The following is a 47,800-nucleotide window of genomic DNA, read 5'->3' as shown; positions in this document are numbered from 1 at the left end:
TTCAACAAAAAGATAAATCAAAAAGAAAGTTGCCAACGATTACTTGACAGTAACCCTCAGGAGTTTATATTATATTAGGACTTGAGATAAAAATAAAAATACGGTATACTAAAAATATGTTGTGCCGCAGTGATAGAACGGTACAGACGATATTTTAACACTGGAGAGGAGAATCGTTATGGTACGATTTGGAAAAAAAGCTGCTCTTCTTGCAATGGCGGGAGTATTGACGGCAACGTCAGTTACAGGGTGCAGCGGTACGATTGATGCAGATGCAACAGTTTTGACAGTAGGAAAAGAAGAAGTTCCTCTTGGAGTTGTGAACTTTTACGCAAGAATGATGCAGGGTCAGTATGAGACTTATTATGCAGGCATGATGGGAACAACTGCGGAAGAGTTATGGACTCAGGATGCGGGTGATGATAAGACGTATGAGGAGTCGGTTAAGGACAGCGTCATGGAAGCAGTAGAAAATATGTATCTTATTGCTCAGCATGCGGACGAATATGAAGTTGTCTTGACAGAAGATGAACAAGAAGCAATCAAAAAAGCGGCAGAGCAGTTTGATGCAGATAATACGGATAAAGTAAAAGATGCAGTGTCCGGTTACAGAAAAGATATTGAAAAATATTTAGAGCTTATGACGATTCAATCAAAGATGAGTGAAAAGATGCGTGAAGGTGTGAACGAAGAAGTGTCAGACGAAGAGGCGGCGCAAAAGAGCATGGAATACGTTTATTTTGCGTATACATCTACGGATGAGTCGGGAGCGGTAACAGAATTAACGGATGAAGAAAAAGAAAGTGCAAAATCAACGGCGCAAAGTATTGCAGATCGTGCAAAAGCAGGAGAAGATTTCGCGTCGGTTGCATCAGAATCAGGAACAGAAGTGCAGAAAGCTTCTTTTGATGCAGAGAGCACCTCACCGGATGCGGCTCTTATTGAGGCAGCGAATGTACTGGCAGCAGAAGGCGATGTGACAGAAGTGATCGAATCTGAGTCAGGCGTATATGTTGCAAAATTGACAAGCCTTTTAGATCGTGAGGCGACAGATCAGAAAAAAGCGTCGATTGTAGAGGAACGCAGACAGGAACAATATGATTCTCTTCTTGAAAAGTGGAGAGATGATACAGAGATCAAAGTTGATAAAAAAGTATGGAAAAAAGTAGATTTTGAAAATTTTGGAGTAAAGATTACCACTTCTGAGGATGCTTCGGGAGAAGATGGAACAGCACAGGAGGAAAATACAGAAGAATAATCTGCTTACAAACGAAAAATGAATAAGATAAAAATCCGAACAGCCTTTGTGAGTGCAGAAGCTGTTCGGATTTTTTTGCAATTTCGGAATGTACCTTTTGGCACTTCCGGTGATTGTTTAGATGTATTCCAGTTTTTCAAAATACTGCATGAGAATGTTAGCACAATTTTCAACGCCGAGTTCAGAAGTGTCAAGGATCATATGATAGTCGTTGACATCTCCCCATGTTTTCCCTGTATGTTCATAATAGTAGGAAGCTCTTTCTTCATCTGTTGTTTCTACTTTTTCTTTTGCGTTGTCGTAGTCAAGGCTTTCTTTTTCCATAATTCTGTGTATGCGGTCTTCTTTGTCAGCGCATACGAAAATATTTAATACATTCATCTTGTCTTTTAAAATATCGGATGCACAACGACCGAGAATAATACATGGGTGCTCCGCAAGTTTTCGGATCGCCTCAGCTTCGCTTTCATACATGCGGTCGTTTAATTGTTCCTCAATGTAAGCTTTGTCATATACCGGAATATCGAGGCGTTTGGAAAGTTCTGCTGCAATAACACTTGCACCTGTTCCAAAACGACGGCTCATGGTGATTACTAACTTCATAAGAACTCCTCCTTTGTGACATTTAAAATATATCGGATACTATTATAACACTTCTTCGGCAATTTGTCTGCTGAGAGAATTTAATTCTTCAAGCTGAGCTTCTTTAAGAGAAGACTTGATTGTAACAGAAGCTTCTAAAAGACGCATATTTTTCATTTCTGCCACTTTTGCAGAAATCAGTTTTGTTGCCTGCGGAGCCCATGATCCGTTTCCGAGTACGGCGATGGTACGGTTTTGTAAAGAGAGCGCCTTCATATCTTCCAGATAGTTATCCATCAGCGGGTAAATTCCGTTATTGTATGTCGGTGAAGCAAGAACGATGTGGCTGTATTTAAAACTGTCGGAGATCAGTTCAGATACATGAGTTTTGGAAATATTATGCATGTGGATATTTTTTACGCCGGCTTCTGCTAACATAACAGCAAGAATTTCTGCCATATTTTCGGTGTTTCCGTACATGGAAGCATAGGCGATCATAACTCCTTTTTCTTCTGGTTCGTATTTGCTCCAAAGATCATATTTTTCCAAAATGTAATCTAAATTACTTCTCCAAACAGGTCCGTGAAGCGGACAGATCATCTGAATGTCAAGAGAAGAAGCTTTTTTCAATACATTCTGTACTTGCGGTCCGTATTTTCCGACAATGTTTGTATAATAACGACGGGCTTCATCAAGCCAGTCTCTGTCAAAATTAAGCTCATCGTTGAACAGATTTCCGTTTAATGCACGAAAAGTACCGAATGCGTCTGCAGAGAAGAGAATTTTTTCTGTTTCGTCATAAGTCATCATTGCTTCCGGCCAGTGTACCATCGGCGACATAATGAAACGGAGCGTATGTTTTCCGGAACAGAATGTGTCACCTTCTTTTATTGTGATCGTTTTGCCTGTCAGATCAAAGCTGAAGAACTGTTCGATCAGAGGGAACGTTTTTGCGTTTCCGATAATTTTTACATTCGGATAATGAAGAAGAAGTTCACCGATAAGAGAGCAATGATCCGGTTCCATATGGTTTACAACGATATAATCAAGATCACGTCCGTCCAGTACAGACATAACATTTTCGATAAACTGTTTCCCAATGGCATAGTCGGCTGTATCAAAGAGAACAGTCTGTTCATCTAACAGAAGATAGGAGTTGTAGGAAACACCTTTGGAAAGGGGAAAAATATTTTCAAATAATTCAATCTGACGGTCGTTTCCCCCAACCCAATATAAATCCTCTGTTACTTTTCTGAAACACTGCATTGTAAGATTCCTCCTAAATTTCTTATTGATAATTAATTGATAAATAATGATATAAGCTAAATGTTAAAAAATAGTCGATTTTATTCTAGCACAATAGAAAAAAAGTGCAACATTTATTCAAGGTAAAAACAGCTAATAATAAGAAAATTATATCGGTTCGGCTGTTATGAAAAATAAGAATTGTATCTGTGAAAAAAATAAGATACACTGTAGGCAGATCCTGTTATATAAAAACAGTCAGATCAGAAAAGAAAGGGGACGATAGAATGTTATTTGTATGTTATCCGAAGTGCACTACATGCATGAAAGCAAAAAAATGGATGGAAGAACAGAAAATCGATTTTGAGCAAAGAGATATAAAAGAAAATAATCCTACGGCAGAAGAGCTTAGGTCTTGGTGGGAAAAAAGCGGTCTTCCGCTGAAACGATTTTTTAACACAAGCGGAAAGCTTTATAAAGAAATGCAGTTAAAAGATCGGCTTCTGAGCATGAGTGAAGACGAGCAGATTGAACTGCTCGCCTCCGATGGGATGCTCGTAAAAAGACCGATCCTTGTGAATGGAGATCAGGTTCTGGTCGGATTTAAAGAAAAAGAGTGGCAGGAAATTTTATAAATAGCCATGTTTTTCAAGCGTGTTGAGAATGTTCCGCCCTTCTTCCGTTCCTTCAATGATCCGTCTTGCGCGCACACTGTCGCCGATGTTGACAATTTCGATGGACGGATCATCTTCAAAGGCATCTTTTAATTTTTGAAGTACCGGATGTTCCGCTTTCATTCCGAGGCAGACGAAACCGTAGTCAAAAGGAAGTTCTTTTAATCCGTCGGCTGTTTCTACAAGGAAGTGATCCGGGCAGACTTCTTTAAGCGCAGTGTTCGGCATTTGTACTACTCCGTATTTTTTCATTAATGTATGGATGTCTACTTTGGAAACAGGATCAATTCCGTTTCCGATGACAGGCATCATCTCTACAATACTTACGTCAGCGCCGCGCGGTGCAAAGAATTCAACAACGTCGAGTCCGACAGCACCGCCGCCGATGACAACAACTTTCTTGCCGGATAAGTCTTCCGGGTATTCTGTTACATGTTCGATCATATTTAAAATAGAATAAACACGGCTTCCTTCTTTGTCGATATTTTCCTGCAGTCCGGCGATCGGAGGCAGCAGAGGGGAGGAACCTGTAGCATTTACGATAAGATCAGGTTTTAAACTTCTGATGAAATCGACATCTGCTTCCGTATTTGTAAAAGCAAACAGATTTCGAAGCTTATTTGTACGATGAATCATATAATTCGGAAAGTCAGAAAGCCGCTTTTTATCCGGTATTTTTGAAATTTCGGCTGCAAGACCTCCGAGATACGGTTTCTTCTCGATGAGGAAAGTTGTGCATCCGACCTCGGCGGCTGTACAGGCGGCTTCCATTCCGGCAGTGCCTCCGCCAATAACGACAACATTGCAAGGTTTGGTGATTTGACGTTTCTTGTAGACTTCTCCCTCAGGAACTGCGGGATTGATCGTGCAGCGGATCGGACGGTTGATTCCGATTCGGTTTCCGGCGCATCCGATATTACAGGAAATACATTTTCGAATATCACATACGTCGCCAAATTCTACTTTATTTACCCATTCCGGGTCCGCAATCAATCCTCTGCCCATTCCGATCAGATCTGCATCCCCTTTAGAAAGGATCTCATCTGCGACACGTGGATCACGAATATTACCCATTGTCACGCAAGGTTTTCCAAAACGCTCTTTTACGGCACGAGCCATGTAAGATCTCCAGCCGTCTGGAAAATGGTTTGAGTCAATCTGGTACTGGATCGATCCATTTAATCCACAGGAAACATCGAGTACATCGGCTTCTTCCTGCATATACTGTAAATATTCGAGACAGTCGTCCAGTGTATTTCCTCCTTCTAAAAATTCATCGGCGCTCACTCTGAGGAAAATCGGGAAGAACGGTCCGACTTGGCGGCGTACTTCTTCTAATACAAGACGGGCAAATCGTGCACGGTTTTCGGCAGATCCTCCGAATTCATCGGTGCGCTTGTTTGTGAGCGGAGAGAGGAACTGGCTTAACAGGTAGGAATGTCCGGCGTGGATTTCTACAGTATCAAATCCTGCGATCTGTGCCCGTTTTGCAGCTTCTCCGTATTTTTTTACAATTCTCAGGATCTCTTCTTTCGTAAGAGGGCGGGGAATTTCGCCGCCTTCTTTTGACGGGATGTCTGAGGCAGATACAGGCTGCATATTTGTACGTGCAGACTGAGCGGACGCTCCTGCGTGATTTAACTGGATACCGATGCAGGTACCGTGTTTGTGAATCGTTTCTGTTAATTTAAAAAGACGCGGAATGTAATTGTCATGATCGATTCGAAGCTGCGTTGTTCCATTGGATCCTTCCGGAGAATCGATACTTGCGTTTTCTACCATAATAAGTCCTGTTCCGCCTTTGGCTCTCTGTTCATAATAATTAATATGGAGGAAACTCATTTCTCCGCTTTGTTCTCCGTAGTTTGTCCCCATAGGTGTCATCATGATCCTGTTTTTTACAGTCATACGGCGGACTGTGAAAGGTTCAAAAATGTGTTTGTAATCTTTTTTCATAGCTGATCTCCTGTTATTTTTTTTGATAAATAGGATGTTTTAATAATTATGTGTGTAATGGATGCTAAAGTTAAATAAGTATAAATATTCAAAAATGAATGTGGAGAGTGTTTGATATTAGATTAACAATCTGTTTACGGTTCACATTATAAAGAAAAAAGGAATGTACAACAAATGAATATTTATCGAATAATCTATAGATATTATCTATGATTTGTGTTATTTTATACAAAACAAAGATCAAAAGGAAAGAGGGCAGGAAGATGAATCTGAATCAGTTATATTATTTTTCCAGGCTGGCACAGATCGAACATTATACAAAAGCAGCAGAACAGTTGAATCTGTCGCAGCCAAGTCTAAGTCATGCAATCCGTTCTTTGGAAAAAGAATTAGGGACACGGCTGTTTGAGAAGCAGGGGCGTGGCGTTACATTGACAAAATATGGAAAACTTTTCTGCGGATATGTAGACGAGGCGCTCGAAACATTAGAACAGGGTGTGAAAAAAGTAAAGTCATTGACCGGAGAGACAGAAGGAGTCATTGAAGTGGCGTATATCTATACGCTTGGAAGTGAGTTTGTTCCCAGACTTGTGAGCGATTTTATCAGGACATATGAAGAATTGAATGTAAAGTTTCATTTTACGGTTGGAAATACATCTGAAATCGTAGAGGGCCTTAAAAATGAAAAATTTGATCTTGGATTTTGTTCTATGACGGAAAATGAACCGGAAATTTGTTTTACGGCAGTCGGAACAGAAAACCTTGTCGTAGTTGTACCGAAAGGACATCCTCTTGCAGGGAAAGACTCGGTTGATCTGGAGCAGACAGCAGCATATCCGCAGATCTTTTATACGAAGAACAGCGGTCTTCGTCCGGTTGTGGACCGGATGTTTGAACAGGCAAAGCTCCGTCCGATTATTGCTTATGAGATTGAGGAGGACGGGTGCATGGCAGGATTGGTGGCGCAAAATTTCGGGATTGCCGTTATGCCGAAAATTCCGATTTTGAATCAGCTTGATCTGGAAATTATTCCTTTGCGGAATCAACGGCAGAAACGGTATATTTACATGGCGCAGCCGGTTGAAAAATACAGTCCTCCGCTTGTGCACAAATTCGCAGAATATGTGAAGAAAAGAAGTGCATAATACATTTTAGCGGGCATCTTTCTTTATAAAAGAAATAAAATTTTTTACAGCCGGTATTTGATAATGGTCTTTTAAATAGGCCAGGTATACCGTGTGGAATAAGGAAACATCGCTTAGAAGAAGCCGTTCCAGCGGAAAATGACGCAGTGTATCAACATTTGCAACGAAAGCAATGCCGAAATTTTCCGCGACAAGGGAAGCAATCGCATTTTCGTCAGGAGATTCGCAGGTGATGTTCGGATTTACAGAATAAGAATTGTAAATCTGATTGGTGAATTTCCCAAGTCCGGAAGTTTTATCGTATCCGATGAGAGGGTAGTTTTCCAAATCGCGGAGGCACACTTTTTCCTTCAGAGACAGTGGATGTCCGATGGGCGTGATGACGATCATTTCCTGTCGGATGATCGGAACAAACTGGATATCAGGTTCATTTTCTACATAAGATCCGAAGATTACATCGTAGATTTCTTCTTTCAATCCCTTGATCATTTCACCGGTATGGGATTGATGAAAATTAAAAGTGATGTCCTTGTTTTTTGCTTTGCTTAAAAAGCGGCGTACAGTATGAGGAATGTACCGTTCAGCAAGCGGAAAGACGTAAGCGATATCTACATGTCCGGCATTGCCGGATAATTTTTTCATTCGCTCTTCGGCAATTTTTACTTCTGATAAAATTTTATCTGTATGTTCTAAGAAAATTTTTCCATATTTTGATAATGTGACGGTACGTCCCTGACGTTCAAACAGTAAAACTCCGAGTTCTTCTTCTAAGTTCGATATGGAACGGCTCAGACTTGGCTGAGAAATATTCAGTTGTTCTGCGGCGAGGCGAAAGTGCTGAGAACGTGCGACCTGCCGGAAGTAGAGCAGTTGGTTTAAGGTCATAAATATCTCCTTTCAAAAGCGGTTAAAGAAATTAGTTATAGTGTACCATAATTGATAGCAAAAAACTATTAAAAATCAAAAAAATATGTATTAGAAGTATGAAGAGTGAAGTCGTATAATAGAGGCGGAGAGATTGTTTGATATTTAACAAACGTTGTGAAAAGAAAAATAATCATTTGAGATTAAAACAAAAAGGAGAAAAAATTATGGCAGAAAGAATTACAGGACATACAGAATTGATCGGACTTATGGCTTATCCGATTCGTCATTCAAGTTCACCGGCAATGCACAATGAAGCATTTGCAAAATTAGGTTTAGATTACGCGTATCTTGCTTTTGAAGTTGATAATGATACATTGGAAGATGCGGTAAAAGGACTTCGTGCATTAAAAATGAGAGGTTCGAATGTGTCTATGCCGAATAAAACAGTTGTGCACAAATATTTGGACAAGCTTTCTCCGGCAGCAGAAATGTGCGGGGCGGTCAATACGATCGTAAATGACAACGGTGTTTTGACAGGTCATATTACGGATGGAATCGGATACATGCAGTCATTAAAAGATAATGAAATTGATGTGATCGGAAAGAAAATGACGATTGTCGGAGCAGGCGGCGCGGCGACAGCGATTGAGATTCAGGCGGCTCTTGACGGAGTAAAAGAAATGTCTATCTTTAATCTGAAAGATAAATTTTGGGATAACGCGCAGGAAACAGTGAGAAAGATCAATGAAAAAACAAAATGTAAAGCAGTTTTATGTGATCTTGCAGATTTGGATAAATTAAAAGAAGAGATCGCAGACAGTTATTTGTTTGCAAATGCAACCGGAATGGGAATGAAACCGCTGGAAGGAAAAACATATATTCCGGACAAGTCCTTTTTCCGACCGGATCTGATCGTAACAGACGTTGTTTATTCTCCGAGAGAGACAGAGATGCTCCGAATGGCGAAAGAAGTTGGGTGTAAGACAATGAACGGTCTTGGAATGATGCTTTTCCAAGGATCGGCGGCATTTGAATTGTGGACAGGACAGAAGATGCCGATTGAATATATGAAAGAAATTCTTGATATTAAGTACGATTAAAAATAAAAAAGCGGCGGATCAAATCGGCAGTTGAATAGGACTGCCGAACCGCGGTATGAAAGGAAACAGAAAAAATGAATAAGAAATACCTGCCAAGTGCACTTATCCTTTATTTAAATTATTTTATCCATGGAATCGGATGTTCCATTCTCAGTCAGCAGGTTGTTAAAGAACTTCTTGCAGAGCAGTGGGGGACAGGAGATATTATGGGTGTGACGGCGATCGCCGCGGCATTGGGACTGGGACGTCTGATCTCACTTCCGTTTGCGGGACCGCTCTCTGATAAACTGGGAAGAAGAATTTCGGTTTTGATCGGATGTGCTTCTTATGTTATCTTTTTTGTAGGAATTGCATTTTCCCCGAATATAACTGTTGCATATGTGGCGGCAGTGCTTGGAGGAATAGCAAATTCATTTCTTGATACGGCAACCTATCCTGCGGTTGCAGAAATTATATATAAATATACCGGAATTGCGACGATGGGAATTAAGTTCTTTATTTCCATTGCACAGCTTCTGATGCCGTTCTTTTTGGGAATCTGCGCCGGAACAAAGATGTCATATCTGACGCTTCCGCTTGTTGCGGGAATTGCCATTGCAGTGCTTGGCGTGCTGGCAATTTTTGCGCCGTTTCCGAAAGTGGAAGGTGTCGGAAAATCAGAGTCTTTGATCAATAATTTGAAAAATGCTCATTTTTCAGCAGAGAGTGTGGCGCTGATCTTGATCGGATTTACAAGTACGGCAACTTTTCAGCTTTGGCTTAACTGCGCTCAGACTTTCGGAAAGGAGATTGCGGGGATTGCATCAGATCAAGTGTCTATGATGCAGACGTATTATTCGGCAGGAACGATGGCAGCTCTTGTTGTGACGAGTCTTTTGATTATGAAAGTGAAACAGGTTCGCTTCCTTGTAATCTATCCGTTGATTTCCGTGATTATGCTGGCGCTTGTGTATCTTGTAAGAACACCGCAGATTTGCTACATCGGAGCGTTTGTGATCGGATATTCGGCGGCAGGCGGAGTTCTCCAGATGGCGACAGCAGTCGTGAACGATCTTTTTCCAAAGATCAAAGGAACGATCACAAGCCTTGTTATGATCGCCTCCAGTTTATGTAATTATACGATCCTTACTGCGGCAGCAAAAATGACTGCAGAAAGTGTTATCGTAATGAATATCATCATCACGGTAATCGGCGTTGTTTTGGCGTTGTTTGTCAATGTGAGATATGGTAAACTATTGAAAAATTCGCAACAGGAAGTGTAAGACTGTATTGTGAGAATCAGTCAGATAAGGTAAGGAGAGGTAAGAGATATGAAAACAGTAAAGGTCAGAAATATAGAGATTGGCGCAGGTATTCCGAAAATCTGCGTACCGATCGTAGGAACTACAAAAGAAGAGATCCTTGAGGCGGCGCGGAAGATCAATGAGACGACGGCAGATGTCGTTGAATGGCGCGTAGACTGGTATGAGGATATTTTTGATTTTGACAAGACAAAAGAGACGATGGCGGCATTGAGAAAAGCGCTTGGGGATACTCCGATTTTGTTTACGTTCCGTACGTCGAAAGAAGGCGGAGAAAAAGCGATTGAAGAGGACGTTTATGTAAAACTGAATCAGATGGCGGCTGAAACAGAACTTATCGATCTTGTAGATGTAGAAGCGTTTACAGGAGACGAAGCGGTGAAAGCAGTTGTGGAAACAGCTCATTTGCATAATGTGAAAGTCGTTGCCTCGAACCATGATTTTCACAAAACACCTTCGCAGGATGAGATTGTGTCACGCCTTTGTAAAATGCAGGAACTTGGTGCGGATATCCCGAAAATCGCAGTGATGCCTCAGAATAAAAAAGATGTTCTGACACTTCTTTCGGCAACGGAAGAAATGGTAAGAGAACATGCCAGCAGACCAATCATCACAATGTCCATGGCAGGTACAGGAGTAATTAGCCGGCTTTGCGGCGAAGTATTCGGATCGGCGCTTACATTTGGAGCAGTCGGAAAAGCGTCTGCACCGGGACAGATGGGCGCTTCAGAACTGCGTACAGTTCTTACACTTTTGCACGAGAGTCTGTAATCTTCCGAGAGGGGGGAGAGGGCAGGAAAATACAATGTTTAAGGAGGGCATATGAGAAAGATTGTAAAATGGATTGATGAATATCTTGAAGAAGGATTGCTTGTCATATCTCTCGGGGCTATGGCGGTAATTATGGGAATCCAGGTCTTTTCCAGATATGCGCTCGGGGCATCTCTGTCATGGTCGGAAGAACTGACAAGGTATCTGTTTATATGGGCGGGATTTTTGAGCGTCAGTTATTGTACAAAACGATGCATTTCTATTAAGATTGAACAGTTTGTGGCGTTGTTTCCAAAACGTGGCAGGGCAATGTTTAAGGTTGCAAATCATACAGTTGAATTGATTCTGTTTTTATATTTGCTTCCGTTTGCGTGGAAGTATTTTATGTCTGCTGTAGAAAATGGACAAGTGAGTCCTGCGATGGGGATTCCGATGTATTATGTGCAGGCAGCTCCGCTTGTAGGTTTTATTCTCTGTGCAATCCGTATTTTTCAAAGATGGATTGCAGAGTGGAAGAATGTTTGGGTGAGGAAGGGAGAATAGGATGTCATCGGTTGTTGTATTTCTTATATTTGTCATCTGTCTGATCGTTGCGATTCCGGTTTCGATTTCCCTTGGGATTGTGTCGGTGCTTCCGGGAATGTTCGACCCTTCTTTTACGGCAAGCGGAACTTTTGTTATCCGATCTATGTTAGGAGGTCTTGACAGTTTTCCGCTTTTGGCAGTTCCGATGTTTGTGTTGTCCGGAATTATTATGGCGAGAGGCGGTATTTCGAGAAAGCTGTTTGATGTATTTGCATTTTTTATGGGCAAGAAGACTGCGGGAATGCCTTGCGCGGTCATTGTCACCTGTTTGTTCTACGGAGCGATTTCAGGATCGGCTCCGGCAACGGTGGCGGCGGTCGGAAGTATGACGATCCCGATCCTGATCGAAATGGGATATGACAAAAAATTTTCTACGTCTCTTGTTGCAGTGGCTGGCGGGTTAGGTGTAATCATTCCGCCCAGCATCCCGTTTATCATGTATGCAATGGCTTCAGGAGCATCGGTAAGCGATCTGTTTCTTGCAGGAATTCTGCCAGGACTTTTGATTGGCGGACTTTTGATCATTTACTCGATCGGATATTGTAAGAAACATGGGGAAGACAAAGAGAAGAAAGAGGCGATGGTCGGAGCGCTTCATGAAAAGGGCTTTTTGAAAGTGCTCCAAGACAGTGCGTTTGCACTTTTAAGTCCGGTTATTATACTGGGATGCATTTATACGGGAATTGCTTCTCCGACAGAAGCGGCGGTAATCTCTGTTTTCTATGCGTTTGTGATCAGTATCTTTGTGTATAAAAGTATCAAGGTGAAAGATATTTGGAATATTCTTGTGGAATCGATTCGAACATATGCTCCGATTCTGTTTATTTTAGCGGCATCAACCGCTTTTTCCAGAGTGCTGACACTGATGCAGGTTCCGCAGGAAATCAGCGGATGGATATTGACCCATTTTACAAATAAAATTGTGCTGCTTCTTGTGATCAATTTGTTCCTTCTTGTCGTTGGTATGGTGATGGATACAACGCCGGCAATCTTGATCTTAACACCGATTTTGCTTCCTATTGTGGGGGCGGCAGGGATTGATCCGATTCATTTTGGTATCATTATGGTCGTAAATCTTGCAATCGGATTTGTTACTCCGCCGATCGGAGTGAATCTGTTTGTGGCAAGTTCTCTGACAGAAGTGCCGGTAATGGAAATTGCAAAGAAGGCAATGCCGATGATCGTCTGCTTCTTGTTGGCGCTTCTTGTCATTACCTTTATACCTGCAGTCAGCCTTGTCTTGTTGTCATAATCAGAAAAAGTGCGAAGGAGCGAACTTAGTATGAAAGAGAGAAAAAGATTGTTCAGAACGGCGGCGGTGGTATTAACGACCGGACTTTTGAGTGTGGCGGTTTTGGGATGCGCAAGTGATACAGGAAAAGGCAAAGGGGAACAGCGGTATGCATATCCGTTGGGAACAGCAAGTCCGGAAGATACTGTGACTCAGATCTATGCGGAAAAATTTGCAGAAGAGGCAGATCGCCTAAGTGGCGGAAGGATTAAGATCAGTGTGTATCCAAACAGTGTGCTTGGCGGAGACAGAGAACTACTGGAGAGCTGTTATGACGGCGATATTCCGTTTGTTGTGCAAAATACGGCTCCGCAGGTGAATTTCATTAAGGATACGGCTGTCTTTGATATGCCTTGTGTATTTCAGGATATTGAATCTATGCGGGAAACCGTGGATGATGCGGAATTTATGGAAAAAATGCAGGAGTCTTATCGAAGCGCGGGATATGAATTGTTAGGCTATGCAGATCAGGGGTTTCGTGTGATGTCAACAAATAAAAAAGTGGAGACGATCTCTGATTTTAAAGGACAGAAGATCCGAACGATGGAAGATCCGTATCAGCTTGCGTTTTGGAAAGCGCTTGGGGCAAATCCGACTCCGATGAATTTTAGTGAAGTGTATATCGGACTTCAGCAAAATACGATCGATGCACAGGAAAATCCATATGAGGTGATTGTTTCAAACAGACTTTATGAGCAGCAGGATTATATAATTGAGACGAATCATGTGCCGCATCTGATCTCTTTGATTATCAGCGAAAAATTCTATAGCAATCTTCCGAAAGAGGATCGAGAGATTTTGATTGAAGCACAGGAAATTGCAAAGCAATATGCCAGAGAAAAATCGGACGAGCGGATGAATGAAAAGATCCAGGTGATCAAAGAGAGCGGAACGAAAATCATTTCCTTAGATGAGACGACATATGAACAGATGCAGGCTGTTTCAAAGAGTGTATACAAGAAGATCGCTCAGACTGCAGATGGTGAGATTATCAATTTGTATATGAAGGAATAGAGGAAGAAGTTTTGAAACTTTATTCTCGATTGAACTGGAATTTACAGATGGAAGAAAGGACAGTACAGGAAGACAAACTGTTTTCCTGTGCTGTCTTTCTTTATGCAAAAATAAGATCATATAATCTCCGTTTAAAAATCAGAAGATATAATTTTTTGTAGAATATACTTGCATTATACCCAGCCAGGGTATATAATGCGCTCAGAGGTAAATACCTTAGAGGGGTATATGTTTCTGCGCCGAGAGGAAAAAGGAAGAGAACAGGCAGAAACAACAGGTGAAAACCGGAACATGATTTTGAAGGAGCGAACAGAGATGGAGAAGGAGAAAACTTGTCCTGCATGTGAACATCGAACAAAAATGCGGACGGAAGAAGAAACAAGATTGATGGTAAATCGTTTGAACAGGATTGAAGGGCAGGTGAGAGGGATTCGAAGAATGGTAGAAAACCACGCTTATTGCCCGGATATTCTTATTCAGGTATCAGCGATCACTGCGGCTTTAAATAGTTTTAATAAAGTTCTTTTGGCGGAACATATACGGACCTGCGTTTCGGAAGATATAAAGGAAGGCAAGGAGGAAACGATTGATGAACTTGTAACGGTTTTGAGGAAACTGATGAAATAAGCGACAGGCAAATTGAAACTTGAAAAGTATAGAAAGAATGAAGAAAATAAAGAAAATGAAGAATTGGAAGGAGGAGATCGGTTGAAACAATATGAAGTTACGGGAATGAGCTGTGCGGCATGCAGCGCCCGTGTAGAAAAGGCCGTGTCAAAACTGGAAGGAGTTACTTCTTGTTCTGTAAATCTTTTGACAAATTCTATGGGAGTCGAAGGAAACGTTGATCCGAAGGCGATTATTGAAGCGGTGGAGGCTGCCGGATATCAGGCAGAAGAAAAAGAAAAACAGGAAAAAGGTGCGGGCAAAGCGGAAGGAAGCGGGAAGAGAGAGGAGCTTAAAGATAAAGAAACTCCGAAAATGAAAAGACGTCTGATCGCTTCGCTTTGCTTTTTGATTCCACTGATGTACCTGTCGATGGGACATATGATGTGGGGATGGAAAGTGCCGGGGATTTTAGAAAATAACCATGTGGCAATGGGGATCATACAGCTTTTGCTGACAACGGCCGTAATGGTGATCAATCAAAAATTTTTTATAAGCGGAATGAAAGGACTTCTTCATAAAGCGCCAAATATGGATACGCTTGTAGCTTTGGGGGCTGGTGCGTCATATGGGTATAGTGTGTATGCATTGTTTGCGATGACCGATGCGCAGATGCGCGCAGATACGGCTTTGGTGATGTCATATATGCATGAGTTTTATTTTGAGTCTGCGGCAATGATTCTGACCCTGATTACAGTTGGAAAACTTTTGGAGGCAAGGTCAAAGGGAAAGACGACAGACGCACTGAAAGGGCTTATGGATCTTGCGCCGAAAACGGCAACTGTCGTACGAGGAAAAGAAGAAGTAAAAGTCGGGATTGAACAGGTGCGAAAAGGAGATCTGTTTGTTGTGCGCCCGGGGGAAAATATTCCTGTCGATGGAATTGTTTTGGAAGGAAACGGGGCAGTTGATGAATCGGCGCTGACCGGGGAAAGCATTCCGGCGGATAAGAAAGAAGGGGATAGTGTATCAGGCGGGACGATCAATCAGTCCGGTTTCTTAAGATGTGAGGCGACGAGAGTCGGGGAAGATACAACTCTTTCTCAGATTATTCGTATGGTAGGCGACGCGGCTGCCACAAAAGCGCCTATTGCAAAAGTGGCAGATAAAGTTTCAGGGGTATTTGTGCCGGTTGTTATGGCAATCGCTGCAGTGACGATCCTCGTATGGCTTGTGCTTGGAGAAACAATCGGCTTTGCGCTTGCGCGTGGAATTTCGGTTCTCGTTATCAGTTGTCCGTGTGCGCTCGGGCTTGCCACACCGGTAGCGATCATGGTTGGAAACGGAGTAGGGGCGAAAAACGGAATTTTGTTTAAGACGGCGGTATCTCTTGAGGAAACGGGAAAAACAGAGGTTGTAGTGCTGGATAAGACGGGAACGATCACAAAAGGGAAACCTGTAGTGACTGATATTCTTCCGAACAAACCGTTTGGTGAGAAGGAACTCCTTGCTTATGCATATATTTTGGAAAAGAAAAGTGAGCATCCGTTGGCGTATGCTGTTTTGAAAAAGGCGGAAGAAGAAAAGATCCATCCTGAGGAAGAGGCGGAAAATTTTCGGGCAGTTTCAGGAAATGGGTTATCCGGTGAAATCAGAGGTGATCAATATTTTGGCGGCAATTTGAAATTTGCAGAGAAAAAGGCTGTGATCCCGGATGAAGTAAGACAGCAGGCGCAGAGACTGGCATCGGAGGGAAAAACGCCGTTGTTTTTCGGAAGGAACGAAGAACTGCTCGGTATGATTGCAGTTGCCGACGTGATAAAAGAAGACAGTCCGCAGGCAATCAGAGAACTTCAAAATATGGGGATTAAGGTTGTCATGCTGACAGGGGACAATGAGCGTACAGCGAAGGCAATCGGTACACAGGCAGGGGTAGATGAAGTGATCGCAGGTGTTCTGCCTGACGGTAAAGAAAATGTAATACGGACATTGAAAAAGAATGCGAAAGTAGCTATGGTAGGAGATGGGATTAATGATGCGCCGGCTCTTACACGTGCAGATATCGGGATTGCGATCGGAGCGGGAACGGATATAGCGATTGATGCGGCAGATATTGTGCTTATGAAAAGTCGTTTAAGCGACGTTCCGGCAGCGATTCGTATGAGCAGGGCAACTCTTCGGAACATTCATGAAAATCTGTTTTGGGCATTCTTCTATAATGTGATTGGGATTCCGCTGGCGGCAGGAATTTGGATTCCAATTTTTGGCTGGCAGTTAAATCCGATGTTTGGAGCTGCTGCGATGAGTTTATCAAGTGTTTGCGTAGTAAGCAACGCATTGCGGCTGAATTGGTTCCGGTTATATGACGTGTCAAAAGACAGGAAAGGAAAGCAGAAAGAGCAAAGAGAATTAAAAAAAGAAAAGGAGAAGAAAGAAATGAAAAAGACAATGAGAATTGAAGGAATGATGTGCGGACATTGTGAGGCAAGAGTGAAGAAAGTTCTTGAAGCATTAGATGGAGTGGAACAGGCGGAGGTAAGTCATGAAGCAGGAACGGCAGTTGTCGTATTAGCAAAGGAGATTGATGACGACATTTTGAAAAAGGCAGTAGAAGATCAGGATTATAAAGTGTTAGGGATTGACTTCTGATAGTTTGAATAGTAATATAGGTATGTAGCTATCCATTTGAAGGCGGATTTCTGAAAAGTGGATAGCTTTTTTAACGAGCGGCGTTCTTTTGAAAAGAACGAAATAAAAGGAGGAAAAATAATGAAAAAGAAAATGCTCAGCGTATTCTTGTGTGCAGCTATGGCAGTCACTCTTGTTGCAGGGTGCGGAGCTCCGGCGGCAGACTCAGGCAAAGACAAAGGAGGAGACTCCAAAAAAGAAGCGACGGAAGGAATTCCGAAAGATGAAATTAAGGTAGGATTTGTACATATTTCCGATCCGAGTGATATGGGGTATACATACAATCATGATCTGGGAACAAAGGAAATGCAGAAAGAACTGGGATTAAGTGATGACCAGATCATTAACAAATATAACGTGCCGGAAGATGCTGAATGTGATACAGCTCTTAGAGAGCTTGTAGAAGCAGGATGTAATATCATTTTCGCAACGAGTTTTGGTTTTGAAGATTATGTAAAAGAAGTAGCGGCAGAATATCCGGATGTTCAGTTCTGTCATGCGACAGGATTCCAGGCATCAGATGCAGGTTTGGACAACTTCCATAATTATTTTGCTTCCATTTATGAAGGACGCTATTTGGCAGGTATTGCAGCAGGACTTAAGACAGAGACAAATAAATTAGGTTATGTTGCGGCACATCCGTTTGCAGAAGTTATCAGCGGATATACAGCATTTTACCTCGGTGCAAAGAGTGTGAATCCGGATGTGACAATGGATATTATGTATACAAATTCATGGAACGATCCGACGATCGAATCTCAGGTTGCGAAAGCGCTTATTGACCGTGGATGTGATGTGATTTCTCAGCATTCAGATTCTACAGCTCCGGCAACGACAGCAGAGGATAACGGTGTATGGCAGGTTGGATACAATAACGATATGATTGAAGCTGCTCCGAACGCATCTTTGATTTCTCCGCGTATCGACTGGGGAATTTATGTGACAGAGGCTGTAAAAGCAGTAATTGACGGAAAAGAGATTCCGGTTGATTGGTGTAAAGGTTATGCAGACGGCGCTGTTTATCTGTCACCTTTGAACGAAAAGATTGCGGCTGAGGGAACACAGGAAGCAATCGACAAAGCAGCAGATGCTCTGAAAAAAGGAGAACTTTTTGTGTTTGGTGGTCCGCTTAAAGGTGTAAGTCCGGATGGTGAAAAGATCGAAGTTGCAGAGGGAGATCATTTCCCGGAGCAGGAAGAAGCTTCCGCACCGTCATGGCAGTATATCATTGAAGGATGTAATGTAGTTCAGTAATTTAAAAATAATTCCGAAACGTGAATCTTTAAAGATAAATTTTGGAAGAATGAAAACAGAGCCGTCTTCGGACGGCTTTGTTTATAGCAGGGAAAGGTTAAGGCGGACTTGTCCGCTTTGTTTTATGAGGCTTCTATGAAGATACTGGAAGTTCAGGCATAAGAAAAAGGAGGAAGAGAATTTGGGAGACGCAGCGCAGTATGCAATAAAAATGCATCGTGTGACGAAAACGTTCGGTAAAGTCGTTGCTAACAAAAATGTGGATCTTGAACTGAAAACGGGAGAGATCCTTGCGCTTCTCGGTGAAAACGGAAGTGGAAAGACGACATTGATGAATATGTTGTCAGGGATTTATTTCCCGGATTATGGAGAGATTTATGTGAAAGGAGAGGAGGTAACGATTCGTTCTCCGAAAGATTCTTTTGCTCTCGGAATCGGAATGATCCATCAGCATTTTAAGCTTGTGGATGTGTTGACGGCAGCAGAAAATATCGTGCTTGGATTGGAAGGCAAAGCTGTATTAAAACGTCGGGAAATCAATCAAAAAGTGGCGGAACTGGCGAAGAAATACGGGTTTGACCTTGATCCGACAAAAAAAGTCTATAATATGTCTGTTTCGGAAAAACAAACAGTCGAGATATTAAAAGTATTGTATAAAGGTGCAGATATCCTGATTTTGGATGAGCCGACGGCGGTTCTTACTCCGCAGGAAACAGAAAAGCTGTTTGCGGTTTTGAGAAATATGAAAAAGGATGGAAAATCGATTATTATTATTACACATAAATTAAATGAAGTTATGTCTATATCAGATCGGGTTGCCATTTTGAGAAAGGGAGAGTATATCGGAGTTGTTGAGACTGCCGATACAGATCCGGATCAGCTTACGGAAATGATGGTCGGACGTCCGATCAGCCTTGAAATCGAACGACCGGAAGTGAAAAGAGGAGGAAAACGTCTTCGTGTGATCGACCTTACCTGTCTGAGTGGAGAAGGAGTGAAAGCTTTAGACAATGTTTCTTTTGATGCTTATGCAGGCGAGATTCTTGGAATTGCGGGAATCGCAGGAAGTGGGCAGAAGGAATTGTGTGAGACGATCGCAGGTCTTTACCCGTCTGTCGGCGGATCTGTTCTTTATTCTGAATCGTCGGAAAAAGGTGCGGTAAAAGAACGTATTTTAGGGCTGAGTCCTGATGAAATTGCGAAAAAGGGAATTTCCATGGCGTTTGTTCCTGAAGATCGTCTCGGAATGGGACTTGTTGCCGGAATGGATATGACAGATAATGTGATGCTTAGAAGCTATAAGACAAACAAAGGGATTTTTGTAGATCGGAAAAGTCCGAAAGAGCTTGCAGAAAAACTGATCAAAGAGTTGGAGATCGTAACTCCGGGCGTGGAAACCCCGGTAGGAAGACTTTCGGGAGGAAATGTGCAGAAAGTCCTTTTGGGAAGAGAGATAGCATGCCAGCCTTCTGTTCTGATCGTTGCGTATCCGGTAAGGGGACTTGATATCAATGCGTCTTACAGGATTTATGATCTGTTGAACGAACAAAAGAAAAAAGGGGTTGCGGTTGTATTTATCGGTGAAGATCTAGATGTGCTTATGCAGCTTTCAGATCGCATTATGGTTATGTGCGGCGGAAAAGTAAGCGGTATTGTCGATCCGAGAAAAGTAACGAAAGAAGAGATCGGACTAATGATGATCCGTACAGAACAAGACACGGAAAAAGAGGAGGTGACAGAATGAGTTCCAATGTAACACATGCGAAAGAACCGTTGTTTCGAATGGTGAAAAGAGATGCAATTTCTCAAAAGCAGGCATGGACGATCCGCGCTGCTGCATTTCTTTTGTCTCTTATAACAGGTGCCGTTGTGATTATGATGCTCGGACATAATCCGTTTTCGGTATATATTTCTATGATAAAAGGTGCATGGGGAACGAAAACTGTCTCTTATGAAACGATAAAGATTGCAATTCCGCTGTTGATCACTGCAATCGGAATTTCTTTCGCATTTAAAATGAAATTCTGGAATATCGGAGCAGAAGGACAGATCTTGGTCGGAGCAGTTGCGGCAGGCGCATTTGGTCTTTTTACGGCACACATTTTTCCGAAGATCCCGCTTGTTATTCTCATGATGCTGGCATCGATTGTGGCTGGCGGTCTGTATGGTCTGCTTCCTGCTGTCTGTAAAGCAAAGTGGGGGACGAATGAAACGCTGTTTACTTTGATGCTGAATTATATTGCATTGGCATTTATTAAATATCTTATGAACGGTCCATGGAAAGCGCCGGGAAGCAGCTATCCGAAAATTGCGATGCTTGTTCCGGGAGCGCGTTTGACAAAAGTGTTCGGAGTGCACTGGGGTTGGATTTTGGCGCTTGTTCTTGTTGTTGTATCTTATATTTATTTTAATAAGACAAAGCAAGGATACGAGATTGCGGTTGTAGGAGAGAGTAATAATACTGCCAGATATGCGGGAATTAATGTAGGCAAGGTATTTAGAAGAACGATGTTTTTATCAGGAGCACTTTGCGGACTTGTGGGAATGCTTCAATTTGCAGGATCTGATTTTACGATTACAGAGGGAACAGCAGGCGGAGTTGGATTTACAGCGATCACGGTTGCATGGCTTGCGAAAATGAATCCTTTCGGAATGCTTGTCGTGTCTGTGTTTATCGCCATGCTTGAGCGTGGAGCGAATGCAATTCAGACACAGTTTAAAATTCCGGCATCGGCGGCAGATCTGCTCATCGGTATTATTTTATTCTTTATGCTTGGCTGTGAGTTCTTCATCACATATAAGTTGATCGGAAGAGGAAAGGAGGAACATCATGCTTAATACGTTGAACGGATTGTTTATTGCGGCAGTATTGGCTGGAACACCGCTTCTTTTAGGAGCGCTTGGCGAAATACTGACAGAAAAATCAGGAAACTTAAATCTTGGTGTTGAGGGAATGATGTTCATGGGGGCAATTACCGGACTTGCAGGATCATATTATTATGAGCAGGCGGTGATTGCTTCGGGCGGAAATCCGAACGGAGTGGTTTCTTCTGTAATCGCGCTGATCACTTCGTTTATGGCAGGCTCTCTGGGAGCTTTAATCTATAGCTTCCTGACGATCACACTTCGGGCAAATCAAAATGTAACCGGATTGACATTGACGATTTTCGGAACCGGTTTCGGAAATTTCTTTGGAGAGTATATCGGTCAGAAAGCCGGCGGTTATGTGGCGGTATCCGAGGTGACAAAGAAAGCGTTTTCGGGATTGGATATTCCGGTGCTCTCAGAAATTCCGGTATTGGGACCTCTTTTATTTAAATATAACTGGGTTGTTTATTTTGCGATCGCTGCAGCGATTGTTATGACTTGGTTTTTTAACCGTACAAGAGTCGGACTGAACCTTCGGGCTGTTGGGGAAGATCCGGCAACTGCGGATGCGGCAGGAATTAATACAACATTGTATAAGTATCTGGCGACAGTGATCGGCGGAGGAATCTGCGGGATCGGCGGGATGTATATGAGTATGGTTACAACTTCCGGTGTTTGGGTGCATAACTGTGTCAGCGGTTACGGATGGCTTGCGGTAGCCCTTGTTATTTTTGCTACATGGAGTCCGGCAAGAGGAATGCTTGTGGCGCTTGTGTTCGGCGGACTTACAATTATGCGTATGTATGTTAATATTCCGGGACTTCCGGCGCAGATCTATGATATGTTCCCATATATTGCGACGATACTTGTGCTTGTGATTACAAGTATGCGCAGAAGTAAAGAACATGCACAGCCAAAGAGCTGTGGATTGAACTATTTCCGAGAGGAAAGATAGTGAGAATTTTGAGAAAAATTTTCTTTATATGGCAAGATCAAGTTGCAGTCAGGAAAAGACTTTTGTCTGATCTTTGACTTGTTTGGGCGTTTTCCTTTTGCAGGAGGACGCCCTTTTTGTAATGGTGACGATTCAAAGTCCGGACTTGCCAGAGAGCTTGGCGACCGCTTGCAATCCCGGAATGTGCCTCTTGGAGCTTCCAGTGATTCTGGCTGTTCTTTCTTGCGCAAGGAAGTCTGTCATTGGATTGTGTGGGAGAGCAAAATATGGTATCCTGAATGAAAAATCAGCTGCATGCAGAGGGAAAACAGAGGAAAAACGGTTCGGATATGTTGCTTTAAAAAATAAAAATGTTGTTGACAATTTAAAATAAGTATAATACTATAATAACAGAAGCGAACAACTGTTCGATACTGAAAAATTCGATATAAAGAAGGAGACATTTTATTATGGCAGGAAATGATGAGAAGAAAAAAGCATTGGACGCAGCGATTGCGAAGCTTGAGAAAGATTTTGGAAAAGGCGCGGTGATGAAGCTTGGAGAATCAGGTGCTCATGTGGCTGTGGAAACGGTTCCTACAGGGTGCTTAAGCTTGGATATCGCACTTGGATTGGGCGGCGTTCCGAAAGGACGTGTGATTGAAGTTTATGGTCCTGAGTCCAGTGGTAAGACGACGGTTGCGCTTCATATGATTGCGGAAGTTCAGAAAAGGGGCGGTATTGCGGGATTTATTGATGCAGAACATGCGCTTGATCCAGTATATGCGAAGAATATAGGCGTTGATATAGATGAACTTTATATCTCACAGCCGGACAGCGGAGATCAGGCATTGGAGATAGCGGAGACGATGGCGCGTTCAGGAGCGATCGATATCATTGTAGTCGATTCTGTTGCGGCTCTTGTGCCGAGACAGGAGATTGAAGGCGATATGGGAGACAGTCATGTCGGACTGCAGGCAAGACTGATGTCTCAGGCGCTTCGAAAACTGACACCGGTAATCAGCAAGTCGAATTGTATTGTGATCTTTATCAATCAGCTTCGAGAAAAAGTCGGAGTGATGTTTGGAAATCCGGAGACGACAACCGGAGGAAGAGCGCTTAAATTTTACGCGTCTGTCCGTATGGATGTCAGAAAGACAGAGACTCTGAAGCAAAGCGGAGAGATGGTCGGAAACCATACTCGTATCAAGATTGTGAAAAATAAGATTGCACCGCCGTTTAAAGAAGCGGAATTTGATATTATGTTCGGAAAGGGAATTTCAAAAGAAGGAGATATCCTTGATTTGGCAACGAAACTTGATTTGGTGAAAAAGAGCGGAGCATGGTATGCATATGAAGGAGATAAGATCGGACAGGGCCGTGAAAATGCGAAGACCTATTTGTCGGCACATCCGGAAGTAATGGAAGAATTAGAAAAGAAAGTACGGGAACATTATCAGCTTGGAACTGTCCCTGAAGCGCAGACCGGAACAGAGCCGAAAGAATCGAAAAAAGAGAAGGTTCAAAAAGAAAAAAGCGATGACCTTGCATTAAAAGGTGATGGAAACGAATGATAGTTACTAAAATCGAGCCATGTACAAAAACGAAGTTTAAAATTTATCTTGACGAAACATTTGCTTTTGTCCTTTATAAAGGAGAAGTCTCACGTTTTTGCATTAAGATCGGGGAAGAACTTTCTCCTGAAACAGAGCAAAAAATACGACAAGAAGTGATATTGAAAAGAGCAAAACTTCGGGCGATGCATCTTTTGGAAGATATGGATCGAACAGAAGAAGCTTTGCGGGAAAAGCTTCGGCAAGGGCTGTATCCTCCTGACATAGTGGATCAGGCTGTTGAATATGTCAAATCGTTTGGGTATATTAATGATGCGCGGTATGCAGAAAATTTTGTGAGGAGCAAACAGGGCTCAAAGAGCAGAAAAGAGATTCGAATGGCTTTGATGCAAAAGGGGATTTCTTCAGAAATAGCGGAAAATGCATTGGAGATCTGTTACGAAGAAGAAGGAGAAGAGGCGGCTATTCGACGAATTTTAAGGAAAAAACATTTTGATCCAAATACGGTGGATGAGGCGGAAAAGCAGAAAATATATGGTTATTTCGGGCGGAAAGGATTTCGTTATGAAACCGTCCGTCAAGTGATACAAAATTGTAATGACGATGCTTGACATTGTTGTGAAAACAGTATAAAATTTAAGTGTTGTATTTAAGTAATATGTACAATGAAAATTTAATAAGGAGGTGCTCCTGTGCAAGTAGATTTAGTGATTGCTATTTTACTTGCCGCGGCACTCGCTTTGATAGTTGGGGTGGTTTCTCGTTTTATGACGATTTCCGGTCTGAAAAAGAATGCGGACAGCAAGATCGGAAATGCAGAGGCGAAAGCAAGAGAGATCATCGATGATGCTGTGAAGACTGCTGAAACAACGAAAAAGGAAGCTCTTTTGGAAGTAAAAGAAGAATCTATCAAGACGAAGAATGATCTTGAAAAGGAGACGAAAGAAAGAAGAGCGGAATTACAGCGCTATGAGAAAAGGGTGCTGGCAAAAGAAGAGGCAGTTGATAAGCGTTCCGATATGTTAGAACATCGGGAGTCGAAGCTTACGGCGAAAGAAGACCAGCTTCGTCAGCGGGAAGCCAAGGTAGAAGAGCTGAATCAGAAACGTGTGCAGGAACTGGAACGAATCTCAGGACTTACCTCCGAACAGGCAAAAGAATATCTGTTGAAAACTGTTGAAGAAGATGTTAAGCATGACACTGCAAAAATGGTCAGAGAATTGGAGACACAGGCGAAGGAAGAGGCAGACAAGAAAGCAAAAGAATATGTTGTCAATGCAATCCAGAGATGTGCAGCTGATCATGTTGCAGAAACAACAATTTCTGTAGTGCAGCTCCCAAGTGACGAGATGAAAGGACGTATTATCGGTCGTGAAGGCAGAAATATCCGTACACTTGAGACTTTGACCGGTGTGGAACTGATTATTGACGATACTCCGGAAGCAGTTGTGTTATCCGGATTTGATCCGATCCGCAGGGAAGTTGCAAGAATCGCGCTTGAACGTTTGATCGTAGATGGACGTATTCATCCGGCGAGAATTGAAGAGATGGTAGAAAAGGCGCAGAAAGAAGTCGAGACGATGATCAGAGAAGAAGGAGAAGCGGCAGCCTTAGAAGTAGGTGTGCCTGGAATCCATCCAGAGCTGATCCGGCTTCTCGGACGTATGAAGTTCAGAACAAGCTATGGACAGAATGCATTGAAACATTCGATAGAAGTAGCACAGTTATCAGGACTTCTTGCGGGTGAAATCGGTATAGATGTCAGAATGGCAAAACGTGCCGGACTCCTGCATGACATAGGAAAATCTATCGACCATGATGTAGAAGGGTCACATATTCAGATCGGTGTGGATCTTTGTAGAAAATATAAAGAATCTGCAACCGTAATCAACGCTGTGGAATCACATCACGGAGATGTTGAACCGCAGACATTGATCGCATGTGTAGTGCAGGCGGCCGATACAATCTCAGCGGCAAGACCAGGTGCAAGACGCGAGACGATCGAAACATACACCAACAGATTGAAACAGTTAGAAGAGATTACCAACCAGTTTAAAGGCGTGGATAAATCTTTTGCCATTCAGGCAGGTAGAGAGATTCGAGTTATGGTAGTTCCGGAGCAGGTATCTGATGATGATATGGTGCTTATGGCAAGGGATATTGCAAAACAGATTGAATTTGAACTTGAGTATCCTGGACAGATTAAAGTCAATGTAATCCGTGAGTCACGGGCGACAGATTATGCGAAATAGCAAAGAATCATAACAGCAGATGAAAGACCAGCCCTTGTCGAAAGACGAGGGCTTTCTTTTTTGCAATGACGACGAGCCAAAGTCCGGGCTTGCCCGAGACCTTGGCGGTCGCTTACAATTCCGGAATGTGTCTTTTAGCACTTCCTGTGATTGAATAAATTGGCGGATCATTGTGCAAAAAGAGAAAGAAGAGAAAGAAGAGAAAGGAGAAAAAAGAGGATGAGCGAACAGATTAAACGAGTGAACAGGGAACTGAAATTCAAAGGGAAAATTATTGATTTTTATCAGGATACAATGGAGATTAACGGAGATCATACTGTTATATGGGATTTTATTAAACACAAAGGAGCTGCTGCGGTAGTCCCGGTGACAAAAGATGGGAAGATTCTTATGGTGCGTCAGTATCGGAATGCGTTGGAGCGATATACACTGGAAATACCCGCAGGGGCACTGGATGCTGAAGAAGAGCCGGGAATCGAATGTGCTGCAAGGGAATTAGAAGAGGAGACAGGATATAGAAGTGAAAAATTAGAATGGCTGATTACTCTTCGGACGACAGTTGCGTTTTGTAATGAAAAGATTGAGGTTTATGTTGCAAAAGATCTGATCCCTTCAAAACAGCATTTGGATGAAGATGAGTTTATTGATTTGAAAGCGTACTCTTTGGAAGAGTTAAAAGAAAAAATATTTACAGGGGAAATTGAAGATGCAAAAACTGTCGCATCACTGATGGCGTATGCAGTAAAATACGAAAGCTAGAGGCGGCACAGTATATGAATAATGAGAAAGTTCCGGCATATAATGAAATATCAATGAAAGCGTAAAGCACATACTAAGAAAGGTGAGATTTTGTGCGGATAGCAGGAGGAATGAAGAATAAGGATGAAGATATTTCATGCGAGAAAGCAGTTGGCGGCTTTGTTTATGCCGGGATTTTTGATTGGAATTGTTTATGTGAATTTTATTGCTGAGAAATATGTTGCGTCTCCGGATTTGTTCAGTGACTATTTCTTGGAACAGTTTCGAAATATCAAGATAGATGAAACGGAATATTTGTGGTATCTGATTAGAATACGCTTCGTCCCATTTTTTCTTCTTTCGGGTATGGCGCTTACAAAGCTGCGAAAAATAAGTGCCGGGATATTTCTTGGGTGGACAGGCGTATCGGCAGGAGTTCTTGTCTCGTTGGCGGCAACGAATATGGGAATGAAAGGATGTCTTTTGTGTCTTATCGGAGTTTGTCCCCAATTTCTTTTCTACATACCGGCTTATTTTGTGCTTTTGAAATATTGCTGTACATCAGGAGAAAGACTGTGGAACAGACAGAAAACGATTTTTGTGGGATTGATGATGAGTTTAGGGATTATTACAGAATTGTATGTAAATCCTATGCTAGTGAAATTGTTTTTAGGTTATATGTAGTTTCGTAAAGCTCTGCAGACGATGTGCAAAATGCATATCGTCTACAGATGAGAAGGTTCTTTGTAAAAGTGGATGGATAGAAGCAGAACCGCGATTCCAAACACGAGAAATTGACTTACAAGAAGTCCGATCAAGTACCCTTGTATTCCAAAATATGGAATTGCAAGAAAGACTCCGGCAATGCGGACAAGCAGACCGGCGGTATTGATCAAAAAAGTATAGAAGGTTTTTCCGAGTCCGTTGATGGCGCTTGTGAGGGCTGTATTTGTGTAGAGAAACGGACAGATCCATGAAAGGGTAAGAATAAAATCTCCGGCAGTTGAACTGTGGAATAGAATTGTTCCGAGAAATTTTCCGAAGATAAGAAAGAAAAGGCAGCATCCAAGACCTAAGATAAAACAGCTTCCTACAGATTGTTTCAGTAATTGAATGATGCGTTTCTTATTATCGGACGCCTGTGCTGCACTGACAGCAGGCATTAATACCGTTCCGATGGAGGAAGTGAGCGCCGAAGGGAACAGAATACATGGGAGCGCCATTCCAGTCAGTACGCCGTACAGGCGAAGCGCTTCGGATGAAGTCATGCCATAGATTTTTAAAAAAGTCGGAATAGAAGCGGCTTCGATACTTTGAAGTAAAGTGACTGCCGCCCGATTAGCGGTAAGAGGAACAGACAGACGGAACAACTTTCTGAAAGTACGGAAAATTGCGGGAGTGGAAGGAGTGTAATGAGGGCGGTTCTGTCTGTTGAGCATTTGTATCGAAAAAAGTGCGGCAGTAATTTCCCCTGCAGCAATTCCGGCGGCGGCAAGTTTTACAGAGGGAGCTCTTCCGGTGTTTTTTGTAAAGAAAAAGAGCAGTATGACAAAAAGAATTCTTGCAGATTGTTCAATAAGCTGCGACAAAGCTGGTAATTTTGTTTGTTGAAGACCGAAGCTGTATCCGCAGATACAACTGTGTATTGCGGCGAAGGGTAAAGCGTAGGAGATGATGAGAAGGAGGTTTTCGCATCTGGCATCTCCTAAAAAAGCGACTGCAATATAGGATGCGTTTTTTTGAAGAACATATAATTCAATCAGGGATAGAAAAATCGTGAAGCCGAGAGAAACTGCAAGGATGTTTCCGGCTTCTTTTTGTCGTTTGGAATCAGAAAAAGCAGAACAGGGAGTGCGGTCTGTGTCTGCCGACATTTTTTCCGCGACCATATGTGAAACAGCCGTCTGGATACCAAATGTACTGATAGAAAGACAGAGACCGTAGACAGGGAAAATAAGCTGGTATAATCCGACATTTTCTTCTCCGAAAGCGTGACTTAAGAAAATGCGAAAGAAGAATCCCATAATGCGTGTGATTAATCCGGCAACAGTTAGAACAGCGGCTTTGCGAAACAGCTTGTGAGAAGAAAAACGGTGGATCTTATTTGGATTGGGAAGCATAAAATCACCTCGAGCTGCCATGGCAGGCGATACTTGTTAAAAACATATGACAGAAGGAGTCTTGACAGAACCGTGGATGGGTGATATGCTACGAATGTAATTCCCAGTAAAATACTAGGAAATTTTCTGCAATATATAAAACGAAAATAGATCATTTTTTATTATGAAATGGAGCGTGAGGAAATGAAGCTGTCTACAAAAGGAAGATATGGACTTCGTGCGTTGATTGATCTTGCTCAGAACAGCGGAGAAGAGCCGGTGTCTATTACAAGTATTTCAACAAGGCAGGATCTTTCGGAACGATATCTTGAACAACTGATGTCTATGCTGAAAAAGGCGGGATTAGTAAGAAGTGTACGCGGAGCAGGAGGCGGTTATGTGCTTGCCCGGAAGTTGGAAGAAATCTCTGTGGGGGATGTGCTTCGGGCATTGGAAGGCAGTCTTGAACCGGTTGATTGTGCAGGATTTGAACCGGACGGCGGCTGCAGTGTTTCCGATAGTTGTGTGACAAAGTATGTTTGGAAAAAAATTAATGACAGTATTAATCAGACAGTGGACGAGATCCGATTAGATCAACTCGTGAAGGAGAACGGAAAAACTTGTGAAAACAAACCTGATGGTTTATAAGCAGAGATGGAGGAAGAGACGATGAATAAATTGATTTATCTTGATAATGCGGCAACGACAAAAACTTCACCGGAAGTTGTAGAAGCAATGCTGCCTTATTTTACAGAACATTATGGAAATCCTTCCAGCGTATATTCGTTTGCGGCGGAAAACAAGGAAGTGATTGCGAAGCAGAGAGAAACGATTGCATCCGTGATCGGTGCGCGGGAAAATGAAATTTATTTTACAGCAGGAGGAACGGAGGCAGATAACTGGGCGCTGACAGCAACAGCAGAAGCGTACGGTGCAAAAGGAAAGCATATTATTACGACCAAAATTGAACATCATGCCGTTTTACACACATGCGAATATCTTCAGAAACGAGGATATGAGATTACGTATCTTGATGTAGATGAGTATGGAATTGTTGATCCGAAAGCGGTGGAAGCAGCGATACGGCCGGATACGATTTTGATTTCGGTTATGTCTGCAAATAATGAGATCGGCACAGTTGAGCCGATAAAAGAGATCGGGGCGATTGCTCATGAAAAAGGAATTTTGTTTCATACAGATGCCGTGCAGGCGTTTTGTCAGGTGCCGATCAATGTTGATGAATGTCATATTGACATGCTCAGCGCCAGCAGCCACAAATTAAACGGTCCGAAAGGAATTGGATTTTTATATATTCGAAAAGGCGTAAAAATCCGATCTTTGATCCACGGGGGAGCGCAGGAGAGGAGACGTCGTGCCGGGACAGAAAACGTTCCGGGAATCGTTGGTTTCGGAAAAGCAGTTGAAAGAGCGTCTGCATCCATGAAAGAACGTGCGGAGAAGGAAACACAACTTCGGGATTATCTTATTGAAAAGATTGAAAAAGAGATACCGTACTGCAGATTAAACGGAGACAGAGAGCGGCGTCTTCCGAATAACGTTAATTTTAGTTTTCAGTTTATTGAAGGGGAATCCCTTCTTATTATGCTGGATATGAAGGGAATCTGTGCTTCCAGCGGATCTGCATGTACATCGGGTTCACTGGATCCTTCCCATGTGCTCTTGGCGATCGGACTTCCCCATGAAATTGCACACGGATCATTGCGAATGACACTGGGGGCGGATACAACGAAAGAGGAATTGGATTATGTTGTATCATGCCTGAAAGAAATTATAGATCAGCTTCGGAAAATGTCTCCGCTTTATGAAGATTTTTTGAAAAAGCAGGAAAAATAAGAGAAAAAAGAAAACGAAAAACAGGAGGAAGAATGAATGTATACAGAAAAAGTAATGGATCATTTTCAGCACCCGAGAAATGTAGGAGAACTTGAGAATCCCAGTGGTGTGGGAACAGTAGGAAATGCAAAGTGCGGAGATATTATGAGGATTTATCTTGATATTGATGAGAATCAGATTATCCGTGATGTAAAGTTTAAAACATTTGGATGCGGAGCTGCGGTTGCTACGAGCAGCATGGCGACCGAACTTGTAAAAGGGAAAAATATACAGGAAGCGATGCAGGTAACCAATAAAGCTGTTATGGAGGCGCTTGACGGTCTGCCGCCGGTGAAAGTGCACTGTTCGCTGCTGGCAGAAGAAGCAATCCATGCAGCGCTTTGGGATTATGCTGAAAAGAACGGAATCAAAATTGAAGGACTGGAAAAACCGAAAACAGATATTCATGAGGACGAGGAAGAAGAGGAATATTGATGGAGAAAGTGGTTGTGGGAATGTCAGGAGGCGTAGATTCGTCTGTGGCGGCATATCTTCTGAAAGAACAAGGGTATGATGTGATTGGCGTCACAATGCAGATCTGGCAGGAAGAGGACATTTGTACAGTGGAAGAAAATGGCGGATGCTGCGGATTAAGCGCTGTAGAAGATGCAAGAAGAGTTGCGGCGGCGCTGGATATTCCTTATTATGTGATGAATTTCAGAGAGGAATTCAAGAAAAATGTGATTGATTATTTTGCAGATTCTTATGTGAATGGTCAAACTCCAAATCCGTGTATTGCCTGCAATCGTTATGTAAAATGGGAAGCACTTCTGAAACGAAGCATTTCTATCGGAGCAGACTATATTGCAACAGGGCATTACGCGCGGGTTGAACAGCTTCCAAATGGAAGGTATGCGCTGCGCCGTTCAGCAACGGCTGCAAAAGATCAAACGTATGCGCTGTATAATCTGACTCAGGAACAGTTGAAACGGACATTGATGCCTGTCGGAGAGTATACGAAAGAAGAAGTGCGGCAGATTGCTGAAAAGATCGGACTGCTCGTTGCGGATAAACCGGACAGTCAGGACATCTGTTTTGTCCCGGATGGTGACTATGCTTCTTTTATTGAGACTCACACAGGGAAAAAAGTTTCAGAAGGCAAATTTGTCTTGTCTGATGGAACGGTGATCGGTCAGCACAAAGGAATTATTCATTATACAGTAGGCCAGAGAAAAGGGCTTGGTCTGGCGCTTGGCTTTCCGGCTTTTGTTCTCGAGATTCGTCCGGAAACAAATGAAGTTGTTATCGGAACTTATGAGGAATCTCTTACAACGGTTGTTCGTGCAAACAAGCTGAATTTTATGGCTGTAGAAGATATTCAGAGACCTGTGCGCGTGTTTGCAAAGATCAGGTATAATCATAAGGGTGCGTGGTGTACGGTTGAGCGGACGGGGGAAGATGAGGTAACTTGCCGATTTGAAGAGCCGCAAAGGGCGGTGACTCCCGGACAGGCACTTGTATTTTATGACGGAGAGTATGTGCTTGGAGGCGGCACAATTTTATGAAAGGTGTGAGAGGATGCAAAAAGAATTGAAAGAAACGATGATACGTTCTGATTTTCATATGCACACCGAATTTTCAACAGACAGTGAAGCGACGGTTGATTCAATGGGAAAGGCTGCAGTTGAAAGAGGGCTTCGCACAATATGTATCACAGATCATATGGATGCAGATTATCCGCCGGATGAAGAACTGGGAGAAAATCCGTTTCGGTTAGATACGGATACTTATTTTGCACAGCTGCTGAAAAAGAAAAAAGAGTTTGAGGGACAACTTCAAGTGAGAATCGGAATCGAACTGGGCCTGCAAAAACATTTGCAGGCGGAATATAAAACGCTGACTGAAAAATATCCGTTTGATTTTGTAATTGGTTCGATGCATCTTATTCAAGGGGAAGACCCATACAATGGAAAGATGTTTGAAGGGGTCAGCGATGCAGATGCATACAGAAGTGCATTTCGGGAAACGCTGGATTGTATTCGAAAGATCAGGTGTTTTGATGTGCTTGGACATATAGATTATGTAGTGCGTTATGGAAAGCATCAGGCAGAAGAATATTCTTACAGGCAATTTTCTGATGAGATCGATGAGATCTTAAAGGAATTAATCAATTCCGGAAAAGGTTTGGAATTGAATATGGCAGGAATCAAATACGGACTTGGATTTGCACATCCGCATCCGGATGTACTTTGCCGGTACAAAGAATTGGGCGGAGAGATCATAACAGTAGGATCAGATGCGCATAAACCGGAACATGTTGGGTATGATTTTGAGACGGCAGGAGAACTTCTGAAGGCATGTGGTTTTCGATATTATACAGAATTTGAGAAACGTAAGGCAGTTTTTCGACGGATTCCATAAAAATGTATTTAGGACTTGAATTTTTGTTTCTATTTTAGTACAATTATGCTAGTTGATGAATTCTTAACAATGTTTATTTTGCGGGGGTTCATTTGCATGACTGGAAACAGTTAAATATTTTTCAAACTTTTAGGAGGAATTAATCATGGCAGTAAAAGTAGCGATTAATGGATTTGGACGTATTGGACGTCTCGCTTTCAGACAGATGTTCGGAGCAGAGGGATTTGAGATCGTAGCAATCAATGACCTGACATCCCCGAAAATGCTTGCTCACTTACTGAAATATGACTCAACACAGGGCAAATATGCGCTGGCAGATAAAGTTGAGGCTGGAGAGGATTCTATCATTGTTGATGGAAAAGAAATTAAAATCTACGCAAAAGCAAACGCAGCAGAGCTTCCGTGGGGAGAGATCGGCGTTGACGTAGTTCTGGAGTGTACAGGATTCTACACATCCAAAGCAAAAGCACAGGCACATATCGATGCAGGCGCTAAAAAAGTTGTTATTTCCGCTCCGGCAGGAAACGATCTTCCGACAATCGTATACAACGTAAACCACGAGCAGCTTACAAAAGATGACAACATCATCTCTGCAGCTTCTTGTACAACAAACTGCTTGGCTCCGATGGCAAAAGCATTGAATGATCTTGCACCGATCAAATCCGGTATCATGTGCACAATCCACGCTTACACAGGCGATCAGATGACACTTGACGGACCGCAGAGAAAAGGCGATCTGAGAAGATCTCGTGCAGCAGCTTGCAACATCGTTCCGAACAGCACAGGTGCAGCAAAAGCAATCGGTCTTGTTATTCCGGAACTGAACGGAAAACTCATCGGTTCTGCTCAGCGTGTTCCGACTCCGACAGGATCTACAACAATTCTTACAGCAGTTGTAGAGGGTGAAGTAACAGTTGATCAGATCAACGCAGCTATGAAAGCAGCAGCAAATGAGTCTTACGGATACAACACAGACGAAATCGTATCCAGCGATATCGTTGGTATGTCTTACGGATCACTTTTCGATTCTACACAGACAATGGCTCTTCCGACAGGCGAAGGCACAACAGAAGTTCAGGTTGTTTCATGGTATGACAATGAGAACTCTTACACAAGCCAGATGGTAAGAACAATTAAATACTTCGGAAAACTGCTTGAGGCTTAATTCATTTTAAAATGAGTTGTTTTGGCGGACAGGCAGTGTTGCGCCGAACAGTTATGAAAATGGCTCACAACGGGGTCCGGTCTTATTGTAGGACCGGACTCCGTTTTGTTATGAATCTTCAGAAAAAAATCAGGAGGCAATGATAATGGCAGCTCTTAATAAAAAATCAGTAGATGATATTAATGTAAAAGGACAGAGAGTTCTTGTAAGATGTGACTTTAATGTTCCGCTTATCGACGGCAAGATTACAGATGAGAACCGTATTGTGGCAGCTCTTCCTACAATCAAAAAATTGATTGCAGACGGAGGAAAGGTCATCCTTTGTTCCCACCTTGGAAAACCGAAGGGAGAGCCGAAACCGGAACTTTCTCTTGCGCCGGTAGCAGTAAGATTGTCCGAGCTTCTCGGACAGGAAGTAAAATTCGCGGCAGATCCGGAAGTTGTAGGACCGAATGCAAAAGCTGCGGTAGAAGCGATGAATGACGGAGATGTAGTTCTTCTTGAGAATACACGTTACAGAGCAGAAGAGACAAAGAACGGAGAGGCGTTCAGCAAAGAACTGGCTTCTCTTTGTGATGTATTTGTAAATGATGCATTTGGTACAGCTCACAGAGCACACTGCTCAAACGTTGGTGTTACAGAGTATGTTGATACAGCAGTTGTAGGATATCTTATGCAAAAAGAAATCGATTTCCTCGGAAATGCAGTAGAGAATCCGGAGAGACCGTTTGTTGCAATTCTTGGAGGTGCAAAAGTTTCCAGCAAAATTTCTGTTATCAATAATCTGCTTGATAAAGTAGATACATTGATCATCGGAGGAGGAATGAGCTATACATTTACAAAGGCTCAGGGCGGAAGTGTAGGAGCATCTCTTCTTGAGGAAGATTATCTTCAGTATGCGCTTGATATGATCAAGAAAGCTGAGGAAAAAGGAGTAAAACTTCTTCTCCCGGTTGACACGATCGTAGCGGATGCATTCTCAAATGATGCAAATACAAAAGTTGTTTCCCGCGATGCAATCCCGGACGGATGGATGGGTCTTGATATCGGACCGGAAACAGCAAAAATCTTTGCAGAGGCAGTGAAATCCGCAAAAACAGTTGTTTGGAACGGACCAATGGGATGCTTTGAGATGCCGAAATTTGCAGAAGGAACAAAGATTGTTGCAGAAGCTCTTGCAAATACAGAAGCTGTTACAATTATCGGCGGCGGTGATTCCGCAGCGGCTGTAAATCAGCTTGGATACGGCGATAAGATGACACATATTTCTACAGGCGGCGGCGCTTCTCTTGAATTCCTTGAAGGAAAGGAACTTCCGGGTGTAGCGGCAGCTAACGATAAATAAATGAAAGCGGTCTAGAAGAAGGAGAATAATAAAATGGCAAGAAGAAAAATTATTGCAGGTAACTGGAAAATGAACAAAACTCCGAGCGAGGCGGTAGCACTTGTAGAGGAATTGAAACCGCTCGTAGCAAACGAGGAAGTAGATGTTGTATTCTGTGTTCCGGCAATCGATATCGTACCGGTTGTTGAAGCTGTAAAAGGAACAAACATTCAGGTTGGAGCTGAGAATATGTATTTTGAAGAGAGCGGCGCTTATACAGGCGAGATCTCTCCGGCTATGCTTGTAGATGCAGGTGTAAAATACGTTGTTCTCGGACATTCTGAGAGAAGAGATTACTTCGGTGAAACAAACGAAGATGTAAATAAAAAAGTACTGAAAGCATTTGAGCACGGCATTACACCGATCATGTGCTGCGGTGAGTCTCTTGAGCAGAGAGAGCAGGGCGTGACAATGGATTTCATCCGTCAGCAGGTAAAAGTAGGGCTTCAGAATGTTACATCCGAGCAGGCAAAAACAATGGTTATCGCTTATGAGCCGATTTGGGCAATCGGAACAGGAAAAACAGCTACAACAGAGCAGGCAGAGGAAGTTTGTAAGGCAATCCGTGAGTGCGTTGCAGAAGTATATGACGATGCAACAGCAGAAGAAATCCGTATTCAGTACGGCGGTTCTGTAAATGCAGGAAACGCAGCAGAGCTGTTTGCACAGGCTGATATCGACGGAGGCCTTGTAGGAGGCGCTTCTCTGAAAGCTGATTTCGGAAAAATCGTAAATTACTAATTTTTCGGAAATATTTCGTAAAATAAATACGGGATTAAATTTATAAACAGACCGGACGGATGCATAAATGCGATAGTCCGGTCTGTTCGTGCTTGCAAAACAAAGAAAAAGAAGGTACAATAAATAGCGGAATGAAAACTACAAATGTACAGTTAAAGGAGATATGGATATGAGTAAAAAACCAACCGTATTGATGATATTAGACGGATATGGATTAAGATCTGATGATAAGGGGAATGCAGTAGCAGAAGGAAAGACTCCGGTAATGGACAAGCTGATGGCAGAGTGCCCGTTTGTAAAAGGAAATGCAAGTGGAATGGCAGTCGGACTTCCGGAAGGACAGATGGGAAATTCAGAAGTTGGACATTTGAATATGGGTGCAGGACGAATTGTATATCAGGATCTGACAAAGATCACAAAATCAATTCAGGACGGAGACTTCTTTGAAAATAAGGCACTTCTTGCAGCATGTGAAAATGTGAAGAAAAACAATTCTTCTCTTCACATGATGGGACTTGTGTCTGACGGTGGAGTTCACAGCCACAATACTCATATTTACGGTTTGCTTGAACTGGCGAAAAAGCAGGGAATCGAGAAAGTTTATGTACACTGTTTCCTTGATGGAAGAGACACACCTCCGGCATCAGGAAAAGATTACGTGGCGGAGCTGGAAGCTAAGATGAAAGAGATCGGAGTAGGTGAAGTTGCATCCGTATCAGGACGTTACTATGCAATGGATCGTGATAACCGTTGGGATCGTGTAGAAAAAGCATACAACGCTTTGGTGAAAGGCGAAGGTGTTGAAGCTGCATCGGCGCTTGAAGGAATTCAGGCATCTTATGACAATGAGAAAACAGACGAGTTTGTAGAACCGTTTGTAGTGCTGAAAGACGGCGCTCCGACAGCGACAGTAAAAGACGGCGATTCGATGATCTTCTTCAATTTCAGACCGGATCGCGCAAGAGAGATCACAAGAACATTCTGTGATGATCAGTTTGACGGTTTTGCCAGAGGAGAACGGGTGAAAACAACTTATGTATGTTTCACAGAATATGATGTAACAATCGAAAATAAACTTGTTGCGTTTGTAAAAGAAGAGATTACAAATACATTTGGTGAATTCCTCGCGGCAAATGGACTGAAGCAGGCTCGTATTGCAGAGACAGAGAAATACGCTCATGTGACATTTTTCTTCAATGGCGGCGTAGAAGAACCGAATGAAGGAGAGGACAGAATTCTTGTAAAATCTCCGAAAGTGGCAACATATGATCTGAAACCTGAGATGAGCGCTTATGAAGTAAGCGATAAGCTCGTTGCTGCAATCAAATCTGATAAATATGACGTTATTATTATTAACTACGCAAATCCTGACATGGTTGGTCATACAGGCGTTGAACCGGCTGCAATCAAAGCGATCGAAGCAGTTGATGAGTGTGTCGGAAGAGCGGTAGAAGCTGTGAAGGAAGTAAACGGCCAGATGTTTATTTGTGCGGATCATGGAAATGCAGAGCAGTTGATCGATGAAGAGACAGGAGAACCGTTTACTGCTCACACGACAAATCCGGTACCGTTTATTCTTGTCAATGCAGAGCCTTCTTATAAACTCAGAGAAGGCGGATGTCTTGCAGATATTGCACCTACACTGATCGAGCTGATGGGAATGGAACAGCCGAAAGAGATGACAGGAAAATCACTTCTTGTAAAATAAGCGCTTTTTATGTTTCTGTAAAAGAATGAAGTTATTTAAGACAGTACAGACCTCGAGAATTCGGGGTCTGTCGTTTATATGAAGAAGTGACCATTGTTTTTATTGTTAAGAAGTAACGAAAAATCTGCCGCGCAAGGCAGGTATAAAGGAGCAGGAAAAGAATGCGGGAAAAATTGACAAAGAGCGATGTAGAGAAAATACAGGCAGAGATCGAGCATCGTAAACTTGTGGAAAGAAAGGAATTGATCGAAGCTGTAAAAGAGGCACGATCCCATGGCGATCTGAGTGAAAATTTTGAATATCACGCGGCAAAGAAGGAGAAAAACAGGAATGAAAGCCGTATTCGTTATTTGGAACGAATGTTAAAGACTGCGGTAATTGTCGAAGATCATTCAAAAGAAGATGAAATCGGTCTGAACAATACAGTAGAAGTATACTGTGAAGATGATGAAGAAGTGGAAACATACCGGATCGTGACCTCTGTGAGGGGGAGCTCTTTGAATGGATTAGTGAGTATCGAATCTCCGCTCGGAAAAGCGCTGCTCGGGCATAAGGAAGGGGATCGTGTTTTTGTAAAAGTGAACGATGATTTTGGATATTATATTGTTGTAAAAAAAGTAATCAAGACGCAGAGTGAAGAGGAAGATCATATTCGCAGTTTTTGACTTTTTCAGAGTGATCGATTCTTGATTTTCGGAGGGATAAAGTATGAAATATGAGATGATATTTTTTGATTTGGATGGAACTATTACTGATTCTGCGCTGGGGATTATGAACAGTATAAAGTATGCTCTTGAAAAAAACAGCCTTCCGATGCTTTCAGAAGAACAACTGAGAAGCTTTATCGGACCGCCTCTTCGGGAGCAGTTTTGTAAAGTGTGCGGGCTGACAGATGCCGAGGGCGCTAAAATGGTAGTAGATTACAGAGAATACTACAAGGATAAAGGGATTTTTGAAAATCGTGTTTACGACGGCGTAATGGAAACGCTGAGGAATTTGAAAGAAAAAGGATACCGTCTGGCTGTAGCAACTTCAAAACCGGAAATATTTGCAAGGCAGATCGCAGATTATTTCGGCTTTTCTGAATATTTTGAATTAATTGGAGGGGCGTGTATGGATGAAAGCCGGACAGATAAGTATGAAGTGATCGAATATGTTTTAGATAGCTGTCAGATCAAGGAACGTAATAGAGTTGTCATGATCGGAGATCGTTCCCATGATATGATTGGAGCAAAACGTGCAGGACTGCATAGTATAGGTGTACTGTATGGGTATGGATCAAAGGAAGAACTGGAGCAGTCGGGAGCAGAGGTGCTGGCGGAAACTCCAAAAGAAGTGATTTCCATGCTTGAAGGCTGAATATGGATGCATGTGCGTTATAGCTATGGAAGGGATAAAAAATTTGTTAAGAGAAAGCGGGGCAGACTGTCAGACTGTCTCGCTTTTTGCTGGCGATGAGCCAAAGTCTGGGTTTGCCCGAGACCTTGGCGACCGCTTACAATCCTGGAATATGCCTTTTGGCGCTTCCGGTGATTTGTATATATAGGAAATATAATTCCTTTTTTATTTTTGAGTTGCCTGATCTTTTTCCATATTTTTAAATGCAGTGGAAAGCATCAGTTTAATTCTGTTTAATTGGTTGACTTCACTTGCGCCTGGGTCAAAATCAATGGCGACAATGTTTGATTGTGGATGAAGTCTGCGAAGTTCTTTAATAACTCCTTTTCCTACGACATGGTTTGGAAGGCAGGCGAAAGGTTGAGTACAGATGATATTTTCTGCTCCGCTTTCAATTAACTCCAGCATTTCTCCGGTAAGAAACCATCCTTCTCCAGTCTGATTTCCGAGTGATACGATATTGGAAGCCATTTCGGCTAAATGTTCGATTCTTGCAGGCGGAGCAAAGTGGCTGCTGGCAGCGAAAGCTTTTGTGGCAGGAGATCGGAACCATTCAACTGTTCGGATACCGAGCTGTCCGGCAAATGCTTTTGATTTTTTCATTCCAAGATGAGACACCTTGAAATTCTGATTGTAAAAGCAATATTGTAAAAAGTCTGCCAAATCAGGTACAACTGCCTCGGCGCCTTCAGCTTCCAAAAGTTCTGCAAGATGATTATTAGCAGCAGGAAGAAACTTCACAAGGATTTCTCCGACAATACCAACGCGCGGTTTTCTAATATCTAATGTTTCGATCGTGTCAAAGTCATGGATGATTTCCCGGCAAAGTTTTTTGAATCTGTGGCGGGAAGGATAGCCTTTTGAAATAAATTCTTTGCATATTTCAGCCCATTTGCGGTGGATTTTGTCCGTTGTACCGGGGACGGCTTCGTATGGTCTCATGCGATATACACATTTCATGAAAATATCGCCAAAAAGTGCTCCGTACACGATTCGAAGGATCAGGGAAGGGGTTAATTTAAATCCAGGGTTTCCTTCCAGTCCGCTTAAGTTCAGAGAAATCACCGGAACATGACCGAATCCGGCTTTCTTCAGGGCGCGCCGTATAAATCCGATGTAGTTAGAAGCGCGGCATCCTCCTCCGGTTTGAGTGATGATAACGGCTACTTTATCAAGATCATATTTACCGGAAAGGAGCGCTTCCATGATCTGACCGACAACGATCAGAGACGGATAGCAGGCGTCGTTATTTACATACTTTAATCCGACATCTACTGCCTGCTTATTATCATTGGGAAGAACCTCAAAATGATATCCTGAGCCTCTGAACGCAGCTTCAAGCATTTCAAAATGAATAGGAGACATCTGCGGGCAGAGAATCGTATGGGTGGCTTTCATTTCTTTTGTAAACGGTACTTTTTGGATTGCGGCAGAGTGGATAGTACGATCATTTTTCTTTTGTTCGCGTACACGGATTGCCGCGAGCAGGGAGCGTACACGGATTCGGGCTGCCCCCAGGTTGTTTACCTCATCAATTTTTAAGGTTGTATAAATCTTTCCTGAATTTGTTAAAATATCTGCGACCTGATCAGTTGTGACGGCGTCAAGACCGCATCCGAAGGAGTTCAACTGAATCAGATCAAGATTTTCGGTTGTTTTTACATAGTTTGCCGCGGCATACAGTCGGGAGTGATACATCCACTGATCCATTACGTTGAGCGGCCGTTCCACCGGATGAAGGTGGGAGACGGAATCTTCTGTCAATACGGCGATATTGTAAGAAAGGATCATTTCAGGAAGTCCGTGGTTGACTTCAGGGTCGATATGATACGGTCTTCCGGCAAGAACGATCCCCCGATTTCCGGTTTCATTCAAAAATTTAATCGTTTCTTCACCTTTGCGTCGCATATCTTCACGGCAGGAAGCAAGTTCGTTCCATGCGTCATGTACAGCGGCGTAAATTTCGCTTTTAGAAAGAGAAAATTTTGTTTCTAATTCTTCGCACAGGCGGTAAGCGATCGTTTCCTCGTTTTTAAAGGAGAGGAAAGGATGGATAAAATCAATTTCATTTTCAATAATGGGATCAATATTGTTTTTGATGTTCTCCGGATAAGAGGTAACGATCGGACAGTTGTAATGGTTGTTTGCATCTTCGAATTCGTTTCTTTCATATGGGATGGAAGGGTAAAAAATATGTTTGATCCCATGATTGATAAGCCATTGGATGTGTCCGTGAGCCAGTTTTGCCGGATAACACTCGGATTCACTCGGAATGGATTCGATTCCGAGTTCATAAATCTTTCTCGTGGAAGCCGGAGAAAGTATGACGCGGAATCCAAGCTTCGTAAAAAATGTAAACCAAAACGGATAATTTTCATACATGTTAAGTACACGCGGGATTCCAATGATTCCCCGTTTGGCATTTTCTTCGGAAAGCGGTTCGTAATCAAAATAACGATGGAATTTGTAATCAAATAAGTTCGGCATCGTATTTGTGTTTTTCTCTTTTCCAAGACCACGTTCGCAGCGGTTTCCGGTTATAAATTTTCGTCCGCCGCTGAAATGATTGATCGTAAGGCGGCATGTATTTGTACATCCGCGACATTTTGTCATCGTTGTAGAATACTCAAGAGAGCAAATTTCTTCAATCGAAAGCATGGTTGTTCCTTTGCATTCTCCGTAGCGCTCTCTGGCAATCAGCGCAGCTCCGAAGGCGCCCATGATTCCGGCAATGTCGGGGCGGATTGCTTCACATCCGGCAATTTTTTCAAAACTTCGAAGAACTGCATTATTATAGAAAGTTCCGCCCTGTACGACAATGTGCTTTCCAAGTTCGGAAGCATCGGATACTTTGATAACTTTGAAAAGAGCATTTTTTATGACAGAGTAGGCGAGTCCGGCGGAAATATCAGCTACAGAAGCGCCTTCTTTCTGTGCCTGTTTTACTTTGGAGTTCATAAAAACAGTACAGCGGGTTCCCAGATCAATCGGGTTGTGGGCATAGAGCGCTTCGTGCGCAAAGTCTTCGACAGTATAGTTTAAAGATTTTGCAAAGGTTTCAATGAAAGATCCGCAGCCCGAAGAGCAGGCTTCGTTAAGCTGCACGCTGTCTACGGTCTGATTTTTAATTTTGATACATTTCATGTCCTGACCGCCAATGTCGAGAATGCAGTCTACATCGGGTTCGAAAAATGCTGCCGCATAGTAGTGGGCAACAGTTTCCACTTCTCCTTCATCGAGCATTAAAGCGGCTTTGATCAAAGCTTCTCCGTAACCTGTAGAACAGGAATGGACGATTTCCACATCTTCGGGAAGAAGTCGATAAATATCTTTGATCGCGGAGATTGTTGTTCCGAGAGGATCTCCGTCATTATTATGATAAAAGGAGTAGAGAAGGGTTCCGTCTTCGCCTACAAGGGCAGCTTTTGTCGTTGTAGATCCGGCATCGATACCTAAAAACGCTTTTCCTTTATAGGTAGCAAGATCTCCTACCGGAACCTGGTGTTTGTTGTGGCGGGAAATGAATTCTTCATAATCTGCCGTTGTGGCAAACAGAGGATCAAGACGTTCTACTTCAAAATCCATTTTAATTTTGTTTGCAAGACGATTTTGCAGTTCGCGGAGAGCTGCCGGAGTATCCTTTTTAGAATTTAGGGCAGAACCGATTGCGGCAAACAGATGGGAATGGTTTGGCGCAATGATATGTTCATCATCTAATTTTAAAGTGCGGATAAACGCTTCTCGAAGTTCTGATAAAAAGTGGAGTGGTCCGCCTAAAAATGCGACATGTCCGAGAATCGGCTTTCCACAGGCGAGTCCGCTGATTGTTTGGTTTACAACAGCTTGAAAAATAGAAGCTGCAAGGTCTTCTTTTGAAGCCCCTTCATTGATCAGCGGCTGGATATCTGATTTGGCGAAAACACCGCATCGGGCAGCAATCGAGTAGAGTGCTTTGTAATTTTTAGCGTATTCGTTTAATCCTGAGGCGTCTGTCTGCAGAAGAGATGCCATTTGGTCAATAAAAGAACCTGTACCTCCGGCACAGACTCCGTTCATACGCTGCTCTACATTTCCGCCTTCAAAATAGATGATCTTAGCATCTTCTCCGCCAAGTTCTATGGCTACATCAGTCTGTGGAGCATAGTCCTGCAATGCAGTTGAGACGGCAATTACTTCCTGAACGAAAGGAACGCCTAAATGTTTGGCGAGCGTCAGACCGCCGCTTCCTGTAATGACAGGGGAAACTTGAATCGGTCCGAGTTTATAGAGCGCTCGGCCGAGCAAATCGGATAATGTTTCCTGAATGTTTGCAAAATGACGTTCGTAGTCTGAAAAAAGGACTTCATTTTCATTGTTTAAAATTGCAATTTTAACCGTGGTAGAACCGATATCAATACCAAGAGTATGTAATTCATTTAAGTTCATTGCTTTATCTCCAAACTTTAAAAAATAATTATTGAATAAAAAGAAAGCTCTGAAAAAAGAGTTTCTACCTATTAAATGTATAATATTACTTTACAACTTTTTACATTATACGACATCATTTTTGGAAATACAATCGTTATTATTATGCGGGATTTCTTTAATAATGTTACTTTATATAGTTATTTTACATAAAGATTGTGTTAAACGTGTGAAAAGGGGCAACATATGTTTGACAAACAGATAGGTGAAAGTTACAATTAGATAAAAATGTTAAAAAGGTGAGGTAATGATTCTTGAACTGGTTTGACAAAATGGAAAAAAAGATCGGGCGTTATGCGATAAGTAATTTGACGCTGTATTTGCTTCTTGCATATGGGATCGGTTATATAACAAGATTTCTTATGCCGGAGCTTCTTCAGTGGATGACACTGGAACCTGGATTGATATTGAAAGGGCAGATTTGGAGACTTGTCTCATGGATTTTTGTGGCTCCTGCGGACAAACCCATTTATTTCCTGCTGATGGTATGGCTTTATTATTCGCTTGGAACAACGCTTGAGCGTACATGGGGAACATTCCGTTATAATGTATATATTATTTCGGGAATGCTGTTCACTGTGATCGGAGCATTTATTTTATATGGAATTTTGTGTACGACATATGGAGCTGCTTTTGCAGGGGGACAGACATTGCTCTTGACTGGAAGCGGGCTGTTTAGCGTTTCATATATTTATATGTCGATATTCCTGGCATTTGCAGTGACTTATCCAGATATGGAAGTGTTGTTGTATTTTATTATTCCGATTAAGATGAAATGGATGGGACTTGTATACGGTGTCATGATTTTATACGGAATTGTTTCAGGAACTATGGTAACAAGAATTGCGATTATTGCGTCTGTTTTAAACTTTATTATTTTCTTTTTATCAACGCGCAATTTGAGCAGATATTCGCCGAAGGAACGCGCGCGAAAAGCCAAATTTAAACAACAGTCCTCACCGCATATGAAATATGCTAATGGAGCAAAACATCGCTGCGCGGTATGTGGGCGTACGGAGCTGGATGATCCGTGCCTTGAATTTCGCTTTTGTTCAAAATGTAATGGTAATTATGAATATTGCCAGGATCATTTATTTACCCATGAACATGTAAAGTGACATTCTGTTAATTAGTTATGTGAATAGACTGACAGATGATATAGATGATAAAGGAGAGAATGGATTGATGAAAAAGACAAAAGTAGTTTGCACAATGGGACCGAATACAAATGACAGAGAACTGCTGAAAAGGCTGATTGAAAATGGAATGGACGTTGCTCGTTTTAATTTTTCACATGGTGATCATGAGGAACAAAAGGGCAGGATGGATTTGCTTAAAGAGCTTCGCCAGGAACTGAACACAAATACGGCGATCCTTCTCGATACAAAAGGACCGGAGATTCGTACGGGTGTGTTAAAAGGCGGAAAGAAACTGATGCTCAAAGAAGGAGAACAGTTTATTTTGACGACCGAACAGATTGAAGGGGATGAAACAAAAGTTTCGATTACTTATGAAGGTCTTGTTCATGATGTGGACGCAGGAAAAGTAATTCTGATTGATGACGGACTGATCGCACTGAAAGTTATTGGAAAAAATGAAAAAGATATCTTCTGCGAAGTTATTAACGGCGGAGAACTTGGAGAGCGAAAAGGGGTAAACGTACCGAATGTAGCAGTTAGATTGCCTGCGATTACGGAGAAAGATAAAGATGATATTCGGTTTGGTGTGGAACAGGGAATCGATTTTATTGCCGCTTCTTTTGTAAGAAATGCGGAATGCGTTCTTGAGATCAAGGCGTATTTGAAAGAACTTGGTGCGCCGTACATCCCGATTATTGCGAAAGTTGAGAATGCGGAAGGGATTAAAAATATTGATGAAATTATCCGTGCGGCAGACGGCGTTATGGTTGCGCGAGGAGATCTCGGCGTTGAGATTCCGGCGGAAGAAGTTCCATACCTTCAGAAGATGATTATTCAGAAATGTAACACGAATTTTAAAACGGTTATTACGGCTACGCAGATGCTTGATTCGATGATGCGTAATCCGCGTCCGACAAGAGCTGAAGTAACAGATGTTGCCAATGCGGTATATGACGGTACAGATGCGGTAATGCTTTCAGGAGAGACAGCACAGGGAAAATATCCGTTAGAAGCGCTTCAGATGATGGTGCATATTATCCAAAATACAGAGCAGCATTTGGATTACGATGAGATACTGGGAAAAACAGGGGGTCACTTGAAGAGCGGTTTGTCAAGTGCGATTGGTTATTCCTCTGTATTGGCGGCTTCGAATTTGAATGCCAAATGTATCATTACTCCATCGGTTTCAGGAGCAACTGCAAGGGTTGTATCGAATTTACGTCCGCGTCAAGTTATTTTAGGGGTAACGCCAAATGAGAGAACACTTCGGAGAATGTCTATTTATTGGGGAGTCAGACCGATTAAGTCTCAGGCGTTTAATACAACGGACGATATTTGCGATGGTGCGATTGAACTGGCGAAAGTGAAACAGTTTGTAGAACCGGGAGAGGTTGTCGTACTCACTGCAGGAATTCCGTCCCCGAATGTAAAAAAAGAGAGAAGCGCTACAAGTAATATGATGAGGATTGCTACGGTAGAATAGTTTATATATATAAGAGAAACAGACAGGAATACAAACTGATGATAAGAGAATATGAGGAGTGAGAGAAGATGGAGAAAAGACCCTTTGTGACGAAAGAACAGGTCGAAGAAATTGTGAAAACATACCCGACTCCTTTTCATCTTTATGATGAAAAAGGAATCAGAGAAAATGTAAAAGCGCTGAAAGAAGCGTTTTCGTGGAATGAAGGTTATAAAGAATATTTTGCAGTGAAGGCAACTCCGAACCCGTTTTTGATCGATATTTTGAAGGAGTATGACTGCGGATGCGACTGCTCATCCTATACGGAGCTTATGATGTCGGAAGCTCTTGGGATTACAGGAAAAAACATTATGTTTTCTTCAAATGATACTCCGGAAGAAGAATTTATTTATGCAGAGAAACTGGGAGCGATCATCAACCTTGATGATATTACCCATATTGATTTCTTAGAGAAAGCAATCGGGCATATTCCGGAGACGATTAGCTGCCGTTTTAATCCGGGCGGATTGTTTAAAATCAGCAATGATATTATGGATAATCCGGGTGATGCCAAGTATGGCATGACACCGGAACAGATTTTGGAAGCGTATAAAATTTTAAAAGAGAAGGGTGCAAAAGAATTCGGACTGCATGCATTCCTTGCAAGTAATACGGTTACAAATGATTATTATCCGATGCTTGCAAAAGTGTTGTTTGAGCAGGCTGTGAAACTTTCGAAAGAAGCGGGAGTTCATATTAAGTTCATTAACCTTTCGGGTGGAATCGGAATCCCGTATCGACCGGATCAAGAACCAAACGATATCTATGCAATCGGAGAGGGTGTTCGGAAGGTGTATGAGGAAGTGCTTGTTCCGGCAGGCATGGGAGATGTGGCTATCTATACAGAATTAGGACGTTACATGATGGGACCGTACGGCTGTCTTGTGACGAAAGCAATTCACGAAAAGAACACATACAAAAATTATATCGGTGTGGATGCATGTGCTGTAAATTTAATGCGTCCGGCAATGTATGGAGCATATCATCACATTACCGTGCTTGGAAAAGAAGATAAGCCTTGCGACTATAAATATGATGTGACCGGTTCTTTGTGTGAAAATAATGACAAGTTTGCTGTTGACAGAATGCTTCCGGAAATCGACAGAGGAGATTATCTTGTGATTCATGACACAGGCGCTCATGGATTTGCGATGGGATATAATTATAACGGTAAATTGAAATCTGCAGAACTTCTCCTGAAAGAGGATGGAGAAGTAAAATTG

The 47,800-nt window shown here is 42.4% G+C and carries 40 protein-coding genes (1 of these 40 only partly in view); 34 read left to right on the top strand and 6 right to left on the bottom strand.

The features are described from left to right. The first annotated feature begins 178 nt into the window (after positions 1–178). Positions 179–1,258: a peptidylprolyl isomerase gene (locus tag RCH61_RS03490; RefSeq protein WP_306479879.1), complete on the top strand. Its 1,080-nt coding sequence runs from the start codon at positions 179–181 to the stop codon at positions 1,256–1,258. A gap of 117 nt (positions 1,259–1,375) precedes the next feature. Here RCH61_RS03490 and RCH61_RS03485 read toward each other — a convergent pair whose 3' ends face one another. Both RCH61_RS03485 and RCH61_RS03480 read right to left on the bottom strand, forming a co-directional pair. Further along, a complete protein-coding gene (locus RCH61_RS03485) occupies positions 1,376–1,861 on the bottom strand; it encodes a cytidylate kinase-like family protein (RefSeq protein WP_306479878.1) in 486 nt (161 codons plus the stop codon). Between the two features lie 42 nt (positions 1,862–1,903). Next, positions 1,904–3,106 carry an FprA family A-type flavoprotein gene (locus RCH61_RS03480; RefSeq protein ID WP_306479877.1) on the bottom strand — a complete coding sequence of 401 codons (1,203 nt, stop codon included), beginning with the start codon at positions 3,104–3,106 and terminating at the stop codon, positions 1,904–1,906. Between the two features lie 266 nt (positions 3,107–3,372). Between RCH61_RS03480 and RCH61_RS03475 the strand changes: the two genes are divergently transcribed. Continuing rightward, entirely contained in the window at positions 3,373–3,720 is a 348-nt protein-coding gene (locus RCH61_RS03475; RefSeq protein WP_306479876.1) for an arsenate reductase family protein, read from the top strand. On the opposite strand, the gene RCH61_RS03470 is transcribed toward RCH61_RS03475, so the two are convergent. Further along, complete coding sequence (locus RCH61_RS03470) at positions 3,715–5,715, bottom strand: oxidoreductase (protein ID WP_306479875.1); 2,001 nt, start codon at positions 5,713–5,715, stop codon at positions 3,715–3,717. The genes RCH61_RS03475 and RCH61_RS03470 overlap by 6 nt on opposite strands. A gap of 263 nt (positions 5,716–5,978) precedes the next feature. Here RCH61_RS03470 and RCH61_RS03465 point away from each other — a divergent pair, with 263 nt between their 5' ends. Beyond that, entirely contained in the window at positions 5,979–6,860 is an 882-nt protein-coding gene (locus RCH61_RS03465; RefSeq protein ID WP_306479874.1) for a LysR family transcriptional regulator, read from the top strand. 6 nt (positions 6,861–6,866) lie between these two features. On the opposite strand, the gene RCH61_RS03460 is transcribed toward RCH61_RS03465, so the two are convergent. Next, entirely contained in the window at positions 6,867–7,745 is an 879-nt protein-coding gene (locus RCH61_RS03460) for a LysR family transcriptional regulator (RefSeq protein WP_306479873.1), read from the bottom strand. Between the two features lie 206 nt (positions 7,746–7,951). Here RCH61_RS03460 and RCH61_RS03455 point away from each other — a divergent pair, with 206 nt between their 5' ends. The 17 genes from RCH61_RS03455 to RCH61_RS03375 all read left to right on the top strand — a co-directional run bounded on the left by RCH61_RS03455 (position 7,952) and on the right by RCH61_RS03375 (position 27,387). Next, a complete protein-coding gene (locus RCH61_RS03455) occupies positions 7,952–8,827 on the top strand; it encodes a shikimate dehydrogenase (RefSeq protein WP_306479872.1) in 876 nt (291 codons plus the stop codon). A gap of 74 nt (positions 8,828–8,901) precedes the next feature. Then, on the top strand, positions 8,902–10,089 hold the full coding sequence (locus RCH61_RS03450) for an MFS transporter (RefSeq protein WP_178007188.1): 1,188 nt from the start codon (positions 8,902–8,904) through the stop codon (positions 10,087–10,089). 48 nt (positions 10,090–10,137) lie between these two features. Continuing rightward, positions 10,138–10,899 (top strand): type I 3-dehydroquinate dehydratase, encoded by a 762-nt coding sequence (aroD, locus tag RCH61_RS03445; protein WP_178007185.1) that lies wholly within the window; start codon positions 10,138–10,140, stop codon positions 10,897–10,899. 51 nt (positions 10,900–10,950) lie between these two features. Beyond that, on the top strand, positions 10,951–11,442 hold the full coding sequence (locus RCH61_RS03440) for a TRAP transporter small permease (protein ID WP_178007183.1): 492 nt from the start codon (positions 10,951–10,953) through the stop codon (positions 11,440–11,442). Between the two features lies 1 nt (position 11,443). Continuing rightward, on the top strand, positions 11,444–12,736 hold the full coding sequence (locus RCH61_RS03435; protein ID WP_178007181.1) for a TRAP transporter large permease: 1,293 nt from the start codon (positions 11,444–11,446) through the stop codon (positions 12,734–12,736). 30 nt (positions 12,737–12,766) lie between these two features. Then, complete coding sequence (locus tag RCH61_RS03430; RefSeq protein ID WP_178007179.1) at positions 12,767–13,789, top strand: TRAP transporter substrate-binding protein; 1,023 nt, start codon at positions 12,767–12,769, stop codon at positions 13,787–13,789. A gap of 315 nt (positions 13,790–14,104) precedes the next feature. Then, positions 14,105–14,416 carry a metal-sensing transcriptional repressor gene (locus RCH61_RS03425; protein ID WP_178007177.1) on the top strand — a complete coding sequence of 104 codons (312 nt, stop codon included), beginning with the start codon at positions 14,105–14,107 and terminating at the stop codon, positions 14,414–14,416. Positions 14,417–14,497: 81 nt separating this feature from the next. Further along, a complete protein-coding gene (locus RCH61_RS03420) occupies positions 14,498–17,044 on the top strand; it encodes a heavy metal translocating P-type ATPase (RefSeq protein WP_306479884.1) in 2,547 nt (848 codons plus the stop codon). A gap of 120 nt (positions 17,045–17,164) precedes the next feature. Continuing rightward, positions 17,165–18,337 (top strand): BMP family ABC transporter substrate-binding protein, encoded by a 1,173-nt coding sequence (locus tag RCH61_RS03415; RefSeq protein ID WP_178007175.1) that lies wholly within the window; start codon positions 17,165–17,167, stop codon positions 18,335–18,337. Positions 18,338–18,548: 211 nt separating this feature from the next. Beyond that, positions 18,549–20,081: an ABC transporter ATP-binding protein gene (locus RCH61_RS03410; RefSeq protein WP_306479883.1), complete on the top strand. Its 1,533-nt coding sequence runs from the start codon at positions 18,549–18,551 to the stop codon at positions 20,079–20,081. Then, positions 20,078–21,175, top strand: coding sequence for an ABC transporter permease (locus RCH61_RS03405; RefSeq protein ID WP_178007820.1), 1,098 nt, complete (start codon positions 20,078–20,080; stop codon positions 21,173–21,175). Before RCH61_RS03410 ends, RCH61_RS03405 begins: the two co-directional genes overlap by 4 nt. Then, positions 21,168–22,160 (top strand): ABC transporter permease, encoded by a 993-nt coding sequence (locus RCH61_RS03400; RefSeq protein ID WP_178007818.1) that lies wholly within the window; start codon positions 21,168–21,170, stop codon positions 22,158–22,160. The genes RCH61_RS03405 and RCH61_RS03400 overlap by 8 nt, the downstream gene beginning before the upstream one ends. A 449-nt stretch (positions 22,161–22,609) precedes the next feature. After that, a complete protein-coding gene (recA, locus tag RCH61_RS03395) occupies positions 22,610–23,713 on the top strand; it encodes a recombinase RecA (RefSeq protein WP_178007816.1) in 1,104 nt (367 codons plus the stop codon). Continuing rightward, positions 23,710–24,324: a regulatory protein RecX gene (locus tag RCH61_RS03390; protein ID WP_178007814.1), complete on the top strand. Its 615-nt coding sequence runs from the start codon at positions 23,710–23,712 to the stop codon at positions 24,322–24,324. The genes recA and RCH61_RS03390 overlap by 4 nt, the downstream gene beginning before the upstream one ends. An 81-nt stretch (positions 24,325–24,405) precedes the next feature. Then, on the top strand, positions 24,406–25,965 hold the full coding sequence (gene rny / locus RCH61_RS03385; RefSeq protein WP_178007812.1) for a ribonuclease Y: 1,560 nt from the start codon (positions 24,406–24,408) through the stop codon (positions 25,963–25,965). A gap of 219 nt (positions 25,966–26,184) precedes the next feature. Then, on the top strand, positions 26,185–26,724 hold the full coding sequence (locus RCH61_RS03380; protein WP_178007811.1) for an NUDIX hydrolase: 540 nt from the start codon (positions 26,185–26,187) through the stop codon (positions 26,722–26,724). Between the two features lie 123 nt (positions 26,725–26,847). After that, on the top strand, positions 26,848–27,387 hold the full coding sequence (locus RCH61_RS03375; RefSeq protein ID WP_178007809.1) for a stage II sporulation protein M: 540 nt from the start codon (positions 26,848–26,850) through the stop codon (positions 27,385–27,387). Between the two features lie 41 nt (positions 27,388–27,428). Here RCH61_RS03375 and RCH61_RS03370 read toward each other — a convergent pair whose 3' ends face one another. Beyond that, positions 27,429–28,844: a polysaccharide biosynthesis protein gene (locus RCH61_RS03370; protein WP_306479871.1), complete on the bottom strand. Its 1,416-nt coding sequence runs from the start codon at positions 28,842–28,844 to the stop codon at positions 27,429–27,431. 162 nt (positions 28,845–29,006) lie between these two features. Between RCH61_RS03370 and RCH61_RS03365 the strand changes: the two genes are divergently transcribed. The 11 genes from RCH61_RS03365 (at position 29,007) to RCH61_RS03315 (ending at position 39,413) form a co-directional block, all read left to right on the top strand. Next, on the top strand, positions 29,007–29,450 hold the full coding sequence (locus RCH61_RS03365) for an RrF2 family transcriptional regulator (protein ID WP_306479870.1): 444 nt from the start codon (positions 29,007–29,009) through the stop codon (positions 29,448–29,450). Between the two features lie 21 nt (positions 29,451–29,471). Next, positions 29,472–30,656 carry a cysteine desulfurase NifS gene (gene nifS / locus RCH61_RS03360; protein ID WP_306479869.1) on the top strand — a complete coding sequence of 395 codons (1,185 nt, stop codon included), beginning with the start codon at positions 29,472–29,474 and terminating at the stop codon, positions 30,654–30,656. Positions 30,657–30,692: 36 nt separating this feature from the next. After that, a complete protein-coding gene (gene nifU / locus RCH61_RS03355; RefSeq protein ID WP_306479868.1) occupies positions 30,693–31,130 on the top strand; it encodes a Fe-S cluster assembly scaffold protein NifU in 438 nt (145 codons plus the stop codon). After that, complete coding sequence (mnmA, locus tag RCH61_RS03350) at positions 31,130–32,200, top strand: tRNA 2-thiouridine(34) synthase MnmA (RefSeq protein WP_178007406.1); 1,071 nt, start codon at positions 31,130–31,132, stop codon at positions 32,198–32,200. Before nifU ends, mnmA begins: the two co-directional genes overlap by 1 nt. Before the next feature lie 13 nt (positions 32,201–32,213). Next, the gene (locus tag RCH61_RS03345) at positions 32,214–33,056 is read left to right on the top strand and encodes a histidinol-phosphatase HisJ family protein (RefSeq protein ID WP_306479867.1); all 843 of its coding nucleotides are present in this window, start codon (positions 32,214–32,216) and stop codon (positions 33,054–33,056) included. A 145-nt stretch (positions 33,057–33,201) separates the two neighbouring features. Continuing rightward, positions 33,202–34,221: a type I glyceraldehyde-3-phosphate dehydrogenase gene (gene gap, locus RCH61_RS03340; protein WP_306479866.1), complete on the top strand. Its 1,020-nt coding sequence runs from the start codon at positions 33,202–33,204 to the stop codon at positions 34,219–34,221. Positions 34,222–34,366: 145 nt separating this feature from the next. Next, a complete protein-coding gene (locus tag RCH61_RS03335; RefSeq protein ID WP_306479865.1) occupies positions 34,367–35,566 on the top strand; it encodes a phosphoglycerate kinase in 1,200 nt (399 codons plus the stop codon). A 33-nt stretch (positions 35,567–35,599) separates the two neighbouring features. Then, complete coding sequence (gene tpiA / locus RCH61_RS03330) at positions 35,600–36,346, top strand: triose-phosphate isomerase (RefSeq protein WP_306479864.1); 747 nt, start codon at positions 35,600–35,602, stop codon at positions 36,344–36,346. 169 nt (positions 36,347–36,515) lie between these two features. Further along, positions 36,516–38,054, top strand: coding sequence for a 2,3-bisphosphoglycerate-independent phosphoglycerate mutase (gpmI, locus tag RCH61_RS03325; protein ID WP_306479863.1), 1,539 nt, complete (start codon positions 36,516–36,518; stop codon positions 38,052–38,054). Between the two features lie 161 nt (positions 38,055–38,215). Beyond that, positions 38,216–38,719 carry a GreA/GreB family elongation factor gene (locus RCH61_RS03320; RefSeq protein WP_306479862.1) on the top strand — a complete coding sequence of 168 codons (504 nt, stop codon included), beginning with the start codon at positions 38,216–38,218 and terminating at the stop codon, positions 38,717–38,719. A 43-nt stretch (positions 38,720–38,762) separates the two neighbouring features. Beyond that, on the top strand, positions 38,763–39,413 hold the full coding sequence (locus RCH61_RS03315; protein ID WP_306479861.1) for an HAD family hydrolase: 651 nt from the start codon (positions 38,763–38,765) through the stop codon (positions 39,411–39,413). A gap of 204 nt (positions 39,414–39,617) precedes the next feature. On the opposite strand, the gene RCH61_RS03310 is transcribed toward RCH61_RS03315, so the two are convergent. After that, positions 39,618–43,877: a 2-hydroxyacyl-CoA dehydratase gene (locus RCH61_RS03310; protein ID WP_306479860.1), complete on the bottom strand. Its 4,260-nt coding sequence runs from the start codon at positions 43,875–43,877 to the stop codon at positions 39,618–39,620. Between the two features lie 311 nt (positions 43,878–44,188). On the opposite strand from RCH61_RS03310, the gene RCH61_RS03305 reads away from it, so the two are divergent. From RCH61_RS03305 to RCH61_RS03295, 3 genes are all read left to right on the top strand, one after another. Continuing rightward, entirely contained in the window at positions 44,189–45,034 is an 846-nt protein-coding gene (locus tag RCH61_RS03305) for a hypothetical protein (protein WP_306479859.1), read from the top strand. A gap of 67 nt (positions 45,035–45,101) precedes the next feature. Then, positions 45,102–46,538, top strand: coding sequence for a pyruvate kinase (pyk, locus tag RCH61_RS03300; RefSeq protein WP_306479858.1), 1,437 nt, complete (start codon positions 45,102–45,104; stop codon positions 46,536–46,538). A 68-nt stretch (positions 46,539–46,606) separates the two neighbouring features. Next, positions 46,607–47,800, top strand: partial view of a diaminopimelate decarboxylase gene (locus RCH61_RS03295; RefSeq protein WP_306479857.1) — the 5' portion only. The gene runs 78 nt beyond the window's last position; 1,194 of the gene's 1,272 nt are visible here — the first part of the coding sequence; the start codon lies at positions 46,607–46,609; the stop codon falls past the right edge of the window.

It is taken from the genome of Mediterraneibacter sp., assembly GCF_030825015.1.
GTDB lineage: Bacteria > Bacillota > Clostridia > Lachnospirales > Lachnospiraceae > Mediterraneibacter.
Note: the sequence above shows the minus strand (reverse complement) of the source record. Positions and strands in the feature narration are given on the sequence as shown.

Coding starts and splice junctions, on each gene's coding strand:
- RCH61_RS03430 (WP_178007179.1), top strand. CDS start 12,767: ATGAAAGAGAGAAAAAGATTGTTCAGAACGGCGGCGGTGGTATTAACG.
- RCH61_RS03335 (WP_306479865.1), top strand. CDS start 34,367: ATGGCAGCTCTTAATAAAAAATCAGTAGATGATATTAATGTAAAAGGA.
- aroD (WP_178007185.1), top strand. CDS start 10,138: ATGAAAACAGTAAAGGTCAGAAATATAGAGATTGGCGCAGGTATTCCG.
- RCH61_RS03320 (WP_306479862.1), top strand. CDS start 38,216: ATGCGGGAAAAATTGACAAAGAGCGATGTAGAGAAAATACAGGCAGAG.
- RCH61_RS03380 (WP_178007811.1), top strand. CDS start 26,185: ATGAGCGAACAGATTAAACGAGTGAACAGGGAACTGAAATTCAAAGGG.
- RCH61_RS03410 (WP_306479883.1), top strand. CDS start 18,549: ATGCATCGTGTGACGAAAACGTTCGGTAAAGTCGTTGCTAACAAAAAT.
- pyk (WP_306479858.1), top strand. CDS start 45,102: ATGAAAAAGACAAAAGTAGTTTGCACAATGGGACCGAATACAAATGAC.
- RCH61_RS03405 (WP_178007820.1), top strand. CDS start 20,078: ATGAGTTCCAATGTAACACATGCGAAAGAACCGTTGTTTCGAATGGTG.
- RCH61_RS03375 (WP_178007809.1), top strand. CDS start 26,848: ATGAAGATATTTCATGCGAGAAAGCAGTTGGCGGCTTTGTTTATGCCG.
- nifU (WP_306479868.1), top strand. CDS start 30,693: ATGTATACAGAAAAAGTAATGGATCATTTTCAGCACCCGAGAAATGTA.
- gpmI (WP_306479863.1), top strand. CDS start 36,516: ATGAGTAAAAAACCAACCGTATTGATGATATTAGACGGATATGGATTA.
- RCH61_RS03365 (WP_306479870.1), top strand. CDS start 29,007: ATGAAGCTGTCTACAAAAGGAAGATATGGACTTCGTGCGTTGATTGAT.
- RCH61_RS03465 (WP_306479874.1), top strand. CDS start 5,979: ATGAATCTGAATCAGTTATATTATTTTTCCAGGCTGGCACAGATCGAA.
- tpiA (WP_306479864.1), top strand. CDS start 35,600: ATGGCAAGAAGAAAAATTATTGCAGGTAACTGGAAAATGAACAAAACT.
- RCH61_RS03400 (WP_178007818.1), top strand. CDS start 21,168: ATGCTTAATACGTTGAACGGATTGTTTATTGCGGCAGTATTGGCTGGA.
- RCH61_RS03460 (WP_306479873.1), bottom strand. CDS start 7,745: ATGACCTTAAACCAACTGCTCTACTTCCGGCAGGTCGCACGTTCTCAG.
- RCH61_RS03415 (WP_178007175.1), top strand. CDS start 17,165: ATGAAAAAGAAAATGCTCAGCGTATTCTTGTGTGCAGCTATGGCAGTC.
- RCH61_RS03455 (WP_306479872.1), top strand. CDS start 7,952: ATGGCAGAAAGAATTACAGGACATACAGAATTGATCGGACTTATGGCT.
- RCH61_RS03370 (WP_306479871.1), bottom strand. CDS start 28,844: ATGGCAGCTCGAGGTGATTTTATGCTTCCCAATCCAAATAAGATCCAC.
- RCH61_RS03435 (WP_178007181.1), top strand. CDS start 11,444: ATGTCATCGGTTGTTGTATTTCTTATATTTGTCATCTGTCTGATCGTT.
- RCH61_RS03390 (WP_178007814.1), top strand. CDS start 23,710: ATGATAGTTACTAAAATCGAGCCATGTACAAAAACGAAGTTTAAAATT.
- nifS (WP_306479869.1), top strand. CDS start 29,472: ATGAATAAATTGATTTATCTTGATAATGCGGCAACGACAAAAACTTCA.
- RCH61_RS03440 (WP_178007183.1), top strand. CDS start 10,951: ATGAGAAAGATTGTAAAATGGATTGATGAATATCTTGAAGAAGGATTG.
- RCH61_RS03345 (WP_306479867.1), top strand. CDS start 32,214: ATGCAAAAAGAATTGAAAGAAACGATGATACGTTCTGATTTTCATATG.
- RCH61_RS03485 (WP_306479878.1), bottom strand. CDS start 1,861: ATGAAGTTAGTAATCACCATGAGCCGTCGTTTTGGAACAGGTGCAAGT.
- mnmA (WP_178007406.1), top strand. CDS start 31,130: ATGGAGAAAGTGGTTGTGGGAATGTCAGGAGGCGTAGATTCGTCTGTG.
- RCH61_RS03450 (WP_178007188.1), top strand. CDS start 8,902: ATGAATAAGAAATACCTGCCAAGTGCACTTATCCTTTATTTAAATTAT.
- recA (WP_178007816.1), top strand. CDS start 22,610: ATGGCAGGAAATGATGAGAAGAAAAAAGCATTGGACGCAGCGATTGCG.
- RCH61_RS03470 (WP_306479875.1), bottom strand. CDS start 5,715: ATGAAAAAAGATTACAAACACATTTTTGAACCTTTCACAGTCCGCCGT.
- RCH61_RS03490 (WP_306479879.1), top strand. CDS start 179: ATGGTACGATTTGGAAAAAAAGCTGCTCTTCTTGCAATGGCGGGAGTA.
- gap (WP_306479866.1), top strand. CDS start 33,202: ATGGCAGTAAAAGTAGCGATTAATGGATTTGGACGTATTGGACGTCTC.
- RCH61_RS03310 (WP_306479860.1), bottom strand. CDS start 43,877: ATGAACTTAAATGAATTACATACTCTTGGTATTGATATCGGTTCTACC.
- RCH61_RS03475 (WP_306479876.1), top strand. CDS start 3,373: ATGTTATTTGTATGTTATCCGAAGTGCACTACATGCATGAAAGCAAAA.
- RCH61_RS03480 (WP_306479877.1), bottom strand. CDS start 3,106: ATGCAGTGTTTCAGAAAAGTAACAGAGGATTTATATTGGGTTGGGGGA.
- RCH61_RS03315 (WP_306479861.1), top strand. CDS start 38,763: ATGAAATATGAGATGATATTTTTTGATTTGGATGGAACTATTACTGAT.
- RCH61_RS03425 (WP_178007177.1), top strand. CDS start 14,105: ATGGAGAAGGAGAAAACTTGTCCTGCATGTGAACATCGAACAAAAATG.
- RCH61_RS03305 (WP_306479859.1), top strand. CDS start 44,189: ATGGAAAAAAAGATCGGGCGTTATGCGATAAGTAATTTGACGCTGTAT.